Origin of the sequence: Sinorhizobium sp. CB7, from assembly GCF_041357635.1 — a bacterium.
Classification (GTDB): Bacteria; Pseudomonadota; Alphaproteobacteria; order Rhizobiales; family Rhizobiaceae; genus Rhizobium.
The window spans coordinates 282,108-339,398 of the sequence record NZ_JAULLL010000007.1 but is presented as its reverse complement, the minus strand read 5'-3'; the positions used below and the strand labels follow the sequence as shown (position 1 = coordinate 339,398).

51 protein-coding genes, 1 tRNA gene and 1 riboswitch (2 of these 53 running past the window's edge) are annotated in these 57,291 nt (G+C 60.3%); of the genes, 24 read left to right on the top strand and 28 right to left on the bottom strand.

Annotation, left to right across the window (positions count from 1 at the left end; all coding sequences use genetic code 11):
• A protein-coding gene (locus tag AAE029_RS15905) for a NahK/ErcS family hybrid sensor histidine kinase/response regulator (protein WP_371073823.1) crosses the window boundary here: on the top strand, positions 1-851 show its 3' portion. It extends 2,656 nt beyond the left edge of the window; only the last 851 of its 3,507 coding nucleotides appear in the window; the start codon falls outside the window, past its left edge; the stop codon is at positions 849-851.
• On the opposite strand, the gene AAE029_RS15900 is transcribed toward AAE029_RS15905, so the two are convergent.
• Complete coding sequence (locus tag AAE029_RS15900) at positions 852-3,020, bottom strand: mechanosensitive ion channel domain-containing protein (protein WP_371073822.1); 2,169 nt, start codon at positions 3,018-3,020, stop codon at positions 852-854.
• A gap of 213 nt (positions 3,021-3,233) precedes the next feature.
• A complete protein-coding gene (locus tag AAE029_RS15895) occupies positions 3,234-3,824 on the bottom strand; it encodes a TetR/AcrR family transcriptional regulator (RefSeq protein ID WP_371073847.1) in 591 nt (196 codons plus the stop codon).
• Positions 3,825-3,964: 140 nt separating this feature from the next.
• Between AAE029_RS15895 and AAE029_RS15890 the strand changes: the two genes are divergently transcribed.
• Together AAE029_RS15890 and AAE029_RS15885 are read left to right on the top strand one after the other, a co-directional pair.
• Positions 3,965-5,179 (top strand): MFS transporter, encoded by a 1,215-nt coding sequence (locus AAE029_RS15890; RefSeq protein ID WP_371073821.1) that lies wholly within the window; start codon positions 3,965-3,967, stop codon positions 5,177-5,179.
• 257 nt (positions 5,180-5,436) lie between these two features.
• A complete protein-coding gene (locus tag AAE029_RS15885) occupies positions 5,437-5,874 on the top strand; it encodes a peptidylprolyl isomerase (RefSeq protein WP_371073820.1) in 438 nt (145 codons plus the stop codon).
• Positions 5,875-5,881: 7 nt separating this feature from the next.
• On the opposite strand, the gene AAE029_RS15880 is transcribed toward AAE029_RS15885, so the two are convergent.
• From AAE029_RS15880 to AAE029_RS15865, 4 genes are all read right to left on the bottom strand, one after another.
• Positions 5,882-6,322 carry a nuclear transport factor 2 family protein gene (locus AAE029_RS15880; RefSeq protein ID WP_371073819.1) on the bottom strand — a complete coding sequence of 147 codons (441 nt, stop codon included), beginning with the start codon at positions 6,320-6,322 and terminating at the stop codon, positions 5,882-5,884.
• 147 nt (positions 6,323-6,469) lie between these two features.
• Positions 6,470-8,680 (bottom strand): FAD-dependent oxidoreductase, encoded by a 2,211-nt coding sequence (locus AAE029_RS15875; RefSeq protein WP_371073818.1) that lies wholly within the window; start codon positions 8,678-8,680, stop codon positions 6,470-6,472.
• A gap of 17 nt (positions 8,681-8,697) precedes the next feature.
• Positions 8,698-9,906 (bottom strand): acetyl-CoA C-acetyltransferase, encoded by a 1,209-nt coding sequence (locus AAE029_RS15870; RefSeq protein ID WP_371073817.1) that lies wholly within the window; start codon positions 9,904-9,906, stop codon positions 8,698-8,700.
• Between the two features lie 154 nt (positions 9,907-10,060).
• Entirely contained in the window at positions 10,061-11,857 is a 1,797-nt protein-coding gene (locus AAE029_RS15865) for an acyl-CoA dehydrogenase C-terminal domain-containing protein (protein ID WP_371073816.1), read from the bottom strand.
• 467 nt (positions 11,858-12,324) lie between these two features.
• On the opposite strand from AAE029_RS15865, the gene AAE029_RS15860 reads away from it, so the two are divergent.
• From AAE029_RS15860 to AAE029_RS15850, 3 genes are all read left to right on the top strand, one after another.
• Positions 12,325-16,128, top strand: coding sequence for a peptidoglycan-binding protein (locus AAE029_RS15860; protein ID WP_371073815.1), 3,804 nt, complete (start codon positions 12,325-12,327; stop codon positions 16,126-16,128).
• A 279-nt stretch (positions 16,129-16,407) separates the two neighbouring features.
• Positions 16,408-17,331 carry a sulfite exporter TauE/SafE family protein gene (locus tag AAE029_RS15855; RefSeq protein ID WP_371073846.1) on the top strand — a complete coding sequence of 308 codons (924 nt, stop codon included), beginning with the start codon at positions 16,408-16,410 and terminating at the stop codon, positions 17,329-17,331.
• Complete coding sequence (locus AAE029_RS15850; protein WP_371073814.1) at positions 17,331-18,146, top strand: TIGR02186 family protein; 816 nt, start codon at positions 17,331-17,333, stop codon at positions 18,144-18,146. The genes AAE029_RS15855 and AAE029_RS15850 overlap by 1 nt, the downstream gene beginning before the upstream one ends.
• Before the next feature lie 3 nt (positions 18,147-18,149).
• Here the strand turns inward: AAE029_RS15850 and AAE029_RS15845 are convergent, their stop codons facing one another.
• Positions 18,150-18,653 (bottom strand): winged helix-turn-helix transcriptional regulator, encoded by a 504-nt coding sequence (locus AAE029_RS15845; protein ID WP_371073813.1) that lies wholly within the window; start codon positions 18,651-18,653, stop codon positions 18,150-18,152.
• 115 nt (positions 18,654-18,768) lie between these two features.
• Here AAE029_RS15845 and AAE029_RS15840 point away from each other — a divergent pair, with 115 nt between their 5' ends.
• Positions 18,769-19,332 (top strand): dihydrofolate reductase family protein, encoded by a 564-nt coding sequence (locus tag AAE029_RS15840; protein WP_371073812.1) that lies wholly within the window; start codon positions 18,769-18,771, stop codon positions 19,330-19,332.
• A gap of 6 nt (positions 19,333-19,338) precedes the next feature.
• Here the strand turns inward: AAE029_RS15840 and AAE029_RS15835 are convergent, their stop codons facing one another.
• A complete protein-coding gene (locus tag AAE029_RS15835; RefSeq protein WP_371073811.1) occupies positions 19,339-19,917 on the bottom strand; it encodes a TetR/AcrR family transcriptional regulator in 579 nt (192 codons plus the stop codon).
• A gap of 87 nt (positions 19,918-20,004) precedes the next feature.
• Here AAE029_RS15835 and AAE029_RS15830 point away from each other — a divergent pair, with 87 nt between their 5' ends.
• Together AAE029_RS15830 and AAE029_RS15825 are read left to right on the top strand one after the other, a co-directional pair.
• Complete coding sequence (locus AAE029_RS15830) at positions 20,005-21,060, top strand: alpha/beta fold hydrolase (RefSeq protein ID WP_371073810.1); 1,056 nt, start codon at positions 20,005-20,007, stop codon at positions 21,058-21,060.
• Positions 21,061-21,152: 92 nt separating this feature from the next.
• A complete protein-coding gene (locus tag AAE029_RS15825; RefSeq protein ID WP_371073809.1) occupies positions 21,153-21,728 on the top strand; it encodes a transglycosylase SLT domain-containing protein in 576 nt (191 codons plus the stop codon).
• A 68-nt stretch (positions 21,729-21,796) separates the two neighbouring features.
• On the opposite strand, the gene pdeM is transcribed toward AAE029_RS15825, so the two are convergent.
• Together pdeM and AAE029_RS15815 are read right to left on the bottom strand one after the other, a co-directional pair.
• Positions 21,797-22,522 (bottom strand): ligase-associated DNA damage response endonuclease PdeM, encoded by a 726-nt coding sequence (pdeM, locus tag AAE029_RS15820; protein ID WP_371073808.1) that lies wholly within the window; start codon positions 22,520-22,522, stop codon positions 21,797-21,799.
• Between the two features lie 23 nt (positions 22,523-22,545).
• Positions 22,546-25,056: a ligase-associated DNA damage response DEXH box helicase gene (locus tag AAE029_RS15815; RefSeq protein WP_371073807.1), complete on the bottom strand. Its 2,511-nt coding sequence runs from the start codon at positions 25,054-25,056 to the stop codon at positions 22,546-22,548.
• 148 nt (positions 25,057-25,204) lie between these two features.
• Between AAE029_RS15815 and AAE029_RS15810 the strand changes: the two genes are divergently transcribed.
• Together AAE029_RS15810 and AAE029_RS15805 are read left to right on the top strand one after the other, a co-directional pair.
• Complete coding sequence (locus AAE029_RS15810) at positions 25,205-25,705, top strand: Rrf2 family transcriptional regulator (protein ID WP_371073806.1); 501 nt, start codon at positions 25,205-25,207, stop codon at positions 25,703-25,705.
• 25 nt (positions 25,706-25,730) lie between these two features.
• Positions 25,731-26,195: a carboxymuconolactone decarboxylase family protein gene (locus tag AAE029_RS15805; protein WP_371073805.1), complete on the top strand. Its 465-nt coding sequence runs from the start codon at positions 25,731-25,733 to the stop codon at positions 26,193-26,195.
• A gap of 219 nt (positions 26,196-26,414) precedes the next feature.
• Here the strand turns inward: AAE029_RS15805 and AAE029_RS15800 are convergent, their stop codons facing one another.
• Positions 26,415-27,356, bottom strand: a complete 942-nt coding sequence (locus AAE029_RS15800; RefSeq protein ID WP_371073804.1) for a methyltransferase — start codon at positions 27,354-27,356, stop codon at positions 26,415-26,417.
• 142 nt (positions 27,357-27,498) lie between these two features.
• Here AAE029_RS15800 and AAE029_RS15795 point away from each other — a divergent pair, with 142 nt between their 5' ends.
• From AAE029_RS15795 to AAE029_RS15785, 3 genes are read left to right on the top strand one after another with little or no spacing between them, the layout of a single operon-like run.
• The gene (locus tag AAE029_RS15795) at positions 27,499-27,765 is read left to right on the top strand and encodes a DUF6460 domain-containing protein (protein WP_371073803.1); all 267 of its coding nucleotides are present in this window, start codon (positions 27,499-27,501) and stop codon (positions 27,763-27,765) included.
• Between the two features lies 1 nt (position 27,766).
• On the top strand, positions 27,767-28,258 hold the full coding sequence (locus tag AAE029_RS15790; protein ID WP_371073802.1) for a CAP domain-containing protein: 492 nt from the start codon (positions 27,767-27,769) through the stop codon (positions 28,256-28,258).
• A 33-nt stretch (positions 28,259-28,291) separates the two neighbouring features.
• Positions 28,292-29,641, top strand: a complete 1,350-nt coding sequence (locus AAE029_RS15785; protein WP_371073801.1) for an MATE family efflux transporter — start codon at positions 28,292-28,294, stop codon at positions 29,639-29,641.
• Here AAE029_RS15785 and AAE029_RS15780 read toward each other — a convergent pair.
• Together AAE029_RS15780 and AAE029_RS15775 are read right to left on the bottom strand one after the other, a co-directional pair.
• Positions 29,617-30,705, bottom strand: coding sequence for a quinone-dependent dihydroorotate dehydrogenase (locus tag AAE029_RS15780; RefSeq protein WP_371073800.1), 1,089 nt, complete (start codon positions 30,703-30,705; stop codon positions 29,617-29,619). The genes AAE029_RS15785 and AAE029_RS15780 overlap by 25 nt on opposite strands.
• Complete coding sequence (locus tag AAE029_RS15775) at positions 30,702-31,055, bottom strand: DUF952 domain-containing protein (protein ID WP_371073799.1); 354 nt, start codon at positions 31,053-31,055, stop codon at positions 30,702-30,704. The genes AAE029_RS15780 and AAE029_RS15775 overlap by 4 nt, the downstream gene beginning before the upstream one ends.
• A 119-nt stretch (positions 31,056-31,174) precedes the next feature.
• On the opposite strand from AAE029_RS15775, the gene AAE029_RS15770 reads away from it, so the two are divergent.
• From AAE029_RS15770 to AAE029_RS15750, 5 genes are all read left to right on the top strand, one after another.
• On the top strand, positions 31,175-31,579 hold the full coding sequence (locus AAE029_RS15770) for a hypothetical protein (protein WP_371073798.1): 405 nt from the start codon (positions 31,175-31,177) through the stop codon (positions 31,577-31,579).
• Between the two features lie 193 nt (positions 31,580-31,772).
• Positions 31,773-32,420, top strand: a complete 648-nt coding sequence (locus tag AAE029_RS15765) for a response regulator (RefSeq protein ID WP_371073797.1) — start codon at positions 31,773-31,775, stop codon at positions 32,418-32,420.
• Between the two features lie 342 nt (positions 32,421-32,762).
• On the top strand, positions 32,763-33,428 hold the full coding sequence (locus AAE029_RS15760; RefSeq protein WP_371073796.1) for a S24 family peptidase: 666 nt from the start codon (positions 32,763-32,765) through the stop codon (positions 33,426-33,428).
• 14 nt (positions 33,429-33,442) lie between these two features.
• Positions 33,443-34,162 (top strand): thermonuclease family protein, encoded by a 720-nt coding sequence (locus AAE029_RS15755; protein WP_371073795.1) that lies wholly within the window; start codon positions 33,443-33,445, stop codon positions 34,160-34,162.
• 48 nt (positions 34,163-34,210) lie between these two features.
• A complete protein-coding gene (locus AAE029_RS15750) occupies positions 34,211-34,624 on the top strand; it encodes a tellurite resistance TerB family protein (protein ID WP_371073794.1) in 414 nt (137 codons plus the stop codon).
• Positions 34,625-34,746: 122 nt separating this feature from the next.
• Here AAE029_RS15750 and AAE029_RS15745 read toward each other — a convergent pair whose 3' ends face one another.
• The gene (locus AAE029_RS15745) at positions 34,747-35,619 is read right to left on the bottom strand and encodes a transporter substrate-binding domain-containing protein (protein WP_371073845.1); all 873 of its coding nucleotides are present in this window, start codon (positions 35,617-35,619) and stop codon (positions 34,747-34,749) included.
• A gap of 360 nt (positions 35,620-35,979) precedes the next feature.
• Between AAE029_RS15745 and AAE029_RS15740 the strand changes: the two genes are divergently transcribed.
• Positions 35,980-37,986 carry a methyl-accepting chemotaxis protein gene (locus AAE029_RS15740; RefSeq protein ID WP_371073793.1) on the top strand — a complete coding sequence of 669 codons (2,007 nt, stop codon included), beginning with the start codon at positions 35,980-35,982 and terminating at the stop codon, positions 37,984-37,986.
• A gap of 226 nt (positions 37,987-38,212) precedes the next feature.
• Here AAE029_RS15740 and AAE029_RS15735 read toward each other — a convergent pair.
• The 4 genes from AAE029_RS15735 to AAE029_RS15720 all read right to left on the bottom strand — a co-directional run bounded on the left by AAE029_RS15735 (position 38,213) and on the right by AAE029_RS15720 (position 42,065).
• A tRNA-Gly gene (locus AAE029_RS15735) sits at positions 38,213-38,286 on the bottom strand.
• Between the two features lie 57 nt (positions 38,287-38,343).
• Positions 38,344-39,951, bottom strand: a complete 1,608-nt coding sequence (locus tag AAE029_RS15730) for a GMC oxidoreductase (protein WP_371073792.1) — start codon at positions 39,949-39,951, stop codon at positions 38,344-38,346.
• Positions 39,948-40,754, bottom strand: a complete 807-nt coding sequence (locus tag AAE029_RS15725; protein ID WP_371073791.1) for an aldo/keto reductase — start codon at positions 40,752-40,754, stop codon at positions 39,948-39,950. Before AAE029_RS15725 ends, AAE029_RS15730 begins: the two co-directional genes overlap by 4 nt.
• 216 nt (positions 40,755-40,970) lie before the next feature.
• On the bottom strand, positions 40,971-42,065 hold the full coding sequence (locus AAE029_RS15720) for a 2'-deoxycytidine 5'-triphosphate deaminase (protein WP_371073790.1): 1,095 nt from the start codon (positions 42,063-42,065) through the stop codon (positions 40,971-40,973).
• 74 nt (positions 42,066-42,139) lie between these two features.
• A riboswitch (SAM riboswitch) is annotated at positions 42,140-42,218 on the top strand.
• 44 nt (positions 42,219-42,262) lie between these two features.
• Between AAE029_RS15720 and AAE029_RS15715 the strand changes: the two genes are divergently transcribed.
• The 3 genes from AAE029_RS15715 (at position 42,263) to apaG (ending at position 45,748) form a co-directional block, all read left to right on the top strand.
• On the top strand, positions 42,263-43,444 hold the full coding sequence (locus AAE029_RS15715) for an O-succinylhomoserine sulfhydrylase (RefSeq protein WP_371073789.1): 1,182 nt from the start codon (positions 42,263-42,265) through the stop codon (positions 43,442-43,444).
• 410 nt (positions 43,445-43,854) lie between these two features.
• Positions 43,855-45,153 carry a DegT/DnrJ/EryC1/StrS family aminotransferase gene (locus AAE029_RS15710; RefSeq protein WP_371073788.1) on the top strand — a complete coding sequence of 433 codons (1,299 nt, stop codon included), beginning with the start codon at positions 43,855-43,857 and terminating at the stop codon, positions 45,151-45,153.
• A gap of 202 nt (positions 45,154-45,355) precedes the next feature.
• A complete protein-coding gene (gene apaG / locus AAE029_RS15705; RefSeq protein WP_371073844.1) occupies positions 45,356-45,748 on the top strand; it encodes a Co2+/Mg2+ efflux protein ApaG in 393 nt (130 codons plus the stop codon).
• A gap of 129 nt (positions 45,749-45,877) precedes the next feature.
• Here the strand turns inward: apaG and AAE029_RS15700 are convergent, their stop codons facing one another.
• The 3 genes from AAE029_RS15700 to AAE029_RS15690 all read right to left on the bottom strand — a co-directional run bounded on the left by AAE029_RS15700 (position 45,878) and on the right by AAE029_RS15690 (position 49,139).
• A complete protein-coding gene (locus AAE029_RS15700) occupies positions 45,878-46,867 on the bottom strand; it encodes an Hsp33 family molecular chaperone (RefSeq protein WP_371073787.1) in 990 nt (329 codons plus the stop codon).
• 103 nt (positions 46,868-46,970) lie between these two features.
• Positions 46,971-47,888, bottom strand: a complete 918-nt coding sequence (argF, locus tag AAE029_RS15695) for an ornithine carbamoyltransferase (RefSeq protein ID WP_371073786.1) — start codon at positions 47,886-47,888, stop codon at positions 46,971-46,973.
• 51 nt (positions 47,889-47,939) lie between these two features.
• The gene (locus AAE029_RS15690; RefSeq protein ID WP_371073785.1) at positions 47,940-49,139 is read right to left on the bottom strand and encodes an aspartate aminotransferase family protein; all 1,200 of its coding nucleotides are present in this window, start codon (positions 49,137-49,139) and stop codon (positions 47,940-47,942) included.
• 423 nt (positions 49,140-49,562) lie between these two features.
• On the opposite strand from AAE029_RS15690, the gene AAE029_RS15685 reads away from it, so the two are divergent.
• Positions 49,563-50,093, top strand: a complete 531-nt coding sequence (locus AAE029_RS15685; RefSeq protein ID WP_371073784.1) for a GcrA family cell cycle regulator — start codon at positions 49,563-49,565, stop codon at positions 50,091-50,093.
• Between the two features lie 129 nt (positions 50,094-50,222).
• Here AAE029_RS15685 and phoB read toward each other — a convergent pair whose 3' ends face one another.
• The 7 genes from phoB to phoR form a co-directional block, all read right to left on the bottom strand.
• On the bottom strand, positions 50,223-50,906 hold the full coding sequence (phoB, locus tag AAE029_RS15680) for a phosphate regulon transcriptional regulator PhoB (RefSeq protein WP_371073783.1): 684 nt from the start codon (positions 50,904-50,906) through the stop codon (positions 50,223-50,225).
• Between the two features lie 32 nt (positions 50,907-50,938).
• The gene (gene phoU / locus AAE029_RS15675; RefSeq protein ID WP_371073782.1) at positions 50,939-51,652 is read right to left on the bottom strand and encodes a phosphate signaling complex protein PhoU; all 714 of its coding nucleotides are present in this window, start codon (positions 51,650-51,652) and stop codon (positions 50,939-50,941) included.
• Positions 51,653-51,693: 41 nt separating this feature from the next.
• Complete coding sequence (gene pstB / locus AAE029_RS15670) at positions 51,694-52,509, bottom strand: phosphate ABC transporter ATP-binding protein PstB (protein WP_371073781.1); 816 nt, start codon at positions 52,507-52,509, stop codon at positions 51,694-51,696.
• Between the two features lie 14 nt (positions 52,510-52,523).
• On the bottom strand, positions 52,524-53,852 hold the full coding sequence (gene pstA, locus AAE029_RS15665; protein WP_371073780.1) for a phosphate ABC transporter permease PstA: 1,329 nt from the start codon (positions 53,850-53,852) through the stop codon (positions 52,524-52,526).
• Positions 53,849-55,330 carry a phosphate ABC transporter permease subunit PstC gene (gene pstC, locus AAE029_RS15660; protein WP_371073779.1) on the bottom strand — a complete coding sequence of 494 codons (1,482 nt, stop codon included), beginning with the start codon at positions 55,328-55,330 and terminating at the stop codon, positions 53,849-53,851. The genes pstA and pstC overlap by 4 nt, the downstream gene beginning before the upstream one ends.
• A 194-nt stretch (positions 55,331-55,524) precedes the next feature.
• On the bottom strand, positions 55,525-56,559 hold the full coding sequence (locus AAE029_RS15655; RefSeq protein ID WP_371073778.1) for a substrate-binding domain-containing protein: 1,035 nt from the start codon (positions 56,557-56,559) through the stop codon (positions 55,525-55,527).
• A 192-nt stretch (positions 56,560-56,751) separates the two neighbouring features.
• On the bottom strand, positions 56,752-57,291 hold the final stretch of the coding sequence (gene phoR / locus AAE029_RS15650; RefSeq protein WP_371073843.1) for a phosphate regulon sensor histidine kinase PhoR. The gene runs 684 nt beyond the window's last position; the window shows 540 of its 1,224 coding nt (coding positions 685-1,224); its start codon lies beyond the right edge, outside the window — the gene reads right to left on this strand; the stop codon is at positions 56,752-56,754.

Sequence of the window (57,291 nt, the reverse complement as noted above, 5' to 3'; positions counted from 1 at the left end):
CCGATTTCGCCCCGATTGCGCGGGAGAAGAACCTGAAGCTCGTCGTGATGCCCAGTTCGCTGACGGTTCGCTCCGATCCTAACCTGCTGCGTCGCCTGGTACAAAACCTGGTTTCCAACGCCATCAAATACACGTTGAGCGGCAAGGTCCTGGTTGGAGCGCGACGGCGCGGCGATCACGTCGTCATCCGCGTCATGGATTCGGGCATCGGCATTCCCTCTTCGAAATTCCGCACGGTGTTCAAGGAGTTCGCCCGTCTCGACGAGGGCGCGAAAACCGCCTCCGGTCTCGGGCTCGGTCTTTCGATCGTCGACCGCATTGCGCGCGTTCTCAATCATCCGGTCGAGCTCAGTTCCACGCCCGGCAAGGGCAGTGATTTTCGCATCATCATTCCCATCGATGCGGCGCGCCCGGCGGATGCCGGCGGGCTTGCTGCGGGCGCGAGCGAGCGAGGCTCGGCGCAAACGCTCATGGGCTTCAGGGTGCTCTGCATCGACAACGAGCCGAAGATCCTGGAAGGCATGCGGACGTTGATTTCGGGATGGGGATGCGAGGTGGAGACGCGCAATTCGCTGGCAGCCATCGAGTCGGACGATATCGGCCCGCTGCCCGATCTGATCATTGCCGACTATCACCTCGGGGACGGCACCGGGATCGCAGCTATCCAGAGCTTGCGCGAAAAATTCGGCATAGACCTGCCGGCTCTGCTGATCACGGCCGACCGGACGCCGGAGGTGCGGGCGGAGGCGGAGAAATTCAACATCGGCCTGCAGCACAAGCCAGTGCGCCCGGCAGCACTGCGCGCTTACATTACGCAGGTCTCGAACCTCAAGCGCGCCGCGGCCGAATAATCAGCTCGCCTGCTTGGTCTGCGGCTCGGCTGCCGCGGACATCATTCTCGCGGCGGCGGCGGCAGGATTTTCGCCCTCCCTCACATGCACGGTCGGGTAGGGAATCTCGATACCGTTTTCCTCAAAGGCGCGCTTGATCGCCACGAGAGCCTTGCGGCGGATCACGAACTGGCCGCCCGGCTTGGTCTTCATCTTGATGCGCAGTTCGATGCCATAATCGCCGAAATTCTCGACGCCCTGCATCTTCAACGGCTCGATGATGTCGGGCGCGAATTCCGGATCTGCAGCGAGTTCCTGCCCGATTTTCTTGACTATCTTGCGTGCCTTCTCGATGTCGGCCTTGTAATCGACCTTGATGCTGAATTTGTCTATGACCCAGTCGCGGCTCATGTTCTGAACGGCTCCAAGCTCTCCGAATGGCACCGTAAAAAGAGCACCGCGATGATGACGGAGCTTGACCGAGCGCAGACTGAAGGCTTCCACAGTGCCCTTGTAGCCGCCGCTCACGATATATTCGCCCACCCGGAAGGCATCGTCGAGAAGATAGAAAATGCCGGAGATCACGTCCTTTACCAGCGTCTGGGCGCCAAATCCAATCGCCACGCCGATCACGCCCGCGCCGGCGATCAGCGGTCCGATCTCAATGCCGAGCGAGGACAGGACCATCAGAACGCATATGACCAGGATAGCGGCAAAGAGCATGTTTTGGACGATCGGCAGCAACGTCCTGAGCCGTGTGTTCCGGCTCACATCCTGAGCACGTTCTTCATCGCCATGCTCGTGGTTGTTGCCTGTCTCTTCCTCAAGTTTGCGCGCGATCAGAGCCTTGATGATATACCAGCCGAAATCCGCCGCGATAACGATGAGCAGCGCCTTTACGATACCCCGCAGCAGCCGGGCAAGAGCCGTTTCACCGCCCGCCATCATCGACATGTCGACCCCGGATATATGGGCCAGGACAAGCGCGGCGGAAACGATCAGCAGGACTCGGATGCCGCGATCGACCACAGCCATCAGGACCGGCGTCATCGGCTTTTCATCTGAGGGAGGCGTCGGGGCCCTCAGCACGTAGTAAACGGCCTTGTGCGAGAGCACGATGATTGCCGGCAGGACGAAGGCGGCCAGCGCAAACCGGAAGATTATTGGGACTGCGAGCCAGAGCACGCACAAAAGCAGGAAATAGATCGTGAGACCCCAGGAGGCAGGGCCGCGCCGATGCGGTGGATGATCGGCGTCCGCCACTTCGGACGGCGGGCGCAGCCATACGGCCAGCAAAACAAGGCAAAGCTGAACGACGCTGACGGGGATAGCCAGCAACTGCCGTGCAGGCAAATCGAAGCCAAAAGTCGGCAGAAGGTCGAAGGTCGCGCCTACGAAGGCAAACCAGGCCGTGTTGATCACCAGCCATCGATACCAGTGAGCGGCGCTCTCATCCGTCAGCGGGAGGACACGGAGTTCGACCGCATGCGCATATTTGAGATTGGGAGGAAGCAACAGGACGCGCCCCAGGATGAGAACCCCGCGCGTGATGATCGCAGCGGTCAGATAGGCGACCACGACCTCGCGTAGCAATGGCGGCCATTCGAAGCTCAGGAAAAGGCCGGCACTGCCGATAATGAAGGCGGCCATCATGATGATGGCATAGAGGAAGCGCCCATACAGCGCCTTGAGGCGGCCGTGCGGCGAAGAGGGTGACTGGGAGTTCAGCCAATGGCGGTATCGCGGTGTCAGCCTGTAGATCAGCCAGTCCAGCGCAAGGCCCACCAAGATGAAGCCGGCAATAAGCCCGATGATTTCAAGAGAACCTCGCTCCTCGAATTCCACCATCATGATATCGGAGGCGCGCATTCCCTGCGTGGACAACGTGGGAATTGCGGCGATCATCGACCGGATGTGCCCGCGAAGCGCGGCAAGCCCCTGGGAAACTTCCGACCGCGCATCCTCGCCAGCGGTCGTCTCTCGGCCGGAAGGTGCGGACGCTGGCTGTTGGTTCTGGCGTTCCAGCCAGGCTTTCACGTCCGGATCGGAAAGCAGCTTAACGAGCTGCTCAACCTTGTCGGGCGGTGGCGGCGTCTGTGCCGACGCCGGTCCGGCGACGAAGGTGGCAGAGATGACGATCGCCAGAAGCACCGCCCAATATCTTATCTGCGCAAGAAGATATGAAACCATCACCAACCTTCGTTTCGGTCCCAACAACGAACGAATAGGGGCAGGCGCGTTCGGCGTGATCCAATGGCTGCAAAACGAGCAGCTTGCTACCTTACGTGAAGGTACGTCCGGAATCTGTGCTTCGCAATGGAAATTCTTCGGTCCTAACTGGCGGCCAGAGCATGCCGCGTTCAAATGGGAATATTGAACGCAGAATGCTCCAGAATCAAGGAATTAGCGCGTCCTTTGCGCCTCGTTTGAACGCACCGCGCGTTCGCCCGGCATGATCCGGTCGATCAGCTCCTGCACATGGGAGGGCGGAGGAACGTCGTCAAAAAGGATCCGATACATGATCGGCGCCACGACATGATCCATGACGGTATCGAGGTTCGGAAAGGCATCGCCGCGCCTGGCGGCACGTTCGGCGATGACGGACACCTGCTGCATTGTATAACTGCAGCACTTACCCGCATTCAGACCCTGCTGCGCAGACAGCACGTCGCGGATCATCTCGCGTCCCGGACCGGAAGACATCTCCTCGGCATATTGCTCCGCCCAGGCTACGAGATCGGACTTGCCGTTACCGGTATCAATCGGGTCCATGTCCGGCCGCAGCCGTTCGACCGCGACATCAGCAAGAAGTTCCTGCAAATCGCCCCAACGGCGATAGATCGTCGACGGCGTGACACCGGCCCTCAATGCGATCATGGGGATGGTAATTTCGGTGCGGTCGACTTCGGCCAAGAGCTCGCGAACCGCCTTGTGCACCGAAGCCTGAACTCTTGCGCTTCGCCCGCCAGGGCGGAGATTTTCCTTTATTACCATTAACTTGCCTGAACCTTCCTCTTCCGGCTTCCACATACTGTCTTCGCCTTTCGATCACGTTAACGCAAATTATTTGCTTTTACGGCCATAAGACGCTACAGAGAACTAACGCAACGAATTAGCTTTAAGGTATTTTATACATGTCTGCCGCGATCGAATCCACGCCTAATTCACCTCGCCGTTCAGCCAGACTGCTCACTTTCCATGCCGCAACACTCGGTTCGTTTTTCGCGGCGTCGGCGGCGCCGACCCCGCTTTATCGCCTCTATCAGGAGAACTTCGCCGCCTCCCCGGTCCTCATCACGATCGTCTTCGCCGTCTACGCCTTCGCACTCCTGATGGCGCTTCTGATCGTCGGTTCGATCTCGGACCATCTCGGCCGCAAGCCGGTGATCTTTGCTGCACTTGTTGTCGAGATGGCGGCGATGGGGCTTTTCATCGCCGCCGATGGGTCGGACTGGCTGATCGCGGCCCGCATCGTCCAGGGTTTAGCCACAGGCACAGCCACCGCCTCGATCGGCGCCGCACTCGTCGACGTCGACCGTGCCAGCGGACAGATCGTCAACAGTATCGGGCCTCTGCTCGGCATGGCCGTGGGAGCGCTTGGAACCGGCGCTCTGATTGCCTATGGTCCGGAGCCGATGCACCTTGTTTACGCGCTCCTTCTCATCGTCTTCGCGCTGCAGGCGGCAGCGATCTGGCTGATTCCGGAGACGGTCGAGAAGCGGCCCGGGATGCTTGCCTCGCTGAAACCCGACGTGGCGGTGCCGGCGCAGGTGAAACGACCGCTCAGGCTGGTGACGCCGATCAACATCTCTGTCTGGACGCTCGGCGGCTTCTATCTCTCACTCATCCCGTCGCTCATCGCTTCCACCACGGGCAGCAGCTCGCCGATTACAGGCGGTGCCGTCGTCGCGGCATTGACCGTGAGCGGTGCCGTCGCGGTTTTCCTCTCGCGCAAGCGAACGGCCCCAACCAACCTGACCTTCGGCGTCTCCTCGATGACGCTCGGGATACTGACGGTGACGGGCGGCGTCCATAGCGGCAATGTCGCACTGCTGATCGCCGGCACGGTCATCGCCGGCGCCGGGTTCGGCACCAGCTTCCTTGGCTCGGTCAGCACCATCATGCCGCTCGCGAAACCCGAGGAACGTGCCGGGCTGCTTTCCGCCTTCTACACCCAAAGCTATCTCGCCTTCAGCCTGCCCGCGATTGTCGCCGGCTTCCTTGCCAAGGCAATCGGCTATAGATTGACGACCGACATCTACGCGGCGGTGATTATCGTGATGATGGTGGGCGGCTTGATGACGCTCAGAGCCGCCAATGCCCGGACGAAAGATTGCGCCGTTTCCTGATTTTACGACAATGCTGTGTGTGTCTTACAGGACGCGCAAGGCCGTGAAACACTTCGAATTGCGCTATGGCTTAGCGCTTAAATCGGCACCGATTTAAGGTGCCATGCAGTGATTTCACGATTTCACCAGATTTCGTGGGCATCGTTATACGGTGCTCGATGCACGTCACGTCCCTTCCGGACGCCAAACCCCAGTTGGTCGTCATGCAAAAGCGTATGTCGGCTGATGCCCATACTCCCAACTGAAAGGGTCAATCCATGACTGAAGCGAAATCGGGCGATATCGTCCGCGTCCACTATGTCGGCATGCTGATCGACGGCACGCCTTTCGACACCTCCAAGAACCGCGAGCCGCTGCAATTCGAAATCGGCGCAGGCCAGGTCATCCCGGGTCTGGAACGCGGCGTTTCCGGCATGAATGTCGGCGAAACGCAAACGGTCAAGATCGCCGCCGCCGATGCCTTCGGCCCGCACGATCCGCAGAAAATCCAGACCGTGCCGCGCAACACCATTCCGCAGAACATAGACCTCAAACCGGGCATGCAGCTTCAGGCGCAGTCCCGTGCGGGCACTCCGATGACGCTCAGCGTCGTGGAAGTCGGTCCTATCGAGGTGACTGTCGATGCCAACCATCCCCTCGCCGGCCGCGATCTGATGTTCGAAGTCGAACTCACCGAGATCGTCAAAGCGGCCTGAGCCGCCGCTATGGTTTCAGATCCAGCAGCGCCCGATCGCTTCCGTCCATCGCAAAGGGGACGGAAGCGTGCAGGTGTGTGATCTTCCAGGCTCCATTGACCTTGCGGAGGCCAGTCGTCTGGCGGAACCAGAGATCGACCTCGACACCGTCAGTCTTCGTTCCGGTCATGCGCACGAGACCGTACCAGAAAGCGACGTCACTGCCCGCAATCAGCCGAGCGTCATACGTCTCATCGCCGATCGGTCCCTTCCAGGTCGCAAACCATTCGTTCAGTCCGGCCTCATCCTTGCCCTTGAACTGCAGCGGCGGCGCCAGCGAGAACTCGACCACGTCGTCCGTCACGTAAGCAAGCGCAGCGCGCGCATCCTTACGGCCGATCGCCTGGGCCCAGCCGGAAAGTACGGTGCCGATTGCGTCTTCTTCATGTTCGTGAATACTCGTCGTCATGACTTTCTCCTTCTCGTCGTTTCCGATCGAAGGACGAACGACAAAGAGGCTAGCCGACATTTGCACCTGCGAGCGGAACGGATCGACTTGCAGTATCGAGGATCTCTGCACAATCGAACGCGGGATCGATTCCGTAGAAGAGGCGGCCTACGCCGCCTCCCTCACCTTATAGGGATCAAACCGTCCATAGAATGTCTCACCATTGGCGGCCATTTCCTTCAGCAGCGCAGTCGGCCTAAAATGATCTCCGTAAGCTACAGCTAACCTTTGGCAGATTTCGACGAATTTTCCTGTACCCATGCCATCGATGTAGGACAGCGCCCCGCCCGTATACGGTGCAAACCCAAATCCTAGGATGGAGCCGACGTCGGCTTCGCGCGGGTCGGTGACAATGCCCTCTTCCACGGTGCGGGCGGCTTCGAGGGCGATGGTGACGAGGAAGCGCTGCTTCAGGGTGTCGATATCCAGCTCTTCGGCCTTCCTCTGCGGGTAGAAGGTATTGAGATCCTGCCAAAGCGATTTCCGGGCCGGCTTCGGCGGGTAATCGTAGAAGCCCTTGGCGTTCTTGCGGCCGAGGCGGCCTTCCTTTTCCACCATGCGGGAAATCAACTCCATGTGGCGCGGGTCGACGGCCTTCTCGCCCAAATCCGCGATGGTCGCCTTCAGGATCTTCAACGAGAGGTCGATGGCAACCTCATCGTTGAGGGCGAGCGGGCCGACCGGCATGCCGGCCATCTTGGCGGCGTTTTCGATCATGGCGGGCGGGACGCCTTCGATCAGCATGTCGTAGGCTTCCGACATGTAGCGCAGCACGCAGCGGTTCACGAAGAAGCCGCGGGTATCGTTGACGACGATCGGCGTCTTCTTGATGGCGGCAACGTAATCCAGGGCGACCGCAAGCGCCCTGTCCCCGGTTTCCTTGCCGAGGATCACCTCCGTCAGCATCATCTTCTCGACGGGCGAGAAGAAGTGAATGCCGATGAAATCGGCAGGGCGCTTCGAATTCGTTGCAAGGCCGGAGATCGGCAGTGTCGAGGTGTTGGACGCGAAGATGGCCCCTTCCGGAAGCACGGCTTCGACGGCCTCGATGACAGCTCTCTTGACCTCGCGATCCTCGAAGACCGCCTCGATGACGAGATCGGCGTCCTTGAGATCGCCGTAGTCGGCCGACGGCGTGATGCGGGACAGGAGGGCCGCGCCCTCGTCTTGCGTAAAGCGCCCCTTGGTCGTCGAATCCTTGACTAAGCCTTCGGAGACGGTCTTGCCCTTGGTGGCCGTTTCGATGTCGCGGTCGATGAGGGTGACAGAGATACCGGCTGCGGCCGTGACATAGGCGATCGAGGCGCCCATGAAGCCGGCGCCGACCACACCCACCTTTTTGAGCTCGGTCTTCGGCACAGCGGCCGGACGGCGCGCGCCCTTGCCGAGCTCCTGCATGGAGATGAAGAGCGAGCGGATCATCGAGAAGGCTTCGGTGGTCTGCAGCACCTCGGTGAAATAGCGCTGCTCGATCTTCAGCGCAGTGTCGAAAGGCACCTGCAAGCCTTCGTAGACGCATTTGAGGATCGCGAGAGCCCCCGGGTAGTTGCCGGCGGTTTCGCGGCGCAGGAGAGCCGGTGCGGCCGGCCAGAGCTGTGCCGAAGCCGGCGTCCAGATACCGCCGCCGGGCACCTTGAAACCCTTCTCGTCCCACGGCGCAATCGGCTTCAGGCCATCCTTGATCATCTGCTTGGCAGTCGCAACAAGCTGATCCGGTTCCACGACGTGATGGACGAGGTTCATCGCTTTCGCGCGGGAGGCCGTGAGCGACTGGCCCGTCGTCATCATCTGCAGGGCGGACTGGGCATCGGTCAGGCGCGAGACACGCTGCGTGCCGCCGGCGCCGGGGAAGATGCCGACCTTGACCTCGGGCAGCGCGATCTTGACGCTTCTGGAATTCGACGCGACACGGCCGTGGCAGGCGAGCGACATTTCCAGCGCGCCGCCCATGCAGGTGCCGTTGATCGCGGAAACCCAGGGCTTGCCGCAGGTCTCGAGCTTGCGGAAGAGACCGGTCATGCGACCGACGAGATCGAAAAGCTTTTGCGCCGCATTGGCCGGATCCTTCGCCTTCTCGTCCCGATAGAAGGTGAACATCGACTTGATCATCGAAAGATCGGCGCCGCCGGAGAAGGAGGATTTGCCGGAGGTGATGACGACGCCCTTGACGGCATTGTCCGCAACCGTCTGATCGACGATGGCATCGAGCTCGTCCATCACCTCCTCGGTGAAGACATTCATCGACTTGCCGGGCATGTCCCAGGTGACGAGCGCGATGCCATCCGCGTCGGTCTCGACGGAGAAGTTCTTGTAGGTCATGTCTGTGCCCTCCCGACTTAGACGCGTTCGATGATCGTTGCGGTGCCCATGCCGGCGCCGATGCAAAGTGTCACGAGCGCGGTATTGAGATCGCGGCGCTCCAGCTCGTCCAGCACAGTCCCGAGGATCATCGCCCCTGTGGCACCGAGCGGATGGCCCATGGCAATGGCGCCGCCATTGACGTTGATCTGCTCATGCGGGATGCTGAAGGCCTGCATGTAGCGCAGGACCACGGCGGCGAAGGCTTCGTTGAGCTCGAAGAGGTCGATGTCGGAAAAAACCATTCCGGCGCGCTTCAAAAGCTTCTCGGTAACATCGACTGGGCCCGTCAGCATCAGGGCCGGATCGGAACCGATATTGGCGAAAGCCTTTATGCGGGCGCGGGGCCTGATGCCCATGGATTGCCCCCCGGCTTTCGAGCCGATGAGGACGGCGGCCGCGCCATCGACGATGCCCGAGGAATTGCCGGCGTGGTGGACATAATTGATGCGCTCGATTTCCGGATGGGCCTGGATGCCGACGGCTTCGAAGCCGCCCATCTCACCCGGCATCTGGAAGGAAGGATTGAGGGAGGCAAGCGCCTGCATGTCCGTTCCCGGGCGCATGTGTTCGTCCTTCGCAAGGATCGTAAGGCCGTTCTGGTCCTTCACCGGGATGACGGAATTGTTGAACCAACCCTTGTCCCAGGCATTGGCGGCACGCTTTTGGCTTTCGACGGCATAGGCGTCGACGTCGTCTCGGGAGAAACCGTATTTGGTGGCGATGAGATCGGCCGAGACGCCCTGCGGCATGAAGTAGGCCGGGAAGTTCACGGAGGGATCCATGAACCACGCACCGCCGGACATGCCGAGACCGACGCGGGACATGCTTTCCACGCCGCCTGCGATGACGATGTCGTCCGCGCCTTGCGCAATCTTGGCGGCACCGAAATTCACGGCGTCGAGGCCGGAGGCGCAGAAGCGCGAGATCTGCATGCCGGGTGCGGTCATCGAATAGCCCGCCTCGAAGGCTGCCGCTTTGGGGATGACGGCACCGGCATCCATCACCGGATCGACGCAGCCCATGATGATGTCGTCGACCGTCTTCGTGTCGAGGCTGTTGCGGTCGCGGATCGCTTCCAGCGTCCTGGCGGCGAGTCGGACCGAAGGCACTTCATGCAGCGCGCCATCCTTCTTGCCGCGCCCGCGAGGGGTTCGCACGTGGTCGTAAATGAATGCCTCGATCATCGTTTCATCTCCGTGTGGCGGTGATCCGCCTTCGAAATCTGTATGTGCCGCTTTGTCCATGGTGGGAAGCGGATCGCTATGATCGATCCGGCTTTGCCGGATCGCCCCCTCATCCGCCCTTCGGGGTCCTTCTCCCCGCTGGGGAGAAGGGGTCTCAAAAGGCTTCGGCGGGCAAAGTCATCATCGTTTCGGCGCCGGTTTCGATGCGGGCTCTGCGCAGAACCGTTTCCGGCATGATACGTTCCATGAAGAAGCGCGCGGTCACAAGCTTGTTCCTGAGATAGACTTCGCGGGCCGCATCGCCCGACACAACGCCATCCTCGGCCGCCTTTGCCATTTTCGCCCACATGTAACCCAGGATGACAAGGCCGAAGAGATGCATGTAGTCGGTCGAGCCGGCGCCGGCATTGTCGGGCTTGGCCATCGCATGCTGCATGAACCACATGGTCGCAGCCTGGAGATCGTTCAATCCCTTTTTCAGGTGCTTGGTGAAGAAGGTCATCTTTTCGTCGGCCCTGTTCTCCTCGCAGAAATCGCCGATTTCCTTGAAGAGAGCCATGACGGCCCGGCCGCCATTCAACGCCAGCTTGCGGCCGACGAGGTCGAGAGCCTGGATGCCGTTGGTTCCCTCGTAGATCATGGTGATGCGGGCATCGCGGACATACTGGCTCATGCCCTGTTCTTCGATATAACCGTGACCGCCGAAGATCTGCTGCGCCATGACGGCGTGCTCGAAGCCCTTGTCCGTCGTCACGCCCTTGAGGATAGGCGTGACGAGACCAAGGATGTCGTCGGCCGCCTGTCGCTCCTTCTCGTCGGTGGCGCGATGGGCGATATCGGATTTCAGCGCAGTCCAGAGCAGGAAAGCGCGGGCAGCCTCGTTGAAGGCGCGGATCGTCATCAGCGCGCGGCGGATGTCGGCATGGACGATAATGGGATCGGCCTTTTTGTCCGACGCCTTCGGACCGGAAAGCGCGCGGCCCTGGATGCGCTCGCGGGCATAGTTCACGGCGTTCTGATAGGCGGCCTCGGCGATCGCGACACCCTGAAGGCCGACGCCGAGGCGAGCCTCATTCATCATAACGAACATAGCATTGAGGCCACGATTTTCGGCGCCAATCAGAAAGCCAATCGCGCCGTCATAATTCATGACACAGGTGGCATTGCCGTGAATACCCATCTTGTGCTCGATGGCACCGCAAGAGACACCGTTGCGCTCGCCAAGCGAGCCGTCGCCGTTGACGAGGAACTTCGGCACGATGAAGAGAGAGAGGCCCTTGGTGCCTTCCGGCGCGCCGTCAATGCGGGCAAGCACCAGATGCACGATATTGTCGGTCATGTCGTGCTCACCGGCGGAGATGAAGATCTTCTGGCCGGTTATCCTGTAGCTGCCGCCGCCCTGCGGTACGGCCTTGGTGCGCAACAGGCCGAGATCCGTGCCGCAATGCGGCTCGGTCAGGTTCATGGTGCCGGACCATGTGCCATCGACCAGTTTCGGCAGATAGGTCTTCCTCTGCTCATCGGAACCATGGACGATGATCGCAGCGATCGCACCCTGGGTCAGGCCCGGATACATCATCAGCGACATGTTGGCAGCGGAGGTATATTCGCCAATGGCACAATGCAGCGTATAGGGAAGCCCCTGCCCGCCGAATTCCTCCGGGACGGCAAGGCCGATCCAGCCGGCTTCGCGATAGGCCCGGTAGGCTTCCTTGAAGCCCTTCGGCGTCGTTACCGTGGCATCGTGGTTACGAACGCAGCCTTGCCGGTCGCCGGAATAGTTGAGGGGAAAGAGAACCTCTTCCGCCATCCGGGCGGCTTCACCGAGAATGGCCTCCACCGTGTCCGGCGTGACCTCCGCGAATCCGGGGATATTGTTGTAGCGTTCCAGACCGAGCACGTCGTTCAGCACGAAAAGGGTATCGTTCACGGGGGCCTTGTAGACTGGCATGCTTCGAATTCCTCCAATTCGCAAACCGGATCCCGCCCGGCTTGAGCATAGTCCTACAAAATATTGACGTTTGCGTAAACGTCAACCTTCAAATCTCGGGAAAGATTTTATCGCGTGTGTTGCGTGAAACTGTCCCCCGAAGCGCGAGGCAAAGTGGGGGCAAATGGCCGATTTCACAGCAAAATGCCGCTCAAGGAGATGATCTGGAACAAAGCGTTAAAAAATTCTCATCAAGATTAACGGCTTGTTTACCACGTTGGTTAATTGTGCGCGATGAGTAGTGGTGAACTGCGTACCTTTTTCTAGTCTCGCGTTTTCAGGGAATGACACCATCGCGTTTAGGTTGAGAATATTCAAGACTCATCCTGAAGGTGAAGCTCAACCAATCTCTCCACCCGGCGAGGCTGGCTACAGGTAAGCCAATGAGAGGGGCCGCAAGGGCTTCCATTGTCGAAGCGAGCAGAAAGATGAACGGATCGCGATCCCCTTCCCCGAATTACGGCGACAGAACCTCGCTCGATGCGCTGAGCCGCACGATCGAGGGGCTGGAGGCGCGCATCGAGGGGTTGATGGGTTCGGCGGCACGGGAGCAGGGTGAACGCGCACGCCAGACGCGCGATGTAACATCCGGTCAATCTTCAGGATCCAGCCAGTCCGCCGGAATTGAGCGGCAGACTTCCGCTGCTCCTCACACCGCGCGTCCAATACGCGAATCGACGCCGCGGCATGATCCGCTCGCCGAAATCCGCCAGCGCCAGCGCGCCTTGGAGGCAAGCCGCGAACGGGCCAATGCCGCGCGCAGCAGCGAACCAACCCCTCCGCATTCGCGTGAAGCCTTTGTTCATCGTCCTGCCACGCAACGACAACAGCTTACCCAGGGCCACGTCGCATCCGACGCAATGGCCGAGATTGCCCAGGCGCTCGTCAGCCTGCGCCAGGATCTCAAGCAGGATATTTCCGAGGGCATCACACGCGAGATGAATGCGCTGCGCGCCGAAATGCGCGACATAAAGGCGAGTGCGCAGGACCGTCAGTTCGCCGACGATGTGCGCGAGGATCTCGGCAGGCTTGCCGACAGCATCAACCAGCTCGCCGGGCATAATCCGCATCCGGAAACGGCAGGCCTCAGGGCCGAGTTTGAGGAACTGCGTTCGCTGATGGACGGGCTTGCGCGGGACGAGGCGCTGCGGGGGATGGAAGCTCGGTGGGATGGCTTTGAAGACAAGCTGCATTCGCTGGATACCGCCGGATTGCAGGAAGAGCTCGTTTCCCTCGCCTATCGTCTCGACGACATCAAACGGGAGCTCGGCGGCATGGGCGAAGGCCCCGCCGTGCGGATCCTTGAGCAGAAGCTCATCGCCATGGCGACGGCCATGGAGCAGCTCGGCAGCCTGATGCAACCGCATGAGCGCGCCATGACGGAACAGTTTGCCGCCGTGGACACGCGGCTGGACGAGATTAGCCGGGCGATTGCCGCCAACAGCCGCATGACGTCCGCCTCCAGCGATGCCTCGCTGGTACAGCGGCTGGAAAGCCGCCTTGCCGGTCTCGCGGACCAGATCGAGCTGATGGGCCGCAGCACCCAAGACCGACAGCGGTCGGATGATCTCGGAACGCGCATCGAGGCGCTGACGCTGCGCATCGACGAGATGACGAATGCCGCCGCCGCGACCCGGCTCGAGGAGCGCCTCGATGAACTGGCCCATCTGATGCAACGGTCGCAAAGAGTGGCGCAACCCGAACTCGGCGACGCGCTTGCCGATATTTCGCGCAAGATCGACGCACTCGAACAGGGATCCGTCAACGGAGAGCTCGCCGAGCGGCTGGATTACCTCGCGCGGCGGATCGACACTGTCGAGCTCCACGGGACGCTGCCCGCGCCTGTCATGGACGAGAACGCGATCCAGCGGCTGGAGGGCCGGCTCAGCGATATCGCGACCCGTCTGGAGGAAAGTGTCGCCGCACCACCGGCAGACCCGCAAGCGCTGCGCAATCTCGAGGAGCAGATCGCCCATCTTTCGGTGCTGATGAGCGAGCCGCGCCATACCGCCGATACAATGCCCGCCGATTTCGATCGCCGCATGAGCGCCATCGAAGACTATATGGCAACCAATGACGAATACATCATCGAGGCGGCGCGCCAGGCAGCCGAGGCGGTCGTCGAGGCCTATTCCCGTAACAGGGCCCTGACAGCCGCCGCACCTGCAGACATGTCGGCACTGACGGCTCTTGCGGAAGACCTGCGGCATCTGGAAGACCTCAGCCGCGGCAGCGAGGAGCGCACGCAGAAGACATTTCAGGCACTGCACGAAACACTCGTGCATATCGCCGACCGGCTGGATCATATGGAGAGCCGCAGCCGCCCGGCAAGAATGCCGGCGTCGACGGCCGATTTCGAGGTCGATCCCTTCGCCCATGCGGAAGCTGCACCCGCCGCAAGGGAGCTTCAAGCTTCGACCAGCACTCAGACAAGACCGGCGCCCGTCGTTGAGCCGCAGCAGATGCGCGACCCAGACATCGCCAGCAACCCGATCATAGCAGAGCCGGCCCGGCCGGGCGACAAACCGACCGGAAAGAAAAGCAGCGGAACGAGCCTGCTTGCCGGACTCGGCAAGCGCTTCCGACCCAAACGCAAGCAGGAGGCGCCATCCGCTGAGCGGGCCATGATCGATTCGGCGCCGTCCATCGACCCGGTCGATGTGATGCCGCCTGAGGCGGCCAACGAGCCGCTGGAACCCGGTTCGGGCGCCCCCGACGTCAAAAAGATCCTGGAGCGCGTGCGCGCCAGCCAGAATGCCCTGCGTGCAGGCGGGGGCAAGATCCCGACTGAAGGTGACAGGGCGGACTATATAGCGGCTGCCCGCAGGGCGGCGCAGGCCGCCGCAATGGAAATCGACCAGACGCGGAAGATCTCGGCCGCGCCCGGGGAGAAACAGAAGCCCTCCGGCAAGGGCTTTTCGCGCTATCGCCGTCCGATCCTTCTCGCCGTCGGCGCCATTCTGCTCGCCGTTATGGCCTTCCCGCTCGTCAACACACTGACACGCGGCGAAAAGGCACCCGAACCGGCCGCGGTTTCCGCCTTGACTTCGGCGGCAAATCCGCCCACAGCCGATGACGACAACTTGGCCCCGCAGGATCAGGCATCCGCCACGGCCGGCGCAGAAGGCACCATTGCCGGTTCAACGGACATCGATGTCAGCGGCCCGCCGCCCGCATCGCAGCCTGCTGCTGAGACGGCTCCAATCGCGGCCTCCCTGACTGAACCCGCTTCGCTCGGCGGCGACAGCGCGACGCTCGCGCCTGCGGGCACTCCGGCACAGGAGACATCGACCTTCGCGCCAAGTGACACGGGGCCGTCCGAGGCTCCGGCAGCGGCCGAGGCGCGTGCGGTCAAGACTGCACCGGCGGCCGACGTCATCGTGCCCGACACCATCCAGCCGAAGTCCATGGCGGATGCGGCACGGAGCGGCGATCCTCTGGCGCTCTTTGAAATTGGCGCACGCTTCACCGAAGGCCGCGGCGTTCCGGCCGACCTGAAGCAGGCTGCTGCCTGGTATCAGCTTTCCGCAGACAAGGGCTTCGCACCGGCGCAGTATCGCATTGCGAACATGTATGAAAAGGGCAACGGCCTCGATCGCGACCTGGCGAAGGCAAAGGAATATTACGAACTTGCCGCCGACCAAGGCAATGCCAGCGCCATGCACAACCTCGCCGTCCTCTACGCCTCCGGCAATGCCGGCGGTGAGCAGGACTATACCGCAGCCGCGACCTGGTTTGCGAAAGCGGCCGATCTTGGGGTCACCGACAGCCAGTTCAACCTGGCGATCCTCTATGCCCGGGGGAACGGCGTGAAGCAGGATCTGGAGGAGTCCTATAAATGGTTTTCGATCGCAGCGAAGAATGGTGACAAGGACGCCGCTCAGAAACGTGATGAAGTCGCCAATGCGATGAAGCCCGATCAGGTGGAAAGAGCCCGTGCCAAGGCCGATCTCTGGAAGCCGCAACCGTTGGACAACAAGGCGAATGCGATCGAGGTTCCCGACGAATGGGCAGGCACCGGAACCAAAACAGCCTCCATCGACATGAAGAAGGCGATCCGAAACATCCAGGCGATCCTGAACAATAATGGTTTCGACGCGGGGCCGCCGGACGGTGAAATGGGCGCCAAGACCGTTGCCGCCATCAAGGGCTTCCAGAAATCGATCGGCCAGGAGCCGACCGGGAAGGTGAACGACAGTCTGGTCAAGGAGTTGCTGGCGCGCAACAAATAGGACTCTTGCCATGCAATGGATCGAAGGTCCGGGAAATCTTTCCGGACCTTTTCGATTTTTGGCACCTCGTCGTCATATAATCTGAAAAAAGCCGAATTAATTCAAAAAAGTCGAATCGATCCCGATTTAAGGAAACATGCAGTAGGATGCACTTAAGGCCGGATCGAAAGTCTCTGGCAACGATTTGGCTGTATGGTCGTGCGCTTGAGACGGGGAGTCTTTTGTGAGCGCGTATTTTCACCTGCCGAACAGCAGGTGGATGTAACCTGGGGTCCGGCCGTGACGATCTACCTGCCGATAGCGGAATTATCGGTAAACATCCTCATCATTCTCGGTATGGGTGCGGCAGTCGGCTTCCTGTCGGGCATGTTCGGCGTCGGCGGCGGCTTTCTCATCACGCCGCTGCTGATCTTCTACAATATTCCGCCGGTGGTCGCCGTGGCGACCGGGGCAAACCAGGTGGTCGCCTCCTCGATTTCAGGCGCCATTACGCATTTCCGGCGTGGAACGCTCGACGTCAAACTCGGGACCGTGCTGCTTGTCGGCGGTCTTGCGGGGGCCACGCTCGGCATATGGATCTTCTCGCTGCTCCGGAGCATCGGCCAGCTCGACCTCATCATCTCACTGCTCTATGTCATCTTCCTCGGCACGGTCGGGGGACTGATGCTGTTCGAGAGCGTGAGCGCCATGCGCCGGGCGGCACGCAACGAACCGGCGACGCCAAGAAGGCCCGGCCATCATCACTGGGTGCACCGGCTGCCGCTGAAGATGCGCTTCAAGAAATCGAAGATCTATCTGAGCGTCATTCCGGTCGTCGGTCTCGGCTTCGCAATCGGTATCCTGACCTCGGTCATGGGTGTCGGCGGCGGCTTCATCATGGTGCCGGCGATGATCTATCTCCTGCGCATACCGACCAATGTCGTCGTGGGAACATCGCTGTTTCAGATCATATTCGTGACCGCCTATACGACGATTATTCAGGCTGCGACCAACTATTCCGTCGATATCGTGCTCGCTTTCATCCTGATGGTCGCGGGCGTGATCGGCGCGCAATATGGCGTGCGCGTCGGGCAGAGGCTGCGCGGCGAACAGCTGCGTGCGCTGCTCGGGCTTCTGGTGCTCGCCGTTGGCCTGCGCCTCGCAATCGCGCTGGTGGTCAAGCCGGCGGATGTCTATTCCGTCGTCATGGGATCTGGATTCTGATGCGCCGCCTTCTTCCCATCTTCGGAGCGCTCTGGGCCGCACTCTGGCTGCTGCCACCGACTGCGGATGCACAGATGCTGTTGCCGGGTCAAACGAATGCAGCAGTGAAGGAAACTCTGCAAATCGGCACTTCGACCAGCGAGATCGCCATCACTTCAGATTTCAGGGGTGCGGACCTTACGGTTTTCGGGGCGCTTTCCAATGCCGACGAACTGCTGCTCGCGATCGGGCAATACGATATCGTGGTGGTGCTGGAGGGGCCGCGCGAGGATGCGACGGTACGCAAGAAGGAGCGGATCTTCGGCATCTGGGTCAATACGCAGTCGATGACCTTCGAGCATGTGCCGCGCTCCTATTCACTGTCGAGCAGCCGTGTGGTCAACAATGTGACGACACCGCTGGAGCTCAATGATCGCGGCATCGGCACGGATCACATTCCGCTGATACCGACCGGCTTCGTCGGCGATGCCAGCGACATCAGCGAATTTCGTCAGGCCTTCAGGCGGCTGCAGCAGACGAGCGGCGTCTACCAGCGTGAGGCAAGCGACGTCCGCTTCGTCAGTTCCAGCCTTTTCAGGGCCAGCCTTCGCCTGCCCGCCAATGTTCCGAACGGCGTGCATACGGTGCGCGCCTATCTCTTCAAGAGCGGGAAATTCGTCACCCAACAGTCCTTGCCGCTACGCGTCATCAAGACGGGCATAGAGCAGACGATCACCGACGCGGCGCATGAGCAGCCGATCGCCTACGGCTTCGTCGCCGTGCTGCTTGCCGTGGCCACCGGCTGGACCGCGAGCTTCCTGTTCCGCAAGGATTGATCGTCAAGCTGATTTCCGCCGCGCCACGACCTCGAGATAGGCCTCGGTCAGACGGCCAAGCACAGAGGGTGTCCCGGGCGGCAGTTGCTTGTCGAGATGCTTGGCGCGCAACTCGTCCATGAAATCTTCCCAGAGCTCAGGGCCGCCCTTCTCAAGCAGTTCGGCGCGAATGCTGAGCTCTTCCGACACGGGAAGGTGCTTGCGGCCCCAGGCTCCCATATGGGCAAAGAGCGGGACAAGATCGATCGCCATTTCCGTCAGGCTATAGATTGCCTTCTGCTTATGGGTCGGGTCGTCTTTACGCGTCAGCAGGCCCTTGTCCACAAGGCGGCGCAGACGGTCGGCGAGGATGTTCGAGGCGATGCCTTCCTCGGAATTCTGCAAGAGCTCGCGAAAGTGACGGCGATTGCCGAACATGATGTCGCGGATAACGATCAGACTCCAGCGGTCGCCGAGAATTTCCAGCGTCAGATTGATGGGGCAGCCGGAGCGTTGAAATTCGTCCATGTCATTCTCCAAAAAACCGCTTGCATTTTGCCATCAGTCAAGCTAGCTTTCAACCAATTGCTTTTTGCAACCAGTTTAAAATCTGATACAGATCGAAACCTGAAGGAGAAGGGAAATGCGTAAGCTTATCGTCTGGAACCTGATGACTCTCGATGGCTATTTCGAGGGTGAAAAGCCGTGGGACCTCGATTTTCATAATCTCGCCTGGGGACCGGAACTGCAGCGCTATGCGCAGGAGCTCGGCAAGGAAGGCGATCTGCTCGTCTTCGGCCGCAAGACCTATGAGGGTATGGCCGCCTATTGGCCGACGGCGGAGAACGAGGGGGAGATCAAGGAATACATGAACAGGATCGCCAAGCTCGCGGTCTCGCGCACCATGAAGGAGGCAGAGTGGAACAACACACGCGTGGTCAGCGATCCGATCTCCGAATTGAAGAAGCTCAAGGAGGAGCCGGGCAAGACGATCTTCATCTTCGGCAGCGCGGAACTTTCAGATTCGCTTCTGAAGGCGGGACTGATCGATGAGATCCGCATCTGCCTCGTGCCCGTCGTCCTCGGCAGCGGCAACCCGCTTTTCAAGCCGAACACGGAACAGATGCCAATGAAACTGATGGAAGCCACGCCACTTGCGACCGGTGCCGTGATCCTGCGCTACGAGCCGGCCAGGGCGGCCGCCTGAACCGGATCAGCTTCTTGCCGCCGCGGCCACCAGTGTCGCGGCGGCGGCACCCGCCGTTTCCATGTAGATGGGATCACGATGCAGCAGCACGACCGCGAATGCACCGTCGAGCAGAAGAACAACCTGACGCGCGAGAATCCGTGCGTCCTTCACGGTTGCCGTTTCAAAGACCTCTGCCAGCCAATCCTCCACCCGCTTCTTATGAGTCGCGCCGACCTTCATGGCCGGATGGCCGGGCATGTTCGCAAGCTCCGCCGACGTTCGCAGGAAGCCGCATCCCTTCCATTTCGAATGGCGCGCCGATTTCGCCAGATTATCAAAAATACCTTTGATCTTATCCGAGAGATCGCCCTCCGTCTCGCCGAACCAACGCTGGAATAGTGCGAGATTGGGCTGATCCCGACCATCGAGATAGGCGGCAATCAGCTCATCCTTGCTAGTGAAGTGGTAGTAGAGCGTTCTCTTCGTCACACCCGCCTTTTCCGCAACCGCATCGACGCTAACGCTGCGGATCCCCTCACCGTAAAACAGCTTGGCAGCAGCGGTAACGATGCGTTCGCGTGTGTTGTTTCGCCGGATTGTCATAGACGCAATGTATACTGACTAGTGAGTATCAACAATCCGATTGCGGCTCTAAGATCCACCCGTTCCTATTGAGGCCGGGAGAGGCGGATGTCAGGCGATAGTGCTTTTTCGATCAGGTGCGACGATGAGGCGCGCGCGCTGCCCACGTCCGAAGCCAGACCTGTCACGCTTGTCTGCCGTGACGGCGTGACGCTTGGAGCCCATCTCTGGGAAGCGGCGAGCCCGGAAAGCCGTGGCAGCATCGTCATCAATTGCGCAACGGGCGTTCTCGCGCGCTACTATCACCATTATGCACGCTTCCTCGCCATGCACGGCTTCGATGCTCTGACCTACGACTATCGCGGCATCGGCCAATCACGGCCGATAAGCTTACGCGGCTGCGGCTATCGCTGGCGCGATTGGGGCGAACAGGATTTCGACACCGCTCTTCGCTTCATGCATGAGCGCAGTCCCAACGCGCCTTTGCTCGTCGTCGGCCATAGCATCGGCGGCTTCCTGCCGGGTCTTTCGGAGAATGCCCATCGTATCGGGCGGATGCTGACGATCGGCGCGCAATATGCCTATTGGCGCGACTACGCGCCGGGTCAGCGTGTCAGGCTCTTTCTGAAATGGCATGTGGCCATGCCGGCAATGACCGCTCTCTTCGGCTATTTCCCCGGCCGAAGGCTCGGCTGGCTCGAGGATCTTCCCGCGGGGGTCGCGAACGAATGGAGCTTTCGCAGGGCACGCATGGAACTCAGCCATCCTGTTGCCGAGCGGGCCAGCGTGATCCGGCGTTTCGATGCGGTCACCGCTCCAATCCTCGCGATCGCCATGTCCGACGACGAATTCGCGACAATTCCAGCAATCCGCCGGACGCTCTCCTACTACCGCAATGCGGCGGCCAATGAGGCCGTGTTAACTCCCGCCGCTCTCGGCTTTCACCGAGTCGGACATTTCGGCCTGTTTCACGCGCGCCACGCCGCGGGGTTCTGGCTCGATACGCTGTTGTGGCTGAGAGACGGCATCAATCCCTGGCCAGCCGGCATAGAGCGGGATGCCGAAAAGTGTGTGCGGTTTTCGGGCGACATCCCGCTCTCGCTTTTTGATTTAGAGGCGGATTCAGATTTCAGGTCGGTTCGACCTGAAATCATCCGGCTCTAGTCATGACGAATCCGTGAAGACGTTCGCATTCGTCTAAAAACCGGTCTTTAAACTTTACGGGTTAGTAATCTCTCGAAACGAGAGGTTCTGTAATGCGTACCGTCCTGATCGTCGCACTGCTTACGCTGCTTGCAGGCTGTGCGACCGCACCCGACAAAACCAGAGACATATGCGCCGTCTTCGATCAGCGCGACGGCTGGTTTAACAGCTGGCAGCGTGCGGCCGAGCGAACGGAGCGGCAATACGGCGTTCCCGTGCCAATCCTGATGGCGACGATGTACACGGAATCGGGCTTCCGCCCCTATGCGAGACCACCGCGCACCAAGCTCTTTGGCTTCATTCCTTGGACGCGTCCGTCGAGCGCCTACGGCTATTCCCAGGCTCTGGACGGCACCTGGGACAAGTATCAGACGCAAACCGGGCAATGGTCGGCAAGCAGGACCAATTTCGCCGACGCGATCGACTTTATCGGCTGGTATCACTACCAGAGTCACGTTCAGAACGGCATTGCACTGAACGATGCCTACAACCTCTATCTTGCCTATTACTCCGGGCAGCAGGGTTATGCGAAGGGAACATGGCGTTCCAACGGTCAGTTGCAGCAGACCGCGCAGCGCTTCGCCAACATGACGAATACCTATGCGCGGCAGTTGCAGAGCTGCGACTAAAGCCAGTTGATTTTATGCATGTCGTTGCCGCAAGACCGCTGCACACTTTTGCGCGACATGCATTAGGACTATCCCACCAGGTTGCCGAATCTGACGGAATAGATCCGGTCCCGGCCAAGCAGATGGGCGACCAATGCGGTGAGATCGAAGAGACCACGCATGGCCTTGTGACGAAGGTCGAGCCCGCCGCTCATGACGCCGAACGCAGGCATCAGGAGGCGGGTGCCGTCGGTCGCAAAGCAGGGACGGCGGATGGATCTTTCGCGTCGGCGAACTGTCGCGGACGGGTGAAGATGGCCAGCGATTTCGCCCTGCTGCGGGCCGTTCCTCGGCTCGTGGCGGAAGGTCAGCCCGCCATAGTGGATCTCGTCGGCTGAGCTGCCCGGCAGGTCGACGGTTCCGTCCGGATCATGATTGCCGTTGATCCAGATCCATTCGCGGCCACGCGCCATATGGACGATCAGCGTGCGGAAGTTTTCCGGCAGATGCACCGAACCGACGCGGTCGTGGAAATTATCGCCAAGCGTGATGACGAGTTTCGGATCGTAACGAGAGATGACGGCCGCCAGCAGCGTCAGCGTCGCCAGCGTATCATAGGGCGGCAGCAGCATGCCGCGACGGGCAAAAGCTGCACCCTTCTCCAGATGCAGGTCGGAAACGACGAGAATGCCGGCATCCGGTAGATAGAGTGCGCCGAGCGGATCGCAAACAGCGGCGGTGCCGCAAATGACGGTTTCGACGCCGGGAACGGCGACGGCCCCATTCATTTCGCGCGCAAGCGCCAGACGGTTCATCAATCTCGTAGTCCCCAATTCGTTTAAGCGAAGGCTTCGCGGATCAGATCATCAGCGGCCTCCGCCAGGAGGTGGTCATGAGCCTCACCCGGGACGGCCTCGCGCCCGATCTCGAGCATCACCGGTACTGCGAGCGGCGAGATATGATCGAGCGCGCGGTGCGTGATGTGACCCCTGATTCGCTTCAGCATATCGCCAATCCGACCGATGTCCAAAAGTCCCTTCGCCGCATCCTCCCTGGTCGCTTGTAAAAGGATATGGTCGGGCTCGTGCGTGCGCAGGACATCATAGATCAGATCGGCGGAGACCGTGATCTGCCGGCCGGTCTTTTCTTTCCCCGGATGACGACGCTCGATCAGGCCGGCAATCACGGCGCAATTGCGGAAAGTGCGCTTCAGAAGGAAGGAATCACTGAGCCAGGCTTCGAGATCATCGCCGAGCATGTCCTCATCGAAGAGATCGGAAAGGCTCAAGCGGCCGTTGGCGATCATCAGGCCCATATCCTCCAGGCCCCAGATACCGAGCGAGTAATCCGTGGCTACGAAGCCGAGCGGCTTGGCTCCGACGCGATCCAGCCTGCGCGTCAGCAGCATGCCGAGCGTCTGATGCGCCAGCCTTCCCTCGAAGGGATAGGCCACCATGTAGGCCCGGGCGCCACGCGGAAAGGTCTCGATCAGCAGTTCCTCCCGCTTCGGCAGGATCGACCTGTCCCTCTGGACCTCCAGCCAGTCGCGCACCTGATCCGGCAAGCGGCGCCAGTGATCCGGATCGGCGAGGATCGAACGCACCTGATCGGCCAGATAGGTGGAAAGCGGAAACTTGCCGCCGGCATAGGAGGGGATTTTCGGATCCATGGAGAAGGCCTGGGACGCCAGGCATTCGTTCTCGCGAATGCCTTCGAAGCGCAGCACCTTGCCGGAGAAGATGAAAGTATCGCCCGGCGACAACTGCTCCAGGAAATATTCCTCGACCTTGCCGAGCGAAGCGCCGCCGCGGCCGATCTTGCCGCCGGCGCCGCGCTTGACCAGGCGGATGTTCAACATCGGGGATTCGACGATGGTGCCGAGATTCAGTCGGTATTGTTGCGCGACCTGCGGATTGGAGACGCGCCAGCGACCTTCTTTCGTCTTTCGAATGCGGGCGTAGCGCTCGTAGGTTCTGAGCGCATAGCCGCCGGTCGCCACGAAATCGACGACGCGCTCGAAGGTTTCCCAGGAAAGATCCGCATAGGGCGAGGCGCTGGTGATCTCGTCGTAGAGCTCCAGCATGTCGAAAGGGTCGGCACAGGCCATGCCGAGCATGTGCTGGGCGAGCACATCGAGCGCTCCGGCGCCGACCGGGGGCGTATCCTGCGCGCCGACATAGTTCGCGTCGAGGGCGGCTTGGCATTCCATAACCTCGAAGCGGTTGGCGGGTACGAGGATGGCCTTCGACGGCTCGTCCATGCGGTGGTTGGCGCGACCGATGCGCTGGGCAAGCCGGGAAGCGCCCTTCGGCGCGCCGACATGGATGACAAGATCGACGTCGCCCCAATCGATGCCGAGATCCAGAGTGGAGGTCGCAACGACGGCCCGCAACCGGTTGGCCGCCATCGCGGCTTCCACCTTGCGGCGCTGGGCTACATCGAGCGAGCCGTGATGCAGCGCGATCGGCAAGTTCTCCTCATTGGCCGACCAGAGTTCCTGGAACAGCATCTCGGCCTGCGAACGGGTATTGACGAAGAGCAGCGTCGTGCGATGCTCGGTCAGTTGCTTGTAAACATCGGGAACGGCGTATCTCGCCATGTGACCCGCCCAAGGGATGTGCTCCTCTGTCTGCAGGATCGAAATGTCGGGCTTGGCGCCACCCTCGACCATGACGAGGCCGGCGTGGCAGCCCCTGCCCTCTTCCTGCGCCACCAGCCACTTCTGCAGGTCCATCGGCTCGGCGACGGTTGCCGAGAGACCAATCGTCTGCAGGCGGGGCGCGAGGCGGCGCAGACGCGCGAGGCCAAGAGCAAGCATATGGCCGCGTTTCGATGTGACCAGCGAATGCAACTCATCGAAAATCACATATTTGAGATCCTTGAAGAAGCGCTCCGCTTCCTTGTTCGCAAGAAGAAGCGCCACCTGTTCCGGCGTCGTCAGCAGGATGTCGGGGGGATCGAGCTTCTGGCGCTGCCGTTTCACATTCGGCGTGTCGCCCGTGCGGCTCTCGATGGTGACGGGCAGACCCATCTCGGTGACCGGCTTCATCAGATTGCGCTCGATATCGACGGCGAGCGCTTTTAGGGGCGAGACGTAAAGCGTGTGGATCCCGGTGAAAGCCGAGCCTGGCGGAATCCTGCCGCGGCGGGTGAGATCGGTGAGTGACGGCAGGAAGCCGGCAAGCGTCTTGCCGGCGCCGGTCGGCGCAATCAGGAGCGTGCTTTCTCCCGCTTCGGCGCGGGCCAGCAGTTCGAGCTGATGGGCGCGGGGACGCCAGCCCTTTTCCGCGAACCAGCGGGTAAAGGGTTCAGGCAGGGCAATGCGTTCCTCGACGTCGATCTGATCCACAACGGCGAATGTAGTTCAAACGCTGCGGAATAGAAGCAGGCATTGCATCTGCCGATCAGCTCCAGCGAACGGTTTCGTCGGAAACTCTAGGGCGCTTGCCAGATCGGATAATCGTAGATATTTTTTATCCACGATTGGAGCGATTTCAGTGAAACTCGGCGATGGTGTCGAACAGGCAATCCACAGTGTTGCCATGCTGGCAGGGCTTTCCGAGGGCGGCGTGCTTTCGGCCGCCGCAATCGCGGAGTTCCATGGCGTATCGGCCAGTTATCTGCTGAAGCATCTGCAGGCGCTTTCGTCAGCCGGAATCCTCGATACCGTCCCCGGGCCCAAAGGCGGCTACCGGCTGGCGAAAACACCGGAGAAGATCACGCTTCTCGATATCGTACTTGCGGTCGAAGGACCGGCGCCTGCCTTTCGCTGCAACGAGATTCGGCAGCGGGGGCCGAATCCGGTGCCCGACCGTTTCTTCGCTCAGCCCTGCACGATCGCTTCGGCCATGCTGCGTGCCGAACAGGTGTACCGGGCGGAATTGGCAAAGACGAGAATTGTCGACATCAGAGCCGAACTGAAGGCGCTCGATGACGGAACGATCGCGGCGAGAAGCTGCGCATTCATGGAAATCCACGAACGAAAAACGAGCCGATAGGGCTCATCAATCCAAGGAGAAGAACATGCAACCGCGTTTCAATCCCTATAAAGCCGCTCCGGACGCCTATAAGGCTGTGAGCGCCCTTGATCAGTACGTCACCAAGGATTCCGGTCTCGAGCATCGCCTCATCCACCTCATCAAGCTGCGCGCCTCGCAGATCAATGGCTGTGCCTACTGCGTCGACATGCATGTGAAGGAGGCCCGCAAGGACGGCTTGAGCGAGCAGTGGATCAACCTCATCTGCGCCTGGCGGGAATCGCCGGTCTATGACGCCCGCGAGCGCGCCGTGCTCGCCTGGGTCGACGCGCTTACCAATATTGCGCAGACGGGTGCGCCGGACAGCGACTTCGAGCCGTTGAGGGAATTCTTCTCGGAAGAGGAGATCGTCAAGATCACGGTGGCGATCGGCGCGATCAACGTCTGGAACCGGCTTGCGGTCGGCTTCCGCTCGCAACATCCGATCGACAAGCCTGCTCAGGCGGCTTGAGCGCGGCCTTCGAGGATTCGGTGGTCGCGATAAGGATGTTGACTGCGGCGCCGGCCCCTCATCCCCCTCCGGGGACCTTCTCCCCGCAAGCGGGGCGAAGGGGGAGTCGCGCCCTCCTCCGTCCCTTTCGGAAACATGTCTCCACCTCGTTTGCTCGATCGTTTCCCTCGCCCTGCTTGCGGGAGAGGGTTAGGGTGAGGGGCGGAACTCTCAACCCATTCAATGGTTTCCGGTCTTCCGCGCAAGGAACAGAATGCCGGAGACAGGATTGCCGCCATCCTTGCGAATGGTGGTTTTCCTGAAGTCGACGACCGAAAAGCCATGGTCGCCGCAGAGGCTGCGGATATAGCCTTCAGAGTGCGCATAGCGCAGTGAAGGCGCAAGATGGAAGCCGGCGTCCTCGCCGGCATCCTCGACCGAAAAGGCAAAGATCGCGCCGGGGGCCGCAAGATCATCCACGATCGCGAACACGCTTCTGAGATCCCCGAGATACATCATCACATCGGCGGCAGTGACGAGATTGGCGCGGCGCGTGGCAAAACCCTGCCGGAAAAGACCGGATTCTTCGGGAGGAAGCGACAGGTCGGCCTGGTCGAGGTGGTCATAGACCTGCTTGTCGGCCGCCTTGGCCAGCATGTTCTGGGAGAGGTCGAAACCCTCCAGGCGGCTGACGCGACTACGGATCTCCGGGCCAAGCAGGCCAGTGCCGCAGCCAAGATCGACCGCAAGATCGAAGTTCGCCGCGCTTTCCGCGATCAGGGCGGCAAGTTTCTGCGGCACGCTGTAGTCGAGCTTTTCGAGCAATGATCTTTCGAAGCGGTCGGCATAGTCGTCGAACAGCCGCTCGACATAACGGCTCGACGGCTGATCGGGTACGTCCGTTGCCCCGAGCAGGGCAAGCTTCAGCCCAGCGCCGAAGATATCCTCCGAATCGAGCGCGAGGACCCGCTTCAGCGCGTCGATCGCAGCATCCTTCCTGCCAGCCTTTTCGCGATAGCCTGCCAGTTGAAACCAGCCTGCAGCCCAGCCCGGCACGAGATCCAGCGCCTGTTCCATCAGTTCGACGGCGGATTCCGGCTCGCCGCCCTCGTCGAGCATCTTTGCGTAGTCGGCGCGACGGTCGGCAATGACATCGCCGGAGGAAAGCTGGTAGGCCTGCATCTTCGTTACCTGATTGGATCGGCGCTTGTTGCGCCGGCCACAAAAAAACTCAAGTCCTATTTCAGGGACGGGGTCGAATGCCTCAAAATTGCTTGCGGGCAACGATTCGCACGCCTATCTCAGGGCAAACAGGAGATTGTGCATGTCCGATCAGGTGAACAGATTCCTCGGCGACTCGATCGGCCGAACCGTGGTGAAGCTGCTTGTCGTGTCGCTGATCGTCGGTTTCGTGATGACGATCTTCGGATGGGCGCCGCTCGACCTCATCTACGGCATTCGCCATTTCGTCCTCGATCTCTGGCATCGGGGCTTTGCCGCGCTTGGGCATATAGGCGACTATCTCCTCCTCGGCGCGACCGTCGTCATTCCCGTTTTCATTGTTCTCCGTCTCTTCAGCTACCGCCGCTAACATGACAATCATCTTGACCTCTCGACGCAATATCCTGCGCCTGTCGGGCCTTGCTCTCACCGCCGGTATCGTGAGCTGCACCACCAGGTCGCCGCTTACCCCTGGAACGGGCGAAGACGAAACGGCAGCCGCCCTTCCGCTCGTCAATTCGCTGCGCAGCAAGAGCGGGCTGTCGCCGCTGGCAAGCGATCCTGCCGCACGCGCCGCCGCGCTCTACCAGGCAAAGCGCATGGCCGATGCCGGCAAGATGGCGCATCTGATGGGGTTCAGCGACAGTTTCGTAACCCGTGTCAAGGCAAGCGGCGTCCGTATGCCGGCCGCCGAGAATATCGCCTCGGGTCAACAGAGTGTCGATTCCGTCGTTCAGGCCTGGATCAACTCGCCGCATCATCTGGAGAACATGCTCGGACGCTATAATGGCATCGGTGTCGCCGTCGCGCACAATGAGTCTTCCCGGAACCTGCCCTATTGGGCCATGGTACTGTCGGGCTGAGGCAAAGTCTCAGCTCAGGATGCGGGAGGGGTTATGGATAGCGCGACACAGAGCAGGAAGGCACTTTCCTTTGACGTGACGCACCGGCTGGTGCTCTCCATCGCCATTCCCATGACCCTTGGCTTCATGACGACACCGCTGCTCGGGCTCACAGGCACCGCGGTCGTTGGCCGGCTTGGCCAGGCGGATGCGCTGGCGGGGCTTGCGATCGGCGCGATGCTCTTCGATCTCATCTTCGCAAGCTTCAATTTCCTGCGCGCCTCGACGACCGGGCTCACTGCCCAGGCTTTCGGCCGTCATGACCAGCATGAGCAACAGGCGGTCTTCTGGCGCGCCCTGATTTCGGCCGTCGTCTGCGGCGTGCTGATCCTGATCCTCTCTCCGCTTTTGATCTCCGGCGGGATCAGGCTCATGGGACCGGAAGCAGCCGTCGCCGAGGCGACGCGCACCTATTTCTCAATCCGCATACTCTCCGGCCCGGCTGCACTCGCCAATTATGCCATTCTTGGCTTCGTGCTCGGGCGCGGTCAGGGCAGCGCCGGGCTCATGTTGCAGACGATCATCAACGGCACCAACATCGTGATGTCAATCGTCCTCGGTCTCTCGCTCGAATGGGGAGTAGCAGGCGTCGCCTGGGCCACGCTGATCGGAGAGGTGGCGGGCGCCTTTGTCGGGCTTTTCATCGTCCTCCGGGGCTTCGACAAGGAGAGCCGGCCGCGCCGCGCCGAGATCTTCTCACGCACGAAACTTGCCGAGCTCTTCGCGCTCAACCGCGACATTCTGATACGCACCTTCGTGCTTCTCGGCGCCTTCACGCTCATGACGCGCATCGGAACCAGCTTCGGCGCCGTGACGCTCGCGGCCAACGCCGTGCTGATGAACATCTTCCTGTTGTCCGGCTATTATCTCGACGGCCTTGCCAATGCGGCCGAACAGATCACCGGCCGCGCGATTGGCGCCGGCTATCGCCCGGCCTTCGATCGCGGACTGAGACTGACGGCAATCTGGTCCTTCGGGCTTGCCACGGCGACAACCGTCTTCTTCTTCCTTGCGGGGCCATGGCTCATATCGGTGCTGACGACGGCACCGGAGGTGCGTTTGGCGGCGGGGACCTATCTGCCTTGGGCAGCCGTCACAGGCCTGACCGGCGCGCTTGCCTTCTTGATGGACGGCGTCTTTATCGGTGCCACATGGTCAGCCGACATGCGCAACCGCATGCTGATGTCCTTTGCCGGCTATCTTGTCGCGCTCGCAGTCTTCGTGCCGCTCTTCGGCAATCATGGCCTGTGGCTGTCGCTTAACGGTTTCCTGCTCTTCCGCGGCATCTTTCTCGCGATGCTGGTCCGGCCGCGAGCTGATCAGACCTTCCGTCCAGCCCAGTGATCGGTGCGGCTATCGCGCAGATCGCGGATCGAGGCTACGCGCTCTCGGTCAAGCAGCTTTGAAAGTCCTCGGACGATCGTCCCCGGCAAACCGGGCCCTTCGTAGACCATACAAGAATAGAGCTGTACGAAATCGGCGCCTGCGCGGATCTTTTCCAACGCCGTTTCCGCCGACGAGACGCCGCCGACGCCGATGATCGGCAGAGCCGGGCCGACGCGTCTGCGCATCTTCGCCAGGACCACAGTCGATTTTTCGAAGAGTGGCTTTCCCGAAAGGCCGCCTGCCTCGCCGGCCTGACGCTGATCCTTCAAACCGCTGCGGTCGAGCGTCGTGTTGGAGACGATCAGGCCGTCGAGATCGTGGGACAATGCTTCCGCCGCGATGTCGTCCATGCCCTCTTCCGTCAGATCGGGCGCGATCTTCAGGAAGACCGGGATCTTCCTGGCCGCCTTCGTCGCCTCCTCATCGCGGGCAGACAGCACGGCGGACAGTAGTGCTGCGAGACTTTCGCGCGCCTGCAGGTCGCGCAGACCCGGCGTGTTTGGCGAGGAAACATTGGCGGTGAAATAGCGCGCGACGGAATAGAAGCGCCGTATGCCGGCGACGTAGTCGGCGATGCGATCTTCGCTGTCCTTGTTGGCCCCGATATTTACCCCGATGATCCCCCGGCTGCGCACATCTGAAAGCCGCCTGAACGCCGCATCATGGCCTTCGTTGTTAAAGCCGAGGCGATTGATGACGGCCTCATCCTCCACAAGGCGGAAGATGCGCGGGCGCGGATTGCCCGGCTGCGGCCTCGGCGTGACCGTGCCGATTTCGGCGAAGCCAAAACCGAGCCGCAGCAGGGCTTCCGGAACCTCCGCATTTTTGTCGTAGCCAGCGGCCATGCCCAATGGATTGGGGAATTCAAGGCCGGCTACGGTCTGGCGCAGCCGCGGATCCGGTGCGATATGGCAGGCGGGAATGACGCCGGCCTTCAGCGCGGCGATGGACATGCCATGGGCGGTTTCCGGGTCGAAGAGAAACAGACCTTTGCGGGCAACCCGCTGGAATGAATTGATCACGGCGCGAGCTCCGGAAAGATATGAGTGCCGGCATCGTCGAGCGGCAGCGGCTTTTCCCACAGAACGGCTGAGAGCGGCAGATCGGCGTAAAGATGCGGGAAGAGATCGCCGCCGCGCGACGGTTCGAAAACCAGCTTGTCGCCCAACTTTTCACCGTCGATCGCCACGAGCAGCAGGCCGGACTGCCCGGCGAAATGGCGCGCTGCCGTCTCCTTGACCTGCTTCGCCGTGGAAAAATGGATGAAACCGTCCGTCAGATCGATGGCGGCGCCGTGAAAAACGCCGGCTTGTCTGGCTTCCTGCCAGAGGGTTTCCGTCACTATCTTGTAAAGCGTCGGTGTCACGGTCATGATGGGTCCATGAAATGCTGGTCGTCAGATGAAGAGGGCTTTGCCGGAAAGAGATCGCAATGTCCACGCCTCGCCGCGAAAATCGTGGACGACCACAGGCAAATTCCGGAGGATGAAAGATGAAGGCGATAGTGATTGCCCTTGCCGGCTTCCTTTTGCCGCTCGCAGCCGGCGCGGCTGAGCAGGATACGGCACGTTTCCAGCTGGAACGGAGTGACGATCACTTCGTGCGGCTCGACCGGCAGACGGGCGCCATGTCGCTCTGCGAGCAGAAGGATGGCACCCTCGTCTGCCGCATGGGGGCGGATGAACGCGCTGCCTATGAAGCGGAACTTGACCGGCTGGCGGAGCGGGTCACCGCGCTCGAGAAGACGGTCGCCAATGGCGGACGCACCGGCCTGCCTAGCGATGCGGAAGTCGACCGATCGATCGGCATCATGGAACGGATGATGCGCAGTTTCATGGGGATGGTCAGGGAATTCCAGGCGGAGGAAGAGAGCAAGACGCTTCCGCAAAAGACGTGATTTGATGTATATCAGGGAGGACTCAAGTGTCGCGTGTATATACGCGGTGAGTCCTGCCGCATGGTTCCTCAAATCGGAACCGATTTAAGGATAAAACCATGCAGCCATTGAAAGTGTTACAGCGATCCTCATGCGTCTTATAAGACGCATGGCGCTGTAGAGGGGAAATCGAGCTCTTGGGAGGGGGCCTTCGATGAACGAGCAAACAATTATTATTGCAGACGATCACCCACTGTTTCGGGGTGCGCTTCGCCAGGCCGTGAATGGGATGGCGGGGCAATGGCAAGTGGTGGAGGCGGGCGATTTCATGGCGGCAAAAGCTGCCGCAGAGCGTCACGCCGACGCCGATCTCATGCTGCTTGATCTTGCCATGCCCGGCGTTAGCGGCTTTTCCGGCCTGATGTCGCTCCGTGCCGAATTTGCAAACCTGCCGATCGTGATCATTTCAGCGACCGATGACGCCACCACCATCCGGCGCGCGCTCGAGCTCGGCGCGTCAGGCTTCATCTCCAAATCCGCCGGCATCGACGACATCCGCCGCAGCATCGATGCCGTTCTCGCGGGCGATATCGCCACGCCACAATCCTATCAGGACGGACAAGAGCAGGATCCTGACGTCGCCGATCTCATCCATCGGCTGCATACGCTGACGCCGCAGCAAAGCCGTGTGCTGGCGATGCTTGCCGAGGGTTTGCTCAACAAGCAGATCGCCTATGAGCTGGGGGTGTCCGAGGCAACCATTAAGGCGCATGTATCCGCCATCCTGCTCAAGCTGAATGTCGATAGCCGTACCCAGGCGGTGATTCAGCTCGGCAAGATCAATGTCGCAATGGTGGCGTGACGTTTAAAATACTGAAGGGAAAAGGATTTTATTCCTTATCGCTCTTTACGGATGGCGCCGCGTCAGTTAACCTTTTTTAAAGCGTAAGGACGCGAGGGCAATTCAAGGAAGAGCGCGAAGCGGCTATCCGTTCGGAATTGCGTAGAAACAAAAGGTTAGAGCGATTTCTCGCTTTCCATTAAAAGCTAAACCGCTCTGGCGCTGGATTGCGATGATTTTGGGTCAAATAGACCCAAAATCATAAACGTGATCGATTCTAACAGGTTAGAGCGGGTTGCGGGTGGAAACGCATACCCTTTTCCCATTCCGCTCTGAGCCCGAAGGCGCGGGACGCAGACGACGATGCTGTCACATGACCAGATTTGGGATGCGCTTGACCGGCTTGCCGCGCGGCATGAGCTGACTCCGTCCGGGCTTGCGCGGCGAGCGGGCCTCGATCCGACATCGTTCAATAAGTCTAAGCGTCTCAGCCCTGACGGGCGGCTGCGCTGGCCGTCCACGGAATCGATCGCCAAGGTGCTGGACGCAACCGGATCAAGCATGGAGCAGTTTCTGAGCTTCATGCGGCCGGGGGACTCAGTTCCAGGCGTGCCCGGAAGGTCTCCGCCGCAAAAGACGACCTCGATACCATTGCTCGGCTTCGCGCAGGCTGGCGCCGGGGGCTTTTTCGACGATGGTGGCTTTCCGGCCGGACAGGGATGGGACGTGGTGGAATTCCCTGCCGCGCCTTCGCAGAAGGCCGGCCTTTATGCCCTCGAAATACAGGGCGACAGCATGATGCCGCTCTATCGCGATGGTGATGTGCTGATCGTCGAGCCAGGAGCACAGGTCAGGCGCAACGACCGTGTGGTCGTCAAGACTCGCGAGGGCGAGGTCATGGCCAAGGTGCTGCTACGTCAAAGCGCCCGTTCCATCGAACTCTTGTCGCTGAACCCGGCGCACCCCAACCGCACGCTCGAACTTTCGGATGTGGAATGGATCGCGCGGATCATCTGGGCCAGCCAATAGGAAAGTTTTCCATCATGCGCCCGGCAGCCTTCTTAACAGGACTAGCGGGAATCGCGACGGTCAGCCTGCTGCTGAGGGTGGGCGAGGTACATCTAAGGGATGCGGCGAGCAACACCGACTTTACTGCGATGACGCGGGATGAGATCGACGCTGTTGGAGACCTGCCGGACGAGCCACCGAACGAGCCCACCCGGACCGCATCGGAGGAAGGCGCACCTGCGATCAGCTTGCCGGAAACCGCCCAGGCCGCACCACCGGCGGACGGGCCGACCGGCGAAGCGCCTGCCTCTGGTTCGCAGTCTGCAGGGGAGCCTAAAATGATGGAGCTGCCGCGGCCAGTTGCAGAGCAGGCCGGCATCCTGAGCTTCGGGGACAAGCGCGTGCAACTCGCCGGGATCGTGCCCACGGCGACTGACCAGACCTGCAAGGGAGCGAATGGACGAGAGTGGCCTTGCGGCATGGTGGCGAAAACGGCACTTCGACTTTTTCTGCGCCAGCGCACCGTCAATTGCGGGATGGATAGCGACGACTGGCAAGGGACGGCGACCGCGGAGTGCCGCATCGGATCGCAGGATATTTCCACCTGGCTCATCGAGAACGGTTGGGCGGAGGCGGAAGCCGGATCGTCCCTGGTGGCGGCATCCGAAAAGGCCAAACAGGCGAAGCTCGGCCTTTATGGCGACGATCCCCGCGGCAGAGAGGCAAGGCAAACCGGATCCAGTCCCTTGCAATAAGCCCTGCCAATTCATAGTTTGGGCGAAAGCCAAAGGATACCACTCGATATGAACAAGCCGCTTACCGCGCATGATGCCCTCGTCTACGTCATGGTCATGGCGTCCGCCGTCGACCGAACCATGAACGACAAGGAGATGGCGCGGATCGGCCAGTTGATCGGCGTCCTTCCGGTCTTCAAGGATTTCGATGACGACAAGCTGATATCCATCGCCAAGGATTGCGCGGCCCTGCTCGCGGGCGCGGAAGGTCTCGACGTCGTGCTGGAAACGGTGCGCGACACCTTGCCGTCACGGCTCTACGATACGGCCTATGCGCTTGCGGTCGAAGTCGCTTCGGCAGACTTCTCGGTGAAGGCGGAAGAGCTGAGGCTGCTCAGTCTGCTGCGCGATCGTCTCGGGTTGGACAAGCTGACCTGCGCGGCGATCGAGCGCAGCGCCATCGCCCGTTATCGCAGCGCGTGAGGCTAAAGCCTGTCGCGTGAAGGTAGGCTCACGAGGCTTTAGCTTGTTGTTTTCATGCAATTCCGGACGGGAAAACCGCTTCGCACTTTTCCTGGAATTGCTTTAGCGGGCTTCAGCCAGGCTCAATAGAGCCCGTTCGGGAAATAGCGCAGATAGATCTCCTGCAGACGGCCGTTGCGCGATAGCGTAGCGAGCGCGTGGTCAATCGCGGCGGTCAGAACGCTATCCTGCTGGCGCAGCATGATCGTCATCCCCTCGCCCAGAAACTGCTCGGAAATATAGGGGCCATCGAAAAGAGCGCAGCATTTGTCTGAAGCCGGGGACGAGACCCAGAAAGATAGTTGCAAGCCATCGGCAAAGGCGGCATCGATCTTTCCGTCCTTCACCGCCGCCAGCAGTTCCTCCTTCGTCTTGAAGGGCACGGGCTTGATCGTCGGGAAGAATGCCTTCAGCATCGCTTCATGCGCCGTATCCGCGACGACTCCCACGGAACGTCCAGCAAGCGCGGTGACTGCTCTTCCTTCAGCCGGCGTCTTCAGATTGCGGACGAAACGGGCGGGCAGCATGAGAAACGGCCGTGAAAAGGCGAAGCGCTGGCGCAACGCCGGCGTGACCGCCACGCCGGCGATCACGGCGTCTCCCTGCGAGGCGGAAAGAGCATCCTGAAGATCGGCGAATGGCAAGGCCTGGATCTGGCATTTGTCCGTTATCTCCAACTCATCGCAGATCTCCCGGGCAAGATCGATGTGAAAACCGGCGAGCTTGCCTGTCTGATCGGTAAAGTTGAAGGGCGGAAAATCGACCGAGGTCAGAAAGCGCAGGCGCACGATTGAAGAAAGATCGGGCTTGGCGAGCCTCTCGCGCGCGTCGAAGAGGAGGGGCAGATTGGTCGCCGGCGGCTGCTGTGCGAATAACGGCGTGGCCCAAAGGAACAGAACCGAAATCACGCAAAGCGCGCATATTCCCTTTAGCGGCAAAAGACGCGAAAGCACCATCATGATCCGACCTCGGCTTATTTGAAGCGTCGCCGCTCGGGCCACGATGTATCAGACTCATACGTGCCAGGGAATAGAGCTCGCGATCGTGCTCCAATAGCGGATGTGACCGGCATACTGTCGTACAAAATTTGCAAAGATCGGGTGCTGTTAGCATGCAATTAAATAATATCGGGTTCTATGCAGACGACGACATTCGCCAGCTCCGGCGGATTGCATGACGCGCATTGTCGAGCCTTTGCCAGGGCATCCTCCCGCAATTTCCTCGTGCCCGCATGCCTCGCCTTCATGCACATTCCTGTTTTCAGGCGGCCGCGCTGCGAGAACAAACAACCGGTCCGAGACAGAGGTCAGATATTCATGCTTAAGAACCTGAAAATCAGAACAAAAATTCTTTCAGTTATCCTATTGTCAGGCGTCATTTCCCTCCTAGGACTGCTCTATGTCATCGCCGAATTCCGGCGGGCCGACAGCAGCTACAGCACCTTCATCGATCACGAAGCCCTTGCCGCGATGCAGGCCTCGCGCGCAAACTCCTCTGTGCTTTCCTCCGTTCTGCAGACAAGCTTCGCTCTCAATTTCAAAGCAGGGTCGCCGGAATCCGAAGCGGCGGCACAGGCAGCGGTAAAATTCGGTCAGGCAAGGGATCGCCTGCAGCAGGTAGCCCAGCTGGTTCCCAGCCGTCAGGCGGCGGTTGACGACCTGATTGGGGATGTCAACGATCTGGAGACGGCAAGTAAGAAGGCCATCGAGCTCTATAAGGCCGGGGACGCAGACGGCGCCCGCGAGGCGATCGCAACGATCAGTAAGGGCGTGGCCGAAATCACCCCAAAAATGATAGCGAACAATGATGTGCTCATGAATCTCCTGAACGATGGCGGCGACGCGCTTTCGGCAACGGTAAACATGCACATCGACTGGAGCCTCGCCATCATTGGCACCGCGATCCTCGCGATGATCGCGCTCGGCACCTATGTCGCCCAGGCCGGAATCGCCAACCCGATGTCTCGCCTGCGTGAACGGATGGCTCAACTTGCCGATGGTGACACTGCGACCGATATTGCAGGTCTCGACCGACGCGACGAGATCGGACTGATGGCCGCTGCCGTCTCCGTCTTCCGCGACAATGCCGTCGAACGGGTCCGCCTTGAAACGCAGGCCGAAGCCGATCGTAATCTGAGTGAAAGCGAGCGTCATGCACGCGACGAACAGAAAGCGATGGAGGCTGCCAATCTTCAGCGCGCAGTCCAGGCGCTCGGCGACGCCCTGAAGCGTCTGGCCGGCGGTGACCTAGCATCGCATATCGATACACCTTTCATCGACGATCTGGATGCGCTGCGTCAGGATTTCAACAACTCCGTCGCGAAGCTGAACGAGACGATGCAGTCGGTCGGCGCCAATGCCCGTGCCATCAGCGCGGGCGCGAATGAAATCCGCTCCTCGGCCGACGAGCTCTCAAGGCGTACCGAACAGCAGGCTGCCTCCGTCGAGGAAACCGCGGCAGCGCTCGAACAGATCACGACCACCGTCAAGGATGCCTCCAAGCGCGCAGAAGAGGCGAGCCAGCTCGTTGCCCGCACCCGCGCCGGCGCCGAGAAGTCCGGCGAGGTCGTCCGCAAGGCCGTCAGCGCCATGCAGCAGATCGAACAGTCCTCGGCCGAAATCAGCAACATCATTGGCGTGATCGACGACATCGCCTTCCAGACCAACCTGCTGGCGCTGAATGCCGGCGTCGAGGCGGCACGCGCCGGCGAAGCCGGCAAGGGCTTCGCTGTCGTCGCCCAGGAGGTTCGTGAACTGGCGCAACGCTCCGCAAATGCCGCCAAGGAAATCAAGGCGCTGATCACCACGTCCGGCGGGCATGTGCAGACCGGTGTCTCTCTGGTCGGCGAAACGGGCAAGGCGCTCGATGCCATCGTTCACGAAGTGCAGGAAATCAACCGGCATGTCCATGCGATTGCCGAAGCGTCGCGCGAACAGTCGACCGGCCTTCAGGAAATCAACACCGCCGTCAACACCATGGATCAAGGTACGCAGCAGAACGCGGCCATGGTCGAGGAAAGCACCGCTGCAAGCCATAGCCTTGCCACGGAGGCGGCGGCCTTGAATAACCTGCTCGGCCAGTTCAAGCTTACGGGCACCGGCGGCTTTGCCGATGTCGCGCCCGTTTCCGTGGCTGCGCCTGCACCTGCACCGCGGCCCGTTGCCCGTCCCGCCCGGCAACCGGTCCGCATCGCAACCGAGGGTCAGTCAAGACCTGCCCCCTCTCCCGCCCGCGCACTCGGCCAGAAGCTTGCCAGCGCTTTCGGCAAGAGCGGCGGCGCGCAGCCAAGCCCGAGCCAGGACGCAGACTGGACGGAATTCTGAGGTTGAAACCTCTACGCATCGCTTCAGCATACGGAAACGGGCGGCATCTGCCGCCCGTTTTTCTTTCTCATGTCTTTCCGTGGTCATCTCTGTTTCAGTGTTTTCGCTTGAACAAACTCAATCGAATATCGGCAAAAAGGGTAATCATCCCGAAAGGGGCGCCTGCAGGGCAGACGCCGCTGAATGGAGTTCTTTTCTTGGCGTAAGCTTTTGACGAAAGGGGAACTGGAGCGGGCGAAGGGAATCGAACCCTCGTATTCAGCTTGGGAAGCTGCTGCTCTACCATTGAGCTACGCCCGCCGATATTCGAGACTTCCAACAGTTACCGACATCTGTCAAGGCGGAAAGAATTCCGCCTCAGCCGGCGTGCGCATGTTTTTCCGTCGGGACGACCTGCTTCGGAAGGGCTTCAACGCTTCCAGATCCTTTTGCAATATCGTCCGCCAGACGCAGAGCGAACATCATCAGCATCATCGTGGGATTTGCCCCTCCTCCGCTCGGGAAGGTCGAGGTCGACAGGACGCGCATGTTGGGGATGCGAAAGGCTCGCAGATCGCGATCAACGACGCCCTCGCTGGAGCTCCTTCCCATCCGTGTCGTTCCACCGGGATGAAAGGCGCTGCCTCCCAAAGCCAACTCGGCTTCGGCCTCTCCGGGCCCCCTGCGAAGAATATCCGCGAGCGGCGCCAGGTCGGAGCCCCGCCAGCAATCGATGAAGAGGTCGGTGGCCTTGGTCAGGTTTTCCTCGTCCTGCCGGTCCACGGTCCAGTCGATCACGGCCAAAGGTTGGCCATCACGACCCCGGCGATCATCCGACAGAAATATCCTGTTTTCGGGGCGTGGTATCTGCTCGATCACCATATGAAGCTGAATGTCGGCGGCAGAGGGATAGAGCAGGCGCTTTTCGACGAACCGCCACCATGTCGCCCGCATCAGCCATGGCAATGATTTCGTCAGTTCGACAAGTGTCGAAAGCTTCGGGTAACGCCGCTGCTGCAATTGCCGGAAGAGGTCGCGCAACGCGTCAAATCCACCGCGTTGCTGCTCCTGAAAAGCGATATGCGCAAAACAATCAGGAACGGTCTTGCGATGAGGCGAGCGTTCCGACAGCTCAAATCGGACATTTCTCATGCCATCACCTTCAAACCGGAACCCCACGATGCGGTTCAGGGCCTTGCGGTCATGCACCTGTAACCTGGCCACCGGCGCGGAGAGGTGATCGTGGAAATATCGGCCGAGGACGTCGTCCGGAGCGAAGAACTTGCCGCTGTTTTGACGATCCGCGAGAAGAAGCAGCCGCGTGCTCTCGATAGCACCCGCCGCTATCACGACTTCATTCGCGCGGACGGAGATTTGCGCGGAATCGGGAGCGGTCGCAACGACCTTGGCCAACCGGCCGTTTTCGCCGATCTCAAAATCCGTTGCCGTTGCATTCAGCCAAATGATCGGGTCGTCCGTGTTCGCGATCTCCTGCGATAACAGGTTTGCAACGTTGCGCCTGGCAAAGGCCGGCCATTTCGCGAGCCGCGCCATGTAGTCGGGAGCCTTGCCATCACTCTGTGCTGTAACACCATCCCAGTCATAGGATCCGGGCGGCAATTGAAAAAGCTGCTCGACCCGTGGCAGATAGGACGTGATTTCCGCATGCGAGACCGGCCACAAGCCGGGGTCCATGTCGGCGGCCAGAAAGGGAATAAGCGCTCCACCCCAACGAGTCGACGTTCCGCCAAGGCAACGGAAGCGGCCACGCGCAGCGCCCGGATAATTCGATCCGATCTGGACCACGGCGTTCAGTGGATGCTCGTCCTCGTCCTGCCGCAGCCCGCCGGACTCCAGAACGATGACACGCAGCCCCGACTTCGCCAACTCTGTGGCAAGGACCAGGCCGACCGTGCCTGCACCCACCACCAGCACGTCCGCTTCGACGGTCTCTTTTTCGGTATGGCCGAGAAGGTCGCGTATCATGCCGTATCCTCGCTCAATCTGGCGAATTGCGTGAGCCTCGCAATTTTCTTCGTGCTGACGATGATTGCGCCCTCCATGTTGCGCCGCAGCGCCTGCCGAAGGACATCGGGCACCGAAACCCGGCCGCCGCGGGATTTCGCCGCCGAGACATAGCCGTAGGTTATCTGGAACCGCTTGCCGAAACGCTTGAGGACATCAGCCTCCCTCCCGTCGAGGCTGTCCAAGACCTGAACCACATCAGCCAGGGAACAGCGGATATCGAGAAAGGGCTTCAGCAGGTCCGGCCTGAGCGCGAGGCCGAAGCGGCGGACCTGCCCGGTCGAAACGCAACGCTCGAGCCAGCGCAGCCATTCGTCCACATCGAGAAGAGCCAGCATCGGTCCATGCAGCATGTAGAGGTCGATGCAGTCCCGTCCCAACCGGCGCAAACTTCCTTCGAGGCTTTTCTGAGCGCGCGCAACATTCCAGTCGTACGAAGGATGTGACAGAGCCGGAATCAACCGGCCGCCGGCTTTGCGCAGGAAGATCTCGGGCGCAGATTGCGCCTCGCCGCCGGGCGAATAGATACCGACCTTTGTCGTGACAGTCACTTCGGGATGGCGCGCCAGAACGGGCCTGAGGTCACGCTCCGCCATGCCGAAGCCGTAAGAGGGTGCGGTATCGAAGTGGGTAAATCCGTTGGCAACCGCAGCTTCCAGGAGCCTTTGACGCCTTGCAGACGTGCCCGCGCTGAAGAGGTTCGCGGTTCCGAAGACAAACCGCGAGGCAAATATGTCCGTTCCCGGAATGCATATTCTCTTCACTCGCTGCCCCCTGCCAATCAGGCATCTCCTCATGTCGGGAACGCTTCGCCCGCTGCTGCGCAGAGGCCAGTCACCTCGCACGCAGAGATACGCGCTACTATGAGGACGAGCGCGTGCCAATTCGTTCATTGGCCGATCGCGATGGGCCTTTTGGAGTAGATAAAGGTAAACAAATGGGCATGAGGCGCGTTGTAGCGCCTCCTTGGCCCGGTTTTGCTACAGGCGAAAATGCTTCGACAGCTTCAGGCCCTGCGCCTGATAATTCGAGCCGAGGCCGGAGCCGTACAAGCTCGCCGGCTGTTCCAGCATGTGCTCGTAGACGAGTCGACCAACGATCTGGCCATCCTCCAGAATGAAGGGAACTTCGTGGCTGCGCACTTCCAGGACGGCACGACTTCCGCGACCGCCGGCCGGCGCATGGCCGAAGCCGGGATCGAAGAAACCAGCATAGTGGACGCGGAATTCGCCAACCAGCGGATCGAAGGGCGTCATCTCGGCAGCGTAGAGCGGCGGCACGTGCACGGCCTCGCGCGAGACCAGGATGTAGAATTCGTCGGGGTCGAGGATCAACTCGGTGCGGCCACGGCTGTAGAGAGGTTCCCAGAAATCGAAGATGTCGTGCTCGGCTTTCTTGTCGACATCGACGACGGCGGTGTGATGCTTGCCGCGATAGCCGATCAGGCCACGTTCGTCGCCGGCAAGATCGATGGACAGCGCAATGCCGCCGCCGGTGACGTTTGGTTTGCTGCTTGCCACAAGCGTTTCGCGTTCGTGCAGGGCCAAGAGCTCCGGTTCGCTCAGGATTGCCTGGCCGACGCGGAAACGTATCTGCGACAGCCGCGAGCCGCGGCGCACCACGATCGGGAAAGTACGCGGGCTGATTTCAAGGTAGAGTGGGCCGGAATAGCCGGCCGGAATCTTGTCGAATTCCTGAGCACGGTCGGTGATAACGCGCGTAAAGATGTCGAGGCGGCCGGTCGAGCTTTTCGGATTGGCCGAGGCAGACATATCGGCCGGCAGGTCGAGATGCTCCATCAACGGCACGATATAGACGCATCCGGTTTCGAGCACCGCGCCTTCGGTGAGATCGACGACATGCAGCTTCAGGCGATCGAGCTTGTCGGCGACGAGATGCGCAGGGCCAGGCATGAAACTGGCCCTGACACGAAACGCATGCGCACCCAGCCTCAAATCGAGGCTTGCCGGCTGTATCTGATCGCGATCAAGCTCTTTCTCGCTCGTCAGCCGTCCCGTCTCAAAGAGCTCCGCAATGGCGCGGTCTGCCAAAATTCCTGTTTTGCGAGCCATCATGCCCCATCCATTTTCCGCCGCTGACAAAACCAGACGCAAGGAATTGACGCAAGCGGCCAAGGGCAGTATTTGCAATCTTATCCCGTGGTGATTTGGCCGGTCGGCTTGCAGCCACGTTAAAGAAGTGGCTAAAAGGACCGGGTTCGAGACCGGTCTGCTTTTGCGGCCGGTTTTTTTATTTTGAAGGTGGTGATGGCATGAGCAAGACCTGGCGCCCGGCAACCCAACTCGTTCATGGGGGAACGCTGCGCTCGCAATATGGCGAGACATCGGAGGCAATCTATCTGACACAGGGCTTCGTTTACGAAACCTCTGAGGCCGCCGAAGCCCGGTTCAAGGGCGAGACCGAAGGTTTCATCTATGCGCGCTATGGCAGCCCGACCAACGACATGTTCGAAAAGCGCATGTGCATGCTGGAAGGCGCTGAAGATGCCCGCGCGACGGCTTCGGGCATGGCTGCCGTCGCGGCCGCCATTCTCTGCCAGTTGAAGGCCGGCGACCACATCGTCGCGGCGCGCGCCCTCTTCGGCTCCTGCCGCTGGGTGGTCGAGACGCTGGCGCCGAAATATGGCATCGAATGTACTCTGATCGACGGGCGCTTCCTCGAAAACTGGGAAAAGGCGATCCGGCCGAATACCAAGGTCTTCTTCCTCGAAAGCCCGACCAATCCGACGCTGGAAGTGATCGATATCGCAGGTGTCGCCAAGCTTGCCAACCAGATCGATGCCAAGGTCGTCGTCGACAACGTGTTCGCGACGCCGCTCTTCCAGAAGCCGTTGGAACTCGGGGCTCATATCGTCGTCTATTCCGCAACGAAGCACATTGATGGCCAGGGCCGCTGCCTCGGCGGCGTGGTTCTGTCAGACAAGAAGTGGATCGACGAGAACCTGCACGATTATTTCCGCCATACCGGTCCGGCCATGTCTCCCTTCAATGCCTGGACGCTGTTGAAGGGCATCGAGACGCTGCCGCTGCGCGTCCGGCAACAGACGCAGAATGCGGCGAAGATCGCCGACTTTCTTGCCGAGCAGAACAAGGTGGCTCAGGTCATTTACCCGGGCCGGAAGGACCACCCGCAGGCCGATATTATCGCCAAGCAAATGACCGGCGGTTCGACACTCGTTGCTTTCGAGCTGAAGGGCGGCAAGGAGGCAGCCTTCGCGTTTCAGAACGCGCTCGAAATTGTCAAGATTTCGAACAACCTCGGCGACTCCAAGAGCCTGATCACGCATCCGGCTACGACGACGCACAAGAACCTGACCGACGAGGCGCGCGCGGAACTCGGCATTTCACCTGGTACGGTCCGCCTTTCCGCCGGCATCGAGGATACCGACGATCTGATCGAGGATTTTGCGCAGGCGCTGGCGAAAGTTTCGTGAGGCCGCATTAAATCTTTGAACTTTTCGCAGAGATTTTCGACCGCAACACGCCTTACGCAAAAATCTGCGGAACTTGAAGGAAGACCGCTTCGCCTCTCGTTGGCGAAGCGGGTCGCCGCTCGAGGCGAGTGGTAAGATTGCGCGCGATAACCGATAGTTAGTGGATCGCATGCGCCTCACCGGCAGGGCCTTCCGCACTCAGTCCGATTATCTGCCCGAACAGCGGGATTTTGTCGCGATTCCTCACATGATCAGTAACAACCTAAACAAATGGCTGATGCTTCGGCCAATTGTTCAGGTTGCGATTTGAGCGTGCGTCACTATCGTCACGGCATGTTCGATTGCCCTGCGATCATCAGATCACATCAAGCTTCACGAACATTCCCTATCGGAACAGCCCAGAGGCCGTGATGAAAGCCCCCAAGCAGGTTATCTATCCCATGCGGTATATCAGTCCGTTGCTGTCCGGCGGCGGCGATGCAGAGGAGCGATTTGAAGCAGGATTGCGATCCCTCCTTGGCGCAGACATCCCGATAATTCCTCTCGGGCGAGCCAGGGCAGGCCTATACCTGCTGGCAAAATATGCCCGACGAAGCGGTCGTGATCGCGTCATCATGATGCCCTATACGATCCCCGACGTGATCAACATGATACGCTTCGCGGGCTGCGAGCCGGTTTTCGTCGATACCTTGCCGAATTCGACGAACGTCGATCTGGATCACCTGAAAACCCTCATCGACAATAGAACTTGCTGTGTTCTGCTGACGCATTACCACGTGATCCAGGAACGGCTGGCCGATATTTGCGAACTCTGCCGGCAGCGCGACGTATTGTTGTTCGACGACTGCGCAATCAGTCTCGAAGGCGACTATCACGGCGCCCGAATGGGGACTATCACCGACGGCAGCGTCTTCAGCATGTCCGGTTTCAAGACGCTTAATTATGTCTGGGGTGGTGCAATCGCTACCATGCATGACGATATCGGCGAGATCATGCGACGGGAGGTCGCCGGTTTTCCACGCCTGAGCTCGCGGAAATACGGCCCGCACATGCTCCAGGTCTTCAAATATGACATGGCGACGCGCGATACCTTGTTCTCCTGGATCACGTTACCGGCCATGCTCCGACAAGCACAACGGACCAACGGCACCGATATTTTGACCTTCAATCGCAAGGAAACAATTGTTCTGGAGGACACGGTTCTCAGCCGACCGGCGCTGGGCGCACTCAAAGAACTGACACGCAAGATCGACAATGTCGCAGAAAAGCTTGCGCATAGGAGAACGATCGCCGCCATCTATGATCGCGAGCTTGCGGATTGGCGCGCTTCGCCCGATGCGTCCGACATCGTGCGGGCTGGGTCCTGTTTCTTCAGCTATCCGGTCATCGTCGAACCGGAGGCAAGGGGTGGCATACTTCAGGAGATGATGCGGCAGGGATTTCACGTCGGATCGACGCTCTACCCCAATGCACATGAGATCGACGCTTTCAAAGGCTTTGCCGGACGATCCACGAATGCGTCCGCACTTGCGCGTTCAATGGTGTCGCTGCCCACGCACCCGCGGGTCACAGCAGACTACGCCTCCGCCTTGGCGCAAACTCTGACCCGCTTGCTGAAAAAAGCCAAGACTCAGGTCGTGACGTTTACCGCGAGCTGCATGTTGCTAGGGTCGGCCTATAATGGTCCGATCGATATGTTGATGGGCTGATCCACTTGCAGGAACAACGGGCCTGCAACCAAGGCCGGCGCGACGGAAGCTTCCCCAACGTTTGGCATGGGAGGGGCATTAACCTTTGGAATTATCCCTAATATTCAATGCAGCGCAGAAAGCCTTAGTTTCACACTTCCGTTTCTTGACGGACGGGATTGCCTGTAGGATACCGGAAGACATCTTGGTCAAGGTGGCAGGCATGTATCGCGCCCTCACACGAGATATCGAAGTGGTCGTCGAGCCTTTTTATCTGGAGGAGCAATCCGATCCGGACGACGGCCGCTACGTCTGGGGCTACCGCATCGTCATCAGTAATCATTCCAATATCGCCGTCCGCCTTATCAACCGCTATTGGAACATCACCGATCAGAACGGTCTGGTGGACGAAGTGACGGGGCCGGGGGTTGTTGGCGAACAGCCGCGCCTGCGGCCGGGCGATACTTACGAATATTCTTCAGGCTGTCCGCTGGATACGCCTTCGGGCCTAATGTTCGGCCATTATCAGATGGAGACGGATGACGGGAAGCTCTTCGATGTCGAGATCCCCGCCTTCTCCCTGGATTCACCCGGCCATTTGCGGGTCCTGAATTAAAGCATCGCGCATCCGATGGATGCGCGGAGCTCCCCTTCAGCTATTCAAGGAAACGCAGAACCGCTCTAACCATTTGCTTTTACGCAAATTCCGAACGGAAAACCGCTTCGCACTTTTCCTGGAATTGCTCTAGGCCTCGGAAACCTCCGTCACCTCGTATCGATAGACAGTGGAGCAGAACTCGCAGGTGACGGAAATCTCGCCGTCCTCCTGGCTTGCTTCGATCTCCTCGGCCGTAAAGCCCTTCAGGACACTCTTGATCTTTTCCCGCGAGCAACTGCAACGGTCGAAGACAGGCTGCGGATCATAGACTCGCACGCCGCGTTCATGAAAGAGGCGATAGAGCAGCCGCTCCGTGCCGACCTGCGGGTCTGTCAGTTCATCCGCATCGATGGTTTCGACCAGCGTACGGGCCTCCGTCCAGGCATCATCCTCGACATGCTCGCGCACGCCGGTATCGCCATCGCCGCCGTGCAGATCCGGCTGGCGCATGCGTTCTGGCGCCTCAGGCAGGAACTGGGCGACAAGGCCCCCGGCCCGCCAGCGATGCCGCGCCTTGCCGGTCCCGTCACGATCGTAGAGCTCTGCCGCGCCCAGGCGAACACGGGTCGGAATCTGTTCCGATTGCCGGAAATAGGCGCCGGCGATCTCCTCAAGCGAAGTGCCGTCGAGCGCAACGATGCCCTGGTAGGGCTGGGTGAACCGGCCCTGGTCAATCGTAAAGGCGAGCACGCCGTTGCCGAGAAGCTGTTCCGGTTCGGTCTCGCCGGCTTCGATCGCTCTTTCCAGCGCCTCCTCGTCGAAACGGGCATAGGCGCGGACATTTTCCGGCGTCGAGAAATCGGCAACCAGCAGGTCAACGGGGCCGTCGCTCTTTGTCTGGACCGTGAATTTGCCTTCGAATTTCAGGGAGGTCCCGAGAAGAACGGTCAGGACCACCGCTTCGGCAAGAAGCCTCGCAACGGGTGCGGGATAGTTGTGCCGTCCAAGAATAGCGTCCAGCATCGGTCCGAGCTGGACGGCACGACCCCGCACATCCAGGCTCTCCACCTGAAAAGGAACAACATGATCGTCGCCGGCGAAATCGAACTGGCCGAGCGCCGCTGCAGTTTCTGCCATGGTTCATAACTCCAAATCAATCAAAGCGGAGGGGAAACGTTCAAACGATTTCCCTGCTCCGCTCGCCTGTCCGCAGCCGACCGGCCACGGCAGCCAATATGGTTCAGATCACGCCCAGGCACCATGCGAGAATCGACTTCTGCGCATGCAGGCGGTTTTCCGCCTCATCGAAGACCACGGATTGCGGACCGTCGATCACCTCGTTCGTCACTTCCTCGCCACGGTGAGCGGGCAGGCAATGCATGAACAATGCGTCCTTGCCGGCCTGTGCCATCAAAGCCGAGTTGACCTGATAGGGCTGGAAGACATTGTGACCGCGCGCCCGATGTTCCTGATTCATCGAGACCCAGGTATCGGTGACCACACAATCGGCGCCGGCGACCGCCCGGTCGGCATCATGACAAAGCATGACTTCGGCGCCTTCGTTGCGGGCCCAGTTCAGATAGTGATCCTTGGGCTCGGAACCAAGAGGGACCGCCATATTCATGCGATAGCCGAAACGGGCGGCCCCTTCGACCAGCGAATGCAGGACATTGTTACCGTCGCCCGTCCAGGCAATCGTCCTGCCCTTGATGGAGCCCCGATGCTCTTCGAAGGTCATGATGTCGGCCATGATCTGGCAGGGATGGGTATCGTCCGTCAGGGCATTGATGACCGGAACGGTCGCATGCTCGGCAAGCTCCAGCAGGCGCGAATGCTCGGTCGTCCGGATCATGATGGCGTCGACATAGCGCGACAGAACCTTCGCCGTATCGCCGATCGTTTCAGCGCGGCCGAGTTGCATCTCCGTGCCGGACAGGAACAGCGTCTCGCCGCCGAGCTGGCGCATGCCAACATCGAAGGAGACGCGGGTACGCGTCGAAGGCTTCTCGAAAATCATCGCCAGCATCTTGCCGGCGAGCGGCCGGTCGCCAGTGCCCGCCTTGTAGGCCTGCTTTCGCTCGACCGCATCGTCGATGATGCTGCGCAGGTCGGCGGCGGCCACTGCAGAGAGGTCGAGAAAGTGTTTCGGTGAAGCCATTGTTCCTTACCTGTCATGTCCCGGCGGCGAACCGCCGGCCGGCATTGATATTCACGCGGTCTTCTTAGTCTTGGCCGCGCGCACCCGTTCGGCGGCACGCTCGATGCGGGAAAGCCCCTCCCGTGCCTCGTCCGCCGTCGTCGTGAGCGGCGGCAGCAGGCGCAGAACGTTGTCACCTGCCGGAACTGCCAGCAAGTGCTCGGCGCGTATGGCCTGCAACAGATCGGCCGAAGGGACTGCCGCCTTGATGCCGAGCATCAGTCCTTCGCCCCGAACATCCTCGATCACGTCCGGATAGCGATCCTTGAGCGATGCCAGTGCCTGACGGAAGACAAGGGCCACGTCGCGAACGTGTTCCAGGAATCCGTCCGACAGAATGACGTCCAGCACCGCATTGCCAACCGCCATTGCAAGCGGATTGCCGCCATAGGTGGAGCCATGAGTGCCCGCCTTCATGCCGGACGCTGCCTCTGCCGTCGCCAGACAGGCACCGAGCGGAAAACCGCCGCCGATACCTTTGGCGACTGCCATGATGTCAGGTGTAACGCCGGACCATTCATAGGCGAAGAGCTTGCCGGTACGGCCGACGCCGGTCTGTACTTCATCCAGGACCAGAAGAAGCCCACGCTCGTCGCAAAGAGTGCGAAGTGCGCGCATGAACTCCATCGTTGCCGGACGAATGCCGCCTTCGCCCTGAACAGGCTCTATCAGGATAGCGGCCGTTGCATCAGTGATGGCGGCACGCACCGCGTCGATATCACCGAAGGGTACCTGATCGAAACCAGGAGCCTTGGGTCCGAAGCCTTCCAGATACTTTTCCTGTCCGCCGGCCGCGATGGTCGCGAGCGTGCGTCCGTGGAAGGCTCCTTCGAACGTGATGATGTGGAACCTTTCAGGATGGCCCCTGGAATATTGGTACCGGCGTGCAGTCTTGATCGCGCATTCCAGGGCTTCCGCGCCGGAATTCGTGAAAAAGACCTTGTCCGCGAAGGTCGCCGCGGTCAGGCGTGCGGCGAGCTTTTCCTGGCCCGGGACCTCATAGAGGTTGGAGAGGTGCCAGACCTTGTCGGCCTGCGCCTTGAGGGCTTCAACAAGATGCGGATGCCCGTGTCCAAGAGAAGTGACTGCGACACCGCCCCCAAAATCGAGATAGCGCTCGCCGTTCTCGGTGATCAGCCACACTCCCTCCCCTCGCTCGAACCGCAACGGAGCACGAGAATAGGTATCATAGAGCGGCGCGGCTTGAGCCATGGCGCATATCTCCTCGATCAGAGCTATATGGAGCGACCGGATTCACTATTCGACGCAGATCCGGAAAATCAAAATGCCGCCTTTCGGCGGCGTTGGCACTATTCCCTTTTCGCACTGCGATGTCAACAAAACAGAGAGCTGCGCAGTTGCGGTACGGAGCCGTCTCACTTCATCACGTGTTCAACAACTTATATTGCAGAAATGACACGTCAGGACAGCAAGTTGGGGAAAACTCCGAAATCGATTCATCGAGATTCTGGCGACTCTTGTCACGGAGTCAGCCTCACACTAGGTTAAAGTTCAATTACTAGACTGCATGCGGCGGAACTAGTCACCAAAATTTCAGGCGTTTTTTGCTTCGGAGGCGTCCGGGGCAAGGGTGAGGGATTCTGCCATCACCAACGCGACAGGCGGAGACAGGGCATGAACTGGACAGACGAGCGGGTGGAAAAACTCAAGAAACTGTGGTCGGAGGGACTAAGCGCCAGCCAGATCGCGGCGCAACTCGGCGGCGTAAGCCGAAACGCCGTCATTGGCAAGGTGCATCGCCTGAGCCTGCCTGGCCGCGCCAAAGCGGGTGGCACCACATCGGCGACCCGGGCACCGAAGCGCAATACATCCGCTCCCCGCGCGCCGAACTACGCCTCTCGCCTCACCACGCGAACGATCACCAGAGCCGCCGGCGCGACGCTCCTCAAGGAAGAGATCGAGTTCGATGCCGTCGAGGAAATCGAATTCCGGCCGGCCGCCAACGTGGTCGTGCCGATCTCGCGCCGCCTTGGACTCACGGAGCTCACCGAACGCACCTGCAAATGGCCGGTCGGCGATCCGCTGAAGGAAGATTTTCACTTCTGCGGCTGCGAATCCCCCGATTCCTCGCCCTATTGCGGCTATCACCAGCGCCTGGCCTATCAGCCTATCGCTGAGCGCCGCCGGACGCCGCGGATCAACTAGTCGACTAAGCCTTGCACCAGCGCATGATCCCGAGGTTATGCGCGGTTTGCACTCCTGCTTTGTCCCACAAAAAAGCCAAAACGGGCCGCTAGGGCCCGTTTTCAGCATCTGGAGTAGGTTTTAGTCGGCTCAGGCTTCCATCGAATAGCCGGCGCCGCGAACGGTGCGGATTACATCCTGCATGTTCGAAAAATTGAGTGCCTTGCGCAAGCGGCCGACATGCACGTCCACGGTGCGTTCATCAACATAGATATCATGCCCCCAGACGCCGTCGAGAAGCTGCGAGCGGGAGAAGACGCGGCCGGGGGACGACATCAGGAATTCGAGAAGGCGGAACTCGGTGGGACCGAGGCGCACCTCCCGGCTCTTGCGATGTACGCGATGGGTTTCACGGTCAAGTTCGATATCGCCGCATTTGAGCACACTGGACAGCACCTCCGGCCGGGCCCGGCGAAGCATCGCCTTCACCCGCGCCATCAGCTCCGGCGTGGAAAACGGCTTGACGACGTAGTCGTCCGCGCCGGTGGAAAGGCCGCGCACCCGTTCGCTTTCCTCGCCGCGGGCCGTCAGCATGATGATCGGCAGACGTTCCGTCTCGGGCCGCATGCGCAGGCGGCGGCACAGTTCGATGCCGGATACGCCGGGAAGCATCCAATCGAGGATGAGGAGGTCGGGAATGCGCTCCTGAAGGCGAATTTCCGCCTCATCGCCCCTGAGGATGGTGTCGACCTCGAAGCCTTCGGCCTCGAGGTTATATCGCAACAGCACACTCAGGGCTTCTTCGTCTTCTACGACAGCAACTTTCGGGATCATATGGTCGCGTCTCCTTCACAGGCCCGGAACGATTATTCCGTAACCGCACCGACGGTGTTCGCGGTGTCGTCCTTGGGACGCTCGCCCTCCGGCTGCGCGCCGGTCGCCATGTAGTAGATCGTCTCGGCGATATTGGTCGCATGGTCGCCGATGCGCTCAATGTTCTTGGCGCAGAACAGGAGATGCGTGCACGAGGTGATGTTGCGCGGATCCTCCATCATATAAGTGAGGAGCTCGCGAAACAGGGACGTGTACATCGCATCGATTTCCTCGTCGCGCTCGCGGATCGACTTGGCCTTGTCGGCGGAACGCGTCGTATAGACATCGAGCACTTCCTTGAGCTGCCCGAGCGCCAGCTCGGAGAGGTGCTCCAGGCCACGGGCAAGCCGGCGCGGAACGCCGGTGCCCTGAACCGCGATGACGCGCTTTGCCGTGTTCTTGCCGAGATCTCCGACACGCTCCAGATCGGCGGCGATACGGATCGAACCCATGATCTCGCGAAGGTCGGTCGCCACTGGCTGACGACGGGCGATCGTTACGATCGCCTTATCACCGATTTCGCGCTCCGCGTGATCGAGTATGACATCGTCGGAGATGACCTTCTGGGCGAGCGCCGCATCGCCATGGACCAGCGCACGCACCGAATCGCTGACCATCTGTTCTGCCAATCCCCCCATTTCCGAGATGCGGCGGGAAAGGAACTTCAGATCGTCATCGTAGGCAGAAAGTATGTGAGTCGATACCATTATGGTGTCCTCGAATTTGAACGATTTTGGCGCTTCGCGGGTTAGCCGAAGCGGCCCATGATGTAGTCCTGGGTGCGCGAGTCGTCAGGATTGGTGAACATCTTGTCGGTGTCGTTCTCCTCGACCAGATTGCCAAGATGGAACATCGCCGTACGCTGGGAGACACGTGCCGCCTGTTGCATCGAGTGAGTCACGATGACAATGGTGAAGTTCTCCCGCAGTTCGTGGATGAGCTCTTCCACCTTGGCGGTTGCGATCGGATCGAGAGCCGAGCAAGGCTCGTCCATCAGAATCACTTCCGGGCTGACCGCAACCGCGCGCGCGATGCAGAGGCGCTGCTGCTGACCGCCGGAAAGACCGGTACCCGCTTCGTGGAGGCGATCTTTCACCTCGTTCCAAAGGCCGGCCCTTTGCAGGCTCGTTTCAACGACCTGGTCCATGTCGGCCTTCGACTTGGTCAGGCCATGGATGCGCGGACCGTAGGAAACGTTCTCATAGATCGACTTCGGGAACGGGTTCGGCTTCTGGAAAACCATGCCGACACGCGCACGAAGCTCGACCACGTCGATCGCCGGATCATAGATATCCTCGCTGTCCAGCGTGATCTTGCCGGTGACCCGGCAATTTTCGATCGTATCGTTCATCCGGTTCAGCGTGCGCAGGAAGGTCGACTTCCCGCAACCGGACGGGCCGATCAGAGCCGTTACCGTATTTTCGCGAATGTTGAGGTTGACGTCGAAAAGTGCGCGCTTTTCGCCATAGTAAACCGATACGTCTTGGCCGATCATCTTGTAGGGAGTGGCACTCATCTTCTGATCCAGGGTTTTTTCCACTGCAGCTTCTGACAACATGTTCATATGATCTACTCCTTTTACCAGCGACGCTCGAAGCGACGCCGCAAGAGAATGGCTCCGATATTCATGGCAATGAGGAACAGGAGCAAGACGATGATCGCCCCCGAAGTCCGCTCAACGAAGGCGCGCTCCGCCTCGTTCGCCCACATGTAGATCTGCACCGGAAGCGCGGTGGAAGGCTCAAGCGGTGTCGCCGGATAGTTGGCGACGAAGGCGACCATGCCGATCAGCAGAAGCGGCGCCGTCTCACCAAGGGCGTGGGCGAGGCCGATAATCGTGCCGGTCAGAATGCCGGGCATTGCGAGCGGCAGGACATGATGGAACACCATCTGCATCTTGGAGGCGCCGAGCCCGAGCGCCGCGCTGCGGATCGATGGCGGCACCGCGCGCAAGGCGGCACGGGTCGCGATGATGATCGTCGGCAGCGTCATGAGGGTCAGCACGAGGCCGCCGACAAGAGCGGCCGAACGCGGCAGACCAGCGAAGTTGATGAACACCGCGAGACCGAGAAGGCCGTAAACGATCGAGGGTACGGCCGCGAGGTTGTTGATATTGACCTCGATCAGATCGGTCAGCTTGTTCTTCGGCGCGAATTCCTCGAGATAGATCGAGGCGGCAACGCCGATCGGCAGGGAGAGGACAAGCACGATCAACATCAGGTAGAACGAGCCGATCAGGGCGACACCCAGGCCTGCGGCCTCGGGGCGGCTGGAATTGCCTGCGGTGAACAGACCGGTGTTGAACTGCTTGTGGAGCGCACCGCTCTCTTTGAGCTGGTTCATCCAGCCGACCTGCTTGTCGGAAACCTTACGGTCCTTCTCGGGAACAGTCAGGTCGATCTGCCCCTTGTTGGCCGAGTCGATATTGGCATCGGCCAGAAGCGTCACATTGACCGTCCTGCCGATAAGCGAAGGATCGGCGACGACCATGTTGCGCAGCTGGATCGGCGCACCCTTCGAAATCATGTTCGAGGCTTCGCGCACCTCGGCACGGTTCGAAGGATCGATCCCCAGCGCCTTGACAATCGCGTCGCGGATCACCGTCGGATAATTGGCGGCAACCAGGACCGACGGATCGGTTGCGCGCTTGTTGCCGGGGTCGATGGTCTTTTCGGTGAATTCCACCGGCAGGGTGATCGCCGTCTGCTGGAAAGCGGTGTAGCCGTTGCGGACAACCGTGGAAACCAGCACGACGAGGAAGAAAAGGCCAAAGCAGATGGCGGCGATGCCGTAGGCACGGAACCGGCGTTCGGCAGCGTAACGGCGCTTGATGCCGATATCCCTGCGGTTGGCGGCAGTGGCCTGTGCGGCGGCGCGGCCGGTCACGGGAGAAACTAGATTCGTCATTCGTACTGCTCCCGATATTTGCGCACGATATAGAGCGCGTAGATATTGAGGCATAGCGTGATGCAGAAGAGCGTGATGCCAAGAGCAAAGGCGACCAGCGTCTGCGGTGAGGTGAATTCCAGGTCGCCTGTCAATTGATTGACGATTTTCACCGTGACCGTGGTCATCGGCTCGAACGGGTTCAATTGTATGCGGGCGGCAACACCGGCGGCAAGAACCACGATCATGGTTTCACCGATGGCGCGCGAGGCGGTCATCAACAGGGCGCCGACGACACCCGGCAGAGCTGCCGGCAAGATGACGCGTTTGATGGTTTCGGAGCGGGTCGCCCCGAGACCGAGCGATCCGTCACGCAGCGAGCGCGGAACGGCCGTGATGATGTCGTCCGAAAGCGACGAAACGTATGGGATCAGCATGATACCCATGACGATGCCCGCGGTTATGACGCTTTGGGCCTGGATGAAGTTGACATAGTTGCCCGTCAGCAATCCGTTTATGTCCGCGGAGATGTCCCGAAGAAAGGGACCGACCGTGACCAGGGCGAAGAAGCCGTAGACGATTGTCGGAATGCCGGCGAGGACTTCCAGAAGCGGTTTTGAAATCGAGCGAACCCTGGGTGACGCATACTCGGCCATGTAGATTGCGGCGAAAAGGCCGACGGGGACCGCCACCAGCATGGCGACGAAGCCGATATAGAGAGTACCGGCAAGAAGCGGGATAAGACCGAATTGACCGGAAGATGTCGAGCCGGCGCCGGCGAAGCGCGGATCCCAGACGGTGCCAAAGAAAAATTCGTTGGCCGGCACCATGCTGAAGAAGCGTCCTGCTTCAGAGAGCATCGAGAGGACGATGCCTATCGTGGTCAGGATGGCGATGGAGGAAGCGACAAGCAGGCCCCATAGCATGACGCGCTCCACCTGATTACGGGCACGGAAGCGCGGCGCGATCGAGCGCAGCGCATAAGCCGCACCGGCAATCGCGATCACGAGGACGACCACCGTCATCATCCAGCGGCTGAACGATGTCTTCGCAATCAAATCCCTGGCGCCTTCGACCATGTAAGGTGCGGGCGCGCCTGCGAGCGGAACGCCCTTTTCCGCCAGTTTCGCCTGCAGGTCGATCGACCCGTTGGAGACGCCGGCGGTTTCCTCCGCGGTAAGCAGCGGCAGCCCGCGTGCGATCGCAGTGACCATGCCGAAGCTCAGGTTCTGTGTTGCAACCGGCTGAGACTTGACTTCGGCGGGAAAGGAACCGCGGATGGAGGATTCAATGATCGCCGGGCTGATGGCCAGCCAAGCGCAAAAAACGATCAAAGCGGGCAAAACAGCCCAAATTGCAGCATAGGCACCATAGTAGCCGGGCCTGGAATGCAGGGCCGAGGACTTACCCCCTGCCAATGTGACGGCACGCGCTCGGCTCATCACATAGGCGACGGTGCCAATTATTAACAGGCACAATAATATCAATGATGTACTCATTTTTGCTTCCCCCAGGCAAGCAGCCCTGGAAAACCGAAGCGGCCAACAACCGCATCAAACGATTTTCCGAAAATGACCCCATCCATGAATATCCGAATGCGGACGCTACCGGCTTCGAGGCTGGAGCGAGGCCTCCGAAATCCGGGCAATGGAATTGCCGGCGCAGCTTTGGCCGCGCCGGCAATCATCGTCAATTACATGGTTTTGCCGCCTTCGACAGCCTTGCGGATCGCGTCGCGCTCTGCGTCCGGAGCAGCGACGAGACCGTATTCGGCGAGCGGGCCGTCGGGACCGATCATCTGGTCCGAAACGAAGAAGTTGACATATTCCTTCAGGCCCGGAATGACGCCGAGATGCGCCTTCTTGACGTAGAAGAAGAGCGGACGGGATACCGGATAGGTGCCGTTGGAGATCGTTTCGGTGCTCGGTACGATGCCCTTGACGGTTGCTACCTTCAGCTTGTCGGCGTTGTTCTCATAGAAGGAGAGACCGAAGACGCCGATACCGGTCTTGTTGGCAGCGATGCGCGCCAGGGTTTCCGGATAGTCGCCGTCGATGTCGACAGCCTTGCCATCCTTGCGGACTGCAACGCAAGCCTTCGCCTGAGCGGCCTTGTCAGCGACTTCCTTCGCGATCACTTCGGTCGCGCCAGAGTCCTTGCAGCCGGCAGCGAGAACGTTCTGTTCGAATACTTCGCGCGTGCCGTGCTTTTCGCCCGGGATATAGGCAGCGATTTCGAAGTCAGGCAGAGCCGGATTGACTTCCGACCACTTCTTATACGGATTAGCAACAAGCTTGCCATCGACAACAACCTGGGCAGCCAGAGCCTTATAGATGTCAGCCGGAACGAAAGCGATGTCCGGATTGCCCTTGTCGGTTGCGAAGACGATGCCGTCATAACCGATCTTGACTTCCTGGATCTCCGTTACGCCGGCCGCCTTGCAAGCTTCCGCCTCGCTCTTGTTGATCGGACGCGAAGCGTTGGCAACGTCAATCGTATCCGGTCCTACCCCTTTGCAGAACTCCTTGAGACCAGCGCCCGTGCCGCCCGACTCGACGACGGGCGTCTTGAAGTCAGGGAAGGTTTCGCCGAAAGATTCGGCAACGATCTTCGCGTAGGGCAGAACGGTCGACGAACCGGCGACCTGCACCTGGTCACGAGCAGCGGCTGCACTCGCAAAGGCAGCGGAAGCAGCCAGTGCCGCTACAGTAAGTTTCAGCATATTCATTAGAATTCTCCCGTCATGGGCTAGTGTGAGTGCGACCCCCCAAGAGGCGCTCGCTTTGCCGTTGCCGGCGGCCCAGTCTTAGCGTTACATGCACTGCTCTTTTATGTCAGATTGATGAAACATTTGTGACAACTCATCCCATTGATTTTATTTAGAAAAATTCTAATGGGTGAACAATAGGTGCCTTTTGTATCAGAAACGAACGGTAAAGTCCGTTCCCTTGCCCAGCTCCGATTTGACGATCAGCCGGGCGCGGTGCCGCGTCAGGATATGCTTGACAATGGCGAGCCCTAATCCGGTGCCCTTTTTTGACCGGCTGTCCTCCACGCTAACGCGATAGAAACGCTCGGTGAGCCTCGGGACATGCTCGGCCGGAATGCCGGGCCCCTTATCGACCACACTTACTTCCACGGGCTGGTCCGGCGCCTTCTTGAGCCAGACATCGACGATCTTGCCTTCCTGTCCGTATTTGCAGGCATTCTCGATAAGGTTTTCGAAGACCTGTACGAGTTCATCGCGGTCTCCCATGACCTCGACCTTGCTCTCAGGCAGATGGAGATTGATCTCCACATCGAGATCCCTCGCCAGAGGCAGGAGGGAATCGCGCACATGGCCGAGCACGGGCACGAGATCCACCATCTGGTCGGGAGCAAGATGCGATTTCAGTTCCAGACGCGACAGTGAGAGGAGATCGTCCACCAGGCGGCTCATGCGGGTGGTCTGGTCGAGCAT

Coding starts and splice junctions, on each gene's coding strand:
- AAE029_RS15900 (WP_371073822.1), bottom strand. CDS start 3,020: ATGGTTTCATATCTTCTTGCGCAGATAAGATATTGGGCGGTGCTTCTG.
- AAE029_RS15895 (WP_371073847.1), bottom strand. CDS start 3,824: ATGGTAATAAAGGAAAATCTCCGCCCTGGCGGGCGAAGCGCAAGAGTT.
- AAE029_RS15890 (WP_371073821.1), top strand. CDS start 3,965: ATGTCTGCCGCGATCGAATCCACGCCTAATTCACCTCGCCGTTCAGCC.
- AAE029_RS15885 (WP_371073820.1), top strand. CDS start 5,437: ATGACTGAAGCGAAATCGGGCGATATCGTCCGCGTCCACTATGTCGGC.
- AAE029_RS15880 (WP_371073819.1), bottom strand. CDS start 6,322: ATGACGACGAGTATTCACGAACATGAAGAAGACGCAATCGGCACCGTA.
- AAE029_RS15875 (WP_371073818.1), bottom strand. CDS start 8,680: ATGACCTACAAGAACTTCTCCGTCGAGACCGACGCGGATGGCATCGCG.
- AAE029_RS15870 (WP_371073817.1), bottom strand. CDS start 9,906: ATGATCGAGGCATTCATTTACGACCACGTGCGAACCCCTCGCGGGCGC.
- AAE029_RS15865 (WP_371073816.1), bottom strand. CDS start 11,857: ATGCCAGTCTACAAGGCCCCCGTGAACGATACCCTTTTCGTGCTGAAC.
- AAE029_RS15860 (WP_371073815.1), top strand. CDS start 12,325: ATGAACGGATCGCGATCCCCTTCCCCGAATTACGGCGACAGAACCTCG.
- AAE029_RS15850 (WP_371073814.1), top strand. CDS start 17,331: ATGCGCCGCCTTCTTCCCATCTTCGGAGCGCTCTGGGCCGCACTCTGG.
- AAE029_RS15845 (WP_371073813.1), bottom strand. CDS start 18,653: ATGGACGAATTTCAACGCTCCGGCTGCCCCATCAATCTGACGCTGGAA.
- AAE029_RS15840 (WP_371073812.1), top strand. CDS start 18,769: ATGCGTAAGCTTATCGTCTGGAACCTGATGACTCTCGATGGCTATTTC.
- AAE029_RS15835 (WP_371073811.1), bottom strand. CDS start 19,917: ATGACAATCCGGCGAAACAACACACGCGAACGCATCGTTACCGCTGCT.
- AAE029_RS15830 (WP_371073810.1), top strand. CDS start 20,005: ATGTCAGGCGATAGTGCTTTTTCGATCAGGTGCGACGATGAGGCGCGC.
- AAE029_RS15825 (WP_371073809.1), top strand. CDS start 21,153: ATGCGTACCGTCCTGATCGTCGCACTGCTTACGCTGCTTGCAGGCTGT.
- pdeM (WP_371073808.1), bottom strand. CDS start 22,522: ATGAACCGTCTGGCGCTTGCGCGCGAAATGAATGGGGCCGTCGCCGTT.
- AAE029_RS15805 (WP_371073805.1), top strand. CDS start 25,731: ATGCAACCGCGTTTCAATCCCTATAAAGCCGCTCCGGACGCCTATAAG.
- AAE029_RS15800 (WP_371073804.1), bottom strand. CDS start 27,356: ATGCAGGCCTACCAGCTTTCCTCCGGCGATGTCATTGCCGACCGTCGC.
- AAE029_RS15795 (WP_371073803.1), top strand. CDS start 27,499: ATGTCCGATCAGGTGAACAGATTCCTCGGCGACTCGATCGGCCGAACC.
- AAE029_RS15790 (WP_371073802.1), top strand. CDS start 27,767: ATGACAATCATCTTGACCTCTCGACGCAATATCCTGCGCCTGTCGGGC.
- AAE029_RS15785 (WP_371073801.1), top strand. CDS start 28,292: ATGGATAGCGCGACACAGAGCAGGAAGGCACTTTCCTTTGACGTGACG.
- AAE029_RS15775 (WP_371073799.1), bottom strand. CDS start 31,055: ATGACCGTGACACCGACGCTTTACAAGATAGTGACGGAAACCCTCTGG.
- AAE029_RS15770 (WP_371073798.1), top strand. CDS start 31,175: ATGAAGGCGATAGTGATTGCCCTTGCCGGCTTCCTTTTGCCGCTCGCA.
- AAE029_RS15765 (WP_371073797.1), top strand. CDS start 31,773: ATGAACGAGCAAACAATTATTATTGCAGACGATCACCCACTGTTTCGG.
- AAE029_RS15760 (WP_371073796.1), top strand. CDS start 32,763: ATGCTGTCACATGACCAGATTTGGGATGCGCTTGACCGGCTTGCCGCG.
- AAE029_RS15755 (WP_371073795.1), top strand. CDS start 33,443: ATGCGCCCGGCAGCCTTCTTAACAGGACTAGCGGGAATCGCGACGGTC.
- AAE029_RS15750 (WP_371073794.1), top strand. CDS start 34,211: ATGAACAAGCCGCTTACCGCGCATGATGCCCTCGTCTACGTCATGGTC.
- AAE029_RS15745 (WP_371073845.1), bottom strand. CDS start 35,619: ATGGTGCTTTCGCGTCTTTTGCCGCTAAAGGGAATATGCGCGCTTTGC.
- AAE029_RS15740 (WP_371073793.1), top strand. CDS start 35,980: ATGCTTAAGAACCTGAAAATCAGAACAAAAATTCTTTCAGTTATCCTA.
- AAE029_RS15730 (WP_371073792.1), bottom strand. CDS start 39,951: ATGATACGCGACCTTCTCGGCCATACCGAAAAAGAGACCGTCGAAGCG.
- AAE029_RS15720 (WP_371073790.1), bottom strand. CDS start 42,065: ATGATGGCTCGCAAAACAGGAATTTTGGCAGACCGCGCCATTGCGGAG.
- AAE029_RS15715 (WP_371073789.1), top strand. CDS start 42,263: ATGAGCAAGACCTGGCGCCCGGCAACCCAACTCGTTCATGGGGGAACG.
- AAE029_RS15710 (WP_371073788.1), top strand. CDS start 43,855: ATGAAAGCCCCCAAGCAGGTTATCTATCCCATGCGGTATATCAGTCCG.
- apaG (WP_371073844.1), top strand. CDS start 45,356: ATGTATCGCGCCCTCACACGAGATATCGAAGTGGTCGTCGAGCCTTTT.
- AAE029_RS15700 (WP_371073787.1), bottom strand. CDS start 46,867: ATGGCAGAAACTGCAGCGGCGCTCGGCCAGTTCGATTTCGCCGGCGAC.
- argF (WP_371073786.1), bottom strand. CDS start 47,888: ATGGCTTCACCGAAACACTTTCTCGACCTCTCTGCAGTGGCCGCCGCC.
- AAE029_RS15690 (WP_371073785.1), bottom strand. CDS start 49,139: ATGGCTCAAGCCGCGCCGCTCTATGATACCTATTCTCGTGCTCCGTTG.
- AAE029_RS15685 (WP_371073784.1), top strand. CDS start 49,563: ATGAACTGGACAGACGAGCGGGTGGAAAAACTCAAGAAACTGTGGTCG.
- phoB (WP_371073783.1), bottom strand. CDS start 50,906: ATGATCCCGAAAGTTGCTGTCGTAGAAGACGAAGAAGCCCTGAGTGTG.
- phoU (WP_371073782.1), bottom strand. CDS start 51,652: ATGGTATCGACTCACATACTTTCTGCCTACGATGACGATCTGAAGTTC.
- pstB (WP_371073781.1), bottom strand. CDS start 52,509: ATGAACATGTTGTCAGAAGCTGCAGTGGAAAAAACCCTGGATCAGAAG.
- pstA (WP_371073780.1), bottom strand. CDS start 53,852: ATGACGAATCTAGTTTCTCCCGTGACCGGCCGCGCCGCCGCACAGGCC.
- pstC (WP_371073779.1), bottom strand. CDS start 55,330: ATGAGTACATCATTGATATTATTGTGCCTGTTAATAATTGGCACCGTC.
- AAE029_RS15655 (WP_371073778.1), bottom strand. CDS start 56,559: ATGAATATGCTGAAACTTACTGTAGCGGCACTGGCTGCTTCCGCTGCC.